The organism is Gordonibacter faecis (assembly GCF_030077735.1).
Taxonomy (GTDB): Bacteria; Actinomycetota; Coriobacteriia; order Coriobacteriales; family Eggerthellaceae; genus Gordonibacter; species Gordonibacter faecis.
Genome location: NZ_JASJEU010000012.1, coordinates 229299 through 286969 on the forward strand (window position 1 = coordinate 229299; position 57671 = coordinate 286969).

Sequence of the window (57671 nt, forward strand, 5' to 3'; positions counted from 1 at the left end):
TTTCTGCATCCCGCTTACTGTGCCCTCGTCGAAGCCGGCCTGATACCCCTCGTCGCGTCCCGCGTCAAATCCTTCACGATACCCCTGCTCACGAGCCGCCTGCACGTCAGCCTCACTCACCCCCGAGACCCCCGAGCATCCCGCCAACGTCCAGCAAGCGCCCAGCCCCAATGCCACCACAACTGCTACCGCAAACACGCGCACATATCCATTCTCGCAACGCATCATAGTCACCTCTCCTCCCGGCCACTCTCATTCTCCCCATGATACAAGCTTCAGCCAAAACCCTAGCTGAGTCTTTGTCTTTTATCCAACGAGGCCGTTTTGCTAAATCGTACTTTGCTAAGTTACGATTTAGCAAAGTACGATTTAGCAAAACCACCCCAACGCGGAACGCGGCACCTGGGGGGTGCCGCGTTCCGTACGTATGGGGAGGGAGGAATAGTTTTACTTCTCGGCGCCTGCTAGCTTGCGGCCGGTTACGTAGCCGAAGGTCAGGCATGTGCCGCCCAGGTTGTGACCCGGGAAGTGCGTGGAGTACGCGTTGCAGTACATATCGCCTACGGTGGAGCCGAGGCAGTACAGGCCCTCGATAACTTCGTTGTCCTCGTTCATGACCTGCATGTCCTCGTTGCAGCGAATGCCACCCACCGTGGTGAGGAACCACGGCGTGCACTCAATGCCGTAGAACGGGCCTTTCTTAATGGGCAGCAGCAGTTCCTTGCGCTTGCCGAACTCTTCGTCGACACCCTTCTCGCAGTAGCCGTTGTACGCTTCGATGGTCTTAAGCGCCTCGTCTTTCGGCAGCCCCAGCTTCTCCACCAGTTCTTCCACCGTGTCGGCCTTGATCATCTTCACGGGAATGTCGCCAGAGCCGTTCATGTTGATGGTGCCAGGGCCATCAACGACGGTCTGCCAGTACGCGCGCACGTCATCGGGCGTGTCGAACACCTTCGGGCCATCCACGTAGCGATGGTTCTGCCAGCCCGGCTCGTTCGCGTAGTCATCGTCCCAGATGGCGTACGCGTGATGCCCCTTCTCGTGCATGAGCGCCAGGCCGCCATGCGAGATGACGTTGTCTTCGTTGTCGTAGCGGCGTCCGTCCTCGTTCACCATGAGGCCCTGGAACGCGCGCACTTGACGCGTGATGGAGCGCCACTGGAAGCAGAAAATCATGGGCGTGGGTGTTTCGTTCTTGTCCACTGCCGCGCCGGCCCAGTACGCCATCTTGTGGCCCGAACCGTTCCAGATGCCGCCAAACTCGGTCTGATGTGCCGCCCACGGAATGTACTTCTCCAGCATGTCCTTGTCCTGGCCGAAGTCGCCCGTGGCAATGACCACGCCATTTTTGCCGTTGAAGCGCACGTAGCCGTCGCCGGATTTCGCCACGACGCCAATCACTTTGTCGCCCTCTTTCACCAGCTGCTGCGCGTCCGTCTGATAGCGGATGTCCACACCAGCCTTTTCGCAGTACAGCGCCATGTTTGCGCACACGTCCTGCTGCGGGTTGTCGTCGGGGCCCTTGCCGTTCGGGCCATCAAGGAACTCGTGCGTGCCGGGGAATTCGCCGTTGATATTCTCCGGGTCCTCGTACCAGTGCTCCATGACGGGCGTGAGGTCGTCGCCGCCCACGGAGCTGGCCGTGGTCATGCGGTCGATGAGCCAGTCCATGGCCTCACCCGAGCGGTTAAAGTGCATCATCCACTTGCGACCGTCCACGCGGTAGGAGTGGTATCCCATCATGCGCTTGTAGCGCTGGGCGATTTCTTCCACGGAGCACTCGTAGCCCTTTTCCTTCGTCAGCTTCGAGTTCATGGCGTAGATGGAGCCGCCGCGACCTACTACGTGGTCCATGCGTTCCAGCATGACCACGTTCGCGCCGTTTTCGGCCGCCGAAAGCGCGCAGCACAGGCCGGAGAATCCGGCACCGATGACCACGACGTCAGCATCCACGGTTTCCTTGATGTCGCTCTCAGGAATAGGATCGGGTGCTGTTTCGAAGTCGTACGTGCCGCCTGTTTTCTTGTTGTCCGAGGTCGACGCGCCGGCCGTACCTTCTTTTGGCTGCGCCGCGCATCCGGCCAGCGCGCCCATGCCGGTGACGGCGGCCGCACCCACGGCTCCGGTGGCGAACGCTCCCTTAAGGAAGCTACGACGATCCATACTCAGTTTCTCGTTTTCCATTGAAAACCCCTTCCCTCCTTCGCGACGGCGGTGCCTGTCGCGGCCCAGCGCCCTCCGCGCCGTGCGTTGCCTGCACCCTAGCACGCGCGGCGGGTGGGCCTCTTCGCCCATCCCAGGGAAAATGCCGATTCGCCTGTTTTCACCCCGGGGGGTGAGGCGAGACACGGTATCCTGAGAGAAGGGAAGGGGAGGGCCCATGAAGGAAAGTCACGTTCGTCATCTGTTCAATGAGCCGGGCGATCGCGTGCGTGTGCGCGTCGGTCTTGGTCATGCTGTCGCGGGGCAGCCGCGCATTGCGTTTGCGATGGCCTGTTATCTGGTGTGGATGATAGCCTGCTGTACGGGGCCAGCTGTTGCGCTGAGTGCCGAAGGTGCTGGCGGTGAGACAGGGTTGGCGCTGCTCATGCCCGCTTGGATGGGCCCGCTTGCGTGTATGGCCGCCGCGAGTGTGGTTATTGCCGTGTGGTTCAAAAAGACACGGAAGGTGCCGAGCACGCCGTCGTGGATGGTGGCACTTGCCTCGCTCATGACGCTGGCGGCGGCGCTTCATTTGGTGTGGGCGCTGGATACGGGTTTACCCGTCGCGGCACGTTGGGCGCTCTATGCGCTGTCGAGTGTGGTCATGGGTGCGGGCTGTGCGTTGTTCCGGGTGGAAATTGACCGCGTGTTCGGCTGGATTGGTACGCAGCAAACGCTCTCGCAGGGCATGGCAGCCACGCTAATAGCGGCGGCAGCGTTGGCGGTTTTGACGCTGGTAGGCGATGCTGCGGGGGCGAGCGAAACGCCGCTTTTGGTGGTGGCGCTCGTGCTGCCGTTTGCGAGTATGGCGCTGCTGCGCGCGGTGGTGAGCGGGTTTCCGCGGGTGCGCTACTTTGGGCACGGGCTTGATGTACCGCTGCCGTTTCCGGCGAAGTTTGTTGCTACGTCGTTTGTGCAGGGCGCGGCGGCGGGCGTGCTGTTCGCCGGTGTGTTTGCGCTGGGAATTGCGGGAGGTACGGGAGCCGTGGAAGGTGCGGCCGGCGTGGCTGGCATGGTTGGCGTCGGTGCTGCAGTGCCGGCTTCTGCCGAAGTCTTGCTGCGCGCGGTGGGGCAAATGGTGGCCGTGGGGCTGCTGTTCGCTACGCTGGTGTTTTTGCGGCTGGACTTCAACCGGCTGGTGTATAAGGTGGCGTTTCCGTTCGTGGCTGCTGGATTTGTGCTTCTGGCGTTGCTACCAGACACCACGGCGGTGGGCGGCGCAGTGCTTGCGGCGGCGTTTTGCTTCCTCGACCTGGTGCTCTGGAGCCTTGGTGCCTGCCTCATGAAGAACATGGGTCTGCCAGCCACGTGGATTGCCAGTTGTCCGGGGGCAGCGCTCTTCTGTGGGGCGGTGGCAGGCAGCGGCGTGACCCTGGCCTTCTTGAGCGGTGTTGCGTCCTCCGATGCCGCACTGCTTGCAAGCCTCGTGGCATGCTTTGTGCTGGCAGCGGCGCTGCTGCTTTCAAGCGGTAGCAACCTGAAATACGGCTGGGGAACCGTGCGCCCGGGCGAAAGCAGCCTTGCGACGGGCGATCTAGCTGGCATCGTGAAGTTCGTCGCCACCGAACGCGGCATCACCCAACGCGAAAGCGAAGTCATGCTGCTTCTGGCGCAAGGTAAGTCGCGCCGCGCCGTGTGTGAAGAGCTGTCCGTGTCGCCCGACACGGTTAAAACACACGTCCGCAGCATCTATCGCAAGCTGGCCGTTCACTCCCAACAAGAACTCGCCGACCTGTTGGCGCGCGAACGTGAAGACCTCGCCGCGGACGCTTCCGAACGTCCCCTCGAAGAGTAACCGCCTCGCGCCTGCACGCAGCGCCCTTTTGGCTGTCGCAGTCGGTAACCGTTTGTCGGCGGGGTTGTGGGAAACGGCCGTAGAATCTGGTGGCGAGGCTCTGGCGTGCTATGATTGCCGAAGTCAAGGCTTCGACGGGCAACGGCGAAGCGGGATGAAACTTTGAGGAGGCATTCATGAGCGTCATCATCGATGTGTTCGGGCGCGAGATTTTGGATTCGCGCGGCAACCCTACCGTTGAGGTGGAGGTTGTGCTGGAGGACGGGGCGTTCGGTCGCGCCGCCGTGCCGTCGGGCGCTTCGACCGGCGCGTTTGAGGCCGTGGAGCTGCGCGACTGCGACAAAGATCGCTACCTCGGCAAGGGTACGCTCGACGCCGTGGCGCACGTGAACGAGGAAATCGCCGACGCTCTGGTGGGCCTTGAGGCCGACGACCAGCGCACCATTGACGACATTATGCTAGAGTTGGACGGCACCGACAACAAGGGTGCCCTCGGCGCGAATGCCATCCTGGGCGTGTCGCTGGCCTGCGCAAAGGCCGCGGCCGAGTCCTCCGAGCTACCGCTCTATAAATATGTAGGCGGCGCGAACGCGCACCTGCTGCCCACGCCCATGATGAACATCCTGAACGGTGGCGTGCACGCCGACAACAACGTGGACTTCCAGGAGTTCATGATCATGCCGGTGGGTGCCAACTCGTTCGCTGAGGCGCTGCGCTGGTGCGCCGAGATCTACCACACGCTGAAGAAGGTGCTGCACGACGCCGGCCTCGGCGGCGGTGTGGGCGACGAGGGCGGCTTCGCCCCCAACTTCAAGACGAATGAAGAGCCGCTTGAGTACATTGTAAAGGCCTGCGAAGCGGCTGGTTACGCCCCGGGTACGGACATCATGTTCGCCATGGACCCGGCCTCGACCGAGTTCTATGACGTGAACAAGCAGAAGTACGTGCTGGCGGGCGAAGGCCGCGAGCTCACAAGCGAGGAAATGGTGGACTACTGGGAGGCCCTGGTCAACAAGTACCCCATCATCTCTATTGAAGACGGCATGGCCGAGGAAGACTGGGACGGCTGGAAGGCCCTCACCGACCGCATCGGCGACCGTGTGCAGCTGGTGGGCGATGACCTGTTCGTCACAAACTCGAAGCGCCTGGCCAAGGGTATCGAAATGGGCTGCGCAAACGCCATCCTCATCAAGGTGAACCAGATCGGTAGCCTCACCGAAACGCTTGAGGCCATTGAGATGGCGAAGCAGGCTGGCTATGCCTGCGTCATGAGCCACCGCTCCGGCGAGACCGAGGACACCACCATCGCCGACTTGGCCGTGGCCTGCAACACTGGCCAGATTAAGACCGGCGCGCCTTGCCGAAGCGATCGCGTGGCGAAATACAACCAGCTGCTGCGTATCGAGGAGGAGCTGGACACCGCCGCCGTGTATGCCGGCATGAATGCGTTTTACAACATCAGCCGCTAGACGCTGAATTTGCTGTGAACGGGCTGGGCTGACCTGGGGGAAGGGCGGCCTGGCCCGCTTTGCGTTGGTGGTGAGAGAGAGGGTTTTGCACATGCTGACAGCATGCGAAGTAGTTGAGGGAAGTGACGACGCGTGCGACGTGGAGCGCCTGCTGACGGCCGCGTTTCCCGCGTACGAGTTGGTGCCGTACTCGTTTCTGACCGAGCAAGCACGTCGCGACGAGGTGTCGCTGCTGGCATACCACGACGAGGGCCAGTTCTGCGGTTTCGTGTTCATGATTGAGGGCGCAGACATGGCGTACGTGCTGTACTTGGCCGTGGACGAGCGCGTGCGGTCGAAGGGTTACGGCGCGCGCATCCTCGCGGACGTGAGCAAGCGCTGCGCAGGAAAAACGCTCATGCTGGACATCGAGCCCATAGACGAAGCAGCACCAAACCTTGAACAGCGGAAACGGCGCCGGGAGTTCTACCTGCGCAACGGCTTTGAGCCTACCGGCTACACGGTGTGCTTCGAGGACGACGTGTACGAGGCGCTTTGTAAGGGGCCGGGGTTTGACCCGGAGCGGTTCTGCTCCCTCATTAACGAGTTGCCGGAAGGCGAGGACAAGCGGGTTCTTCCCCTGTCGAGTGTGGTGTCGCCGCTTTCGGGCAAGCCCTTTGTTTCGTGAGGGCGGCACGCGGCAGCGCAGAGGGGCTGATGGCGGGCCTGGCAACACCGTTGAGGGATAACCTAAAAGCCCTGGTTGGAGTATACGAGGCCGCGTCATTTCGCCCCTGACGCGCGAGCACTACCACCTGCCGGAGGGGCGCAACTTCTACTCCTGCGTCGCGCCCACCTCTGGCACGTGCACGTTCATGTCGGGCGCAGGGTGGCACAGGAGGCCTTCTTCCAGCATGGCTGCGCTTACGCGGAGGTATTCGTCGCCCGCGTCGGTGCACATCCGCTGTACTTCCTCGGGTGAAAGCATGCGCTTCAGACGCGCCGGTACGCCCATGATCAGGCAGTTGTCGGGGAATTCCTTACCCTCCGACACCAGCGCGCCGGCTGCAATCACGCATCCCGAGCCAATGCGCGCGCCGTTCATGACGGTGGCGCCCATGCCTACCAGCGTATTGTCACCAATGGTGCAGCCGTGCAGCAGCGCGCGGTGGCCCACGGTCACATGCTGACCCACGGTGACGGGGAAGCCCTCGAACACGTGCACGATGGCGCCTTCCTGGATGTTCGTTTCGTCGCCAATGAAAATGGCCTCGTCGTCCCCGCGTAGGCAGGCGAAATCGAGCACGCATACATCGCGCCCAAGGGTGACGTCGCCCATGATGCTGGCAGTAGGCGAAAGGCGCGCCGTGGGATGCGCTTTTACGCGACGGTAGCGGTTGGGCTGGGGTTCTTGCGGGCATATGGTATCGGTGAGAGACATGCGGAATTCCTTTCCCGTGTGAAAATGTGGCTCCCCATTATAAACAACGCACGCGCCACGCTTGCTCAAAAGCACGGGGCGGGGGCGCTTCACCAGCGGAACTTCATGGGGCGTGGCTGCTCCGTGTTTCCGGGCGTGGGCTCGGGCTGAGTCGCGCGTGGGCTCGTGCTAAAGTCGCCCGCCTGAACTATACTTCTAGCGCTATAATAAACCCCATGCCATAACGCGCACCTCCGGGCCTGTTGTCACTTGAAGGCGCAGGATGGAAGGCGCGCTTTTTCACGGAAGGGGAACCGATGAAAGAAATGATCTCGGTCGAAGAGGCTCGCGACCTGGTGCTGGCGCACGTGGACGTGCTGCCGGTGGAAACGGTGCCGGTGCTGGAGGCCGTGGGCCGCGTGGCCGCCGCCGACCTCACCAGCGATATCGACATCTCGCCGTTCGCGCATTCGGCTATGGATGGCTTTGCGGTGCGCGCGGCTGAACTGGCTGAGGCCAGTGACGAAGCGCCCGTTCAGATGGACGTCATTGCCGAGGTAGCTGCTGGCGATGTGTACGAGGGGCCCATTGAGGCTGGTCAGTGCGTGCGCATCATGACGGGCGCGCCGCTGCCCGACGACGCCGATGCCGTGGTGAAGTACGAAATTGTTGACGTGGTGGATGGCGACGGCAAGCCTGGCAGCCGCGTGGCGTTCCGCGCACCCGCCAAGGAGCGCGCCAACGTGCGCGAGGCGGGCGAGGAAGCCAAGGCGGGCGAGACAGTGGTGGAAAAGGGCGAGGTCATCGGCTCGGCTGGCGTCGGGTTCCTCGCGGGCTGCGGCGTGGTGGAGGTACCCACGCATCGGCGTCCGCGTGTGGCCATTATCTCCATCGGCAGCGAACTGGTTGACCCCACTGAGGTGCCCACGCCCGGCAAGATTCGCAATTCGAACAGCTACGCGCTGGCCGCGTGCGCGCAGGCTGCCGGTGCGGAGCCGGTCATCCTGCCCATCGTGGAGGACACGATGGAGGCTCTTGCGGCCGCCGTCTCGGCCGCCGTGGATGAGTACGACTTCGTGGTAACGAGCGGTGGCGCCTCCAACGGCGACTTCGACTTCATCAAGCCCGTGGTGGATGAACTGGGCGAACTCCTGATGACCACCGTGAACATGCGCCCTGGCAAGGCCCAGACGTTCGGCGTCGTGCGCGGTACGCCCGTGTTTGGCCTGCCCGGCAACCCGGCGGCGGCCTACGTGGGCTTCGAGATGATCATCCGCCCGGCGCTGCGCAAGATGCAGGGATATCATCACTTCGAGCGTCCGCGCGTGAAGGCCAAGCTGTCGCGCGACGTGAAGAAGAATGACCCGCGCCGCATCTTCCTGCGCGGCACGCTGTATCGCGACGAGGACGGCGAGTATGTGGTGGCTCCCGCGAAGAACCAGAGCTCGGGCCTGTTCGGCGTCATCCAGCGCAGCAACTGCATGGCCATCATGCCCGAAGGCCTCGATTCGCGCACAGCCGGCTCGGTAATCGAGTGCGTGCTATTAGATGTGTCCGAGGAAGTAAGTCTATAGGTTCCGTCGGCCTAACGGCCGCCGGAGTGACCCGACGCTGCGAAGGGCTGTGGCACGCCGCCTTCGCGCGATCCCAAGGACTCGCGTACGAAGTACGCTTCGCCCTTGCGATCCCACGAATTCGACGCACCACAGCCCTTCTCGCTGACTTACTAACGCCAACCTGCGGGAAAGGAACGAATATGTCGCATTCCCATGAAGACCAGCCCATTAGCTTCGCTATTATCACGTGCTCCGATACGCGCAGCATGAAGGAAGACACGGCTGGCGCCGCACTGGAGGCGCTCATTGCCGAAAAGGGTTGGACGTGCGTTGACCACGTGGTGGTGAAGGACGAGCGTGCCGATATTGGCGCTGCCATCGTGCACGCCTGCGACGAACTGGACGTGGACATCGTGCTGACGTGCGGCGGAAGCGGTCTGTCCCTGCGCGACGTGACGCCCGAGGCCACGATGGATGTGTGCGAGCGCAACGTGCCCGGCATCGCCGAAGCCATGCGGGCCCACTCGCTGGCCATTACGCCGTTCGCCATGCTGTCGCGCGCCCTGTGCATGCAGCGCGGCCGCCACCTGGTAATCAACCTCCCTGGTAGCGAAAAAGCCGCCCGCGAAAACTGGGACGGCATAGCCGCCGCCCTCCCCCACGCCGCCAAAATGATGGCCGGCGGAGGACACTAGAGTTTCGACAGCTTGTCAATCATCGAAACTTGCCATCCTTTCCTCAAAACCCTACAGTCAAATGTAGTTGGTAGAATTCTATTCTTGTTACGAAGACGGCTACCAGGACGAGGATTGAGGCTGCGCCGGTGAGGGCGAGGGCGGTGCGGGGGCTGGCGAAGCGGCGCAGTGACAGGGCGGCGCAGAGGCAGCCGGCGGTTCCGGTGAGGGTGTGGAAGATGATGGCGGAGCCGTAGTCGGGTACAAGCGCGCTGGCTATCAGTTCGTTGTTCGCTATCCCGCCCAAGCTTTGGTGGTGTAGATACAGCATGACAGTGCCCGCTACCAGGGCTAACGCCGCCACAACGACCAGCGCCGCGCTCAGCCTGCGCGCATCAACGCGCGCCACGCGCAAGAACAGCAGCCCCAGCGTCGGGCCCGCTAAAAGCGCCGACAGCCACAGGTTCACCGGCGTGAACAGCGTATTCCACGTGGGTACGGTGTCCACGGAGTAGGCCAGCGACGTGCACGCAACAAACGCGAGCCCCGCCACGCTGGCCAGCACCAGCCATGGGCGCGCCACTGCGTCGGGGAAGTGCCGCTTGAACGCGCACATCCAGTACGACCCCACCAAAAACAAGAACATCACCGCGGCAAACACCTCGTTTGACAGCGGCGAGCGGCCCACGCCCGAGAACACATGCAGCGCGTTGGCCGGTGTCCCCAGGTGTGTGGCCGAGGCGATGAACCCCACCAGCATCACGGAAAACGGCAGAGCGGTTATGCGATCCAGTCGCACCGCTGCATCGTGGTCGCGCGCGAACAGCCGCGCAAGCGCCACCGCCACAAACGCCAGCGCGCCCGCCGGCGCAAGCGTGGTGAACACGGCAAGCGAGAACTCGTCGAAGCCGCTGGACATCTAAATCTCCTCCCAGTTCGCGATGGAACCCTGGCCGGTCTCGGCCGCAAGCAGCGCGGCGGGGGAGGGGGCTATCAGCAGGTTGGGCCAGGTGGCGTCCTCGGCCGGCAGTGGCAGAATCGAGCGCACGGCATCCGGGTGCCGCTGCGCCAACTCAAGCGGTTCGCCGCAGTCGAGCGCTCGCGTGGGGCAAGCTTCCACACATATCGGAAGCTTGCCTTCGGCCTGTCGTTCGCGGCACCCGTCGCATTTCGAACTGCGCTTGAGGCGCTGGTCAATGAAGGGAGCGTGGTAAGGGCACGCCATCGTGCAGTAGCCGCAACCAATGCATTTGCGCTCGTCAGGCCACACAAGCCCGGCTTCGTCCTTGTGCATGGCGCCAGTAGGGCACACCTTCGTGCACGCGGGGTTTCCGCAGTGGTTGCACGCAAGCGACACATGGTAGGCAAACACGCCCTCGACCTCTTCTACGCCTCCCGCACCATGGGCGGGCCGCCACGTGCCACCTTCGTAATCAATGACGCGCCGGAACGTGGCCTCAACACCGAGGTCATGGTAATCCTTGCACGCCATCTCGCAGGTCTTACATCCCGTACAGCGCGCATTATCGAAGAAGAACCCAAACGCCATGAAATTGCTTTCCTCTTTCGTCGTTCGTGCCATTATACGAAAAAAGAACAGCCGCGCCGGGAGGGACGGCGCGGCTGCTTGAAAAGGGAGGTGCGTGTTGGGCTTTTACGCCGGAATGTCCGTAACTTCCTTCTCGTTCATGATGGCACCCGTGGTGTCGCCTACCTCCTTAGCGGCAGGGCAGGGGTTGATGGCCAGAGACGGCGTGGTCTCGTCTGGCGAGGGCAGAGGCGCAATGCCTGCTACGGTGCCGGCATGCTTCGAGCGCAGCTCTTCGATGTCGCCAAACTCCAGCGCACGCACCGGGCACGACTCTACGCAGATGGGGTTCATGCCCTCGGCCACACGATCGGCGCAACCGTCGCACTTCACGCCCTTCTTCGTGGTTGCATCCAAAATGGGCACGTTGTAGGGGCACGTGGTTACGCACACGCCCACGCCCGTGCATTTCTCCTGGTCAATGCGTACAAGCCCCGTCTTGCCGTCCTTCTCAATGGCACCCGACGGGCACTTCGCCATACAGGCCGGCATGGCGCAATGGTTGCAAGCCAGCGACACATGATAGGCGAAGGTGTCGGACGTGTAGGTGCCGTTGCCGGCGTCGGTCCACGTGCCGCCTTCGTAGTCGTACACCTTGCGGAAGGCGATGGTCGAAGGCAGATCCTTATAATCCTTGCACGCCATCTCGCAGGTCTTGCAGCCCGTGCAGCGTGCGCTATCGAAATAGAAACCGTACTGGGTCATGGTTGCGTTCCTCCTTTACGCTTTCGCTACTTGGACGATGAGCGAGTGTACGCCGTTGCCCTTCGCGAGCGGCGAGGGATGGTAGGGTGTGATGGTGTTGATGCAGCCGCCCTTGTCAATGCGGTCGCCTGACATGTCGGCGTCGTGCCACGCACCTTGCGGAATACCCACAGTACCAGGGATAATACGCGGCGTAACCTTCGCTTCGATGCGCAGTTCGCCCACGGGGCTCTTGACGGACACCTGATCGCCATTGGCGATGCCGCGGCTTTCGGCGTCCAAGGGGTTGATCCACATCTGCTGGCGGCATGCCTGCTTCAGTTCGTCCACTCCACCGTAAGAGGAGTGCGTGCGACTCTTGTAGTGGAAGCCAGAGCAGTACAGCGGGAACTCGTCGGTTGTGCTGCCATAGCCCATATAGCCCGGGTCGAATACGGGGATGGGGGTAACAACGTCGCCTTCGGCCAGCTCCAGTTTCGCAGCCGTCTCGGCCAGACGCTCGGCGTAAATCTCAATCTTGCCGGAAGGCGTTGCCAGGGCGTTTGCCACGGGGTCAGAGATGAAGTCGGCCAGACCAATGACGGGCTCCAGCTCGCGCTTGTAGTGACCCTGAGACTTGATCTCGTCCCAGCTGGGCATGTTGCCATCGGCCTCAGCGGACTTCTTGTAAATCTCTTCGATCCACTGCTCCTGCGTCTTGCCCTCGGTGAAGTCATCCTTCATGCCCAGTTTATCGGCAATACCGGATACGATGTCGTATTCCTTCTGCGCTTCGCCCGGAGCATCCTGTGCGGGGCCGCCCACCAAAACGCCGTTGTAGTACTCGGCGTAGCCGTTGCCGGCCATGTGCATCTGCTCGGCGCGCATGGCGTCGGGCAGCAGGAAGTCGGCGTACTTGGCCGTGTCGGTCATGACGGTGTCGATAACCACGAGGCACTCAAGCTTGTTCTCGTCCTGCAAGATGTCATGAACAAGGTTGATGTCGGAGTGCTGGTTCGTGATGCAGTTGCCGCCGTAGCTCCAGATGAACTTGATGCCGGTGGACAGCTTGTCGGCGCCGCGCACGCCGTCCTTGGCAGCCGTCATCTCTTCACCATGGTCGACCGCATTGAGCCACTGATAACAGTTGATGGCAGTGACCACGGGGTTCTTGCCCTTCGGCATGCTTCCAATGATGCCAGACGGCTCGGCTTCGCGCATGCCCGTGTTCGTGCCCGGCTTGCCAATCATGCCGGTAAGGATGGGCAGCATGCAGATGGCGCGCGACGTGTTCTCGCCGTTGTTGTGGCGCTGCGAGCCCCAGCCCTGCACCACGAAGAGCGCTTTGGAAGCTGCGATGTCGGCGGCCAGCTGGCGAATGCGGTCGGCGGGGATTTGCGTGATGGGGGCGGCCCACTCGGGCGTCTTCTCCACCATGTCATAGCCCGTGCCCATGATGTAGTCCTTGTAGGACTTGTTCTGGCCCTTGGCGGACTCGGGCATGGTGTCGTCGTCATAGCCCACGCAGTACTTGTCGAGGAACTCCTTGTTCACCTGGTTATTCGCAATCAGCTCGTGGGCGATGGCGTTCACGAGCGCAGCGTCGGTACCCGTGCGAATGGGCAGCCACTCGTCGGGATGGCCTGCGCTGGTCTCGTTCAGGCGGTAGTCGATGTTCACAATTTTCGCGCCGGCCTCGCGCACCTTCTCGAAGTCGTACACAATGTTGGCGCCGCCCATGCGCGTGTCGGCCGGGCTGTTGCCGAACATGACCACCAGGTCAGAGTTCTCGGCTTCGGACATAGATGAAGCGAACACACTGTCGTAGGGGTTGCACTCATCGCCGTAGGTGAAGGGCATGCCAGACTGCATCATGTTCGTGGAGTAGTCGGCGTAACTCTTCAGGTAACCACCCATGAGGTTGGCAAGGCGCGGGAACAGGCGGCTCGTGGCTGAAGACACGCCGCTGCCGTAGTTCATGTACACGGCCTCGTTGCCGTACTGGTCGATGACGCTCTTAAGTTTGTCGGCGATGGCTTGGTAGGCCTCATCCCAGCTAATCTGCTCGAACTTGCCTTCGCCACGCTTGCCAACGCGCTTCATGGGGTGCATGAGGCGGTCGGGCGAGTTGATCCAGCGACGGATGGTGCGACCGCGCAGGCAGGCGCGCGCTTGTAGACCTTCCGGGTCGCCCACGTTGTCGGTTTCGGCGTACAGGATCTTGCCGTCCTGCACGTGCCAGCGCAGCACGCAGGAACCGCCGCAGTTGACGACGCACTGACTCCAGACGATCTCGTCGGCAGCCGTTGTGGGTTCATCCTTCTTAGCGCCGCCCTCGCTCTTGGGCGCGCAGCCGTAGAGCGCGCTTCCAGCCGCTCCGGCCAGCGCGAGCCCGGCGAGCGAGCCCTTCACGAACGTGCGGCGCGACAGCGTCGCTGCTTCGTTCAATGCCATAATTCCCTCCTTCTCTTGGTAACTCCTCCGTGGGAAAGCCTACTTTAATAGGCGGTTCGCTTGATCACACTTTGCATGTGATTTAAGCGTATTACCTGTTCAGAAAAGGGTGATGAGGGGCATGTGAGGGTGAAAAGGCGTGCTGCTTCGCTAAACCTTCAACGTGCCCAGCGGCGCTTCATACTATAATGAAACTAAGAGATTATCGAGGACGAGGCGGGAGGGGCCGAAGCCACGTGGCGTCAAGTGCGCTTAAAACGCACGTATCCAGTTGGGGGTATGCGTGCTTTCTTACGGTGAATGCCACGTCTATTTGGGGCGGGGTGTTTCCGTTTTTGCCGATGGAATTTCAGACGGCGGAAGTCACGCTCACCTTTTACTTGGCGCAGGCGCTCGCTTTTGGCGGGGCGTTCGTTGCCAGCATGCTGGGGTCGTATTACTTCCCGCGCGGCGCGCGTCGCATGCTGGTGGCGTTGAGCGCGCTTCTGGTGTTTACGGGTTCGGCGTGCCTCATTGGCGCCATGTATGTGGAAGCGCTCGCGCTGGCGCTGGTGGCCGGAGGTGGCGTGCTGCTGGGAATAGGCTGCGCGGGTATGTTCATGCTGTGGCAGCGCTACTTTGCGTCGCTCTCGCCCACGCAGGGGAACTTCCGACTCATCGTGGGCTCGGCGCTGGCACCACTCATTTACTTCGCGCTGTATCTGGTGCCTATCGCGCTCACGGCGTTTCTGGTGCCGCTGGTGTTTGTGCCGCTGTGCGGGCTGTGCATTGCGCTCTCGGTGCGCGAGATGCGGCTCGATCAACCCATGTTCGAGGACGTGCCGCGCGACCATCCACGCGTGTATCGCCAGGTGGTGGTGGACTACTGGCGCAGCGCGCTTGCGGTGGGTGCGCTGGCGTTTGCCAGCGGCGTCATCCGCGGTGTGGCGCTGTTACATCAAGAACTGGCTGCGGTGGTGAACAGCGCTTCCATGCTGGGCGCGCTGGCCTCGGCGGCGGTGCTTTTGGTGTTGTGGTTCCGCATGAGCTTCCGCTTTGGCATGACCACGGTGTTTCGCGTGGTGTATCCGCTCGTCATCACCGGGTTTCTGCTGCTGCCGTGGCTGGGCGCGGGCTACCTCAACCTGTTCGCGGCCTTCACCTACCTGGTGTTTTCGCTCGTGCAGATGCTCATGATGATGCAGTGCGCGCAAATCTCGCGCGACCGCGGCATCAACCCCGTGTTCATCTACGGGTTCTTCGGCGGCGTGGCCTACCTCATGCAGAGCGCGGGTTTCCTGCTGGGTTGGATGAGCGACTTCGCCTCGCTCGACGGGCTTGAGTCGCTGTTCGCCGTGGCCATGGTGTCCAGCTGGGTGCTGGGGCTGACGCTGCTGGCCTCCACTGGCACGCTGTTCAAGCCGCTGGCGTCGAGGGGAACCCTGGCGGCCGAGCCCATCGAGTTCATGATGCCCGAGCCCAGCGCGGTGAAGACGGGGAAGGCAGCGAAGGCGAAGGAGAAGACGCGCGGGAAGACTTCGCGTGAGGGGGCCGAGCCGCCCAAGAAGCGTCGCAACCGTCCCTCGGCCACCGCCGATGCCGGCGCCATTCGCGACCGCGTGTCGAAGCAGTGCCTGCAACTGCAACACGAGCATGGGCTGTCACTGCGCGAGACCGAAGTGATGGAACTCATCGCGCGCGGCAACAGCATGGCAAGCATCGCCGAGCGCCTGGTCATCAGCGAGAACACTGTGCGCACCCACGCCAAGCACATCTACACGAAGCTGGACATTCACAAGCGCCAAGAGCTTCTAGACATGCTGGCCGACCTGGAGGGGTAGACCCCCGGGAAGTTAAGCGCGAAGCTTCCGGAGAAGTCGCTGCTGTAGGCTGGCGAGCGCGCGGGCCACGTCGCATGCCGCACTCTGTGTGCCCCATACGACGAGGGGTTTTCCATGATATACTAAGGGTTCAGGGGGTTCGAGCGTACCGCAAGGTGCGCAGTAAGGGCGACCCTAAGGAGGAAGATCATGAGCACGATCGCATTCGCACGACGGCGGCACAGCAGGGCGGCGAAGGGACTCCTCCTGGGCATTGCCACCCTCCTTCTTCTCGCACTCACCGGGTGCGCCACCACCGAAACAAACAACATCGACAAAAAGCAAGACTTTCCCAACACGATAACCGTTGGTCCCGTGTCCATGGGGTATCCTGACGAGTTTTCCGTGTTTGGTGAGAATAGAAATGGTCCCTTCCTGCCCGAAGGCATGGATTTGATAACTTCAACGCTTATGAATAAAGACATGACGGTATCTTTCACTGTCTCGCAGGTGACCGATCCGAATGGCGGTGGGCTTGATGCAATACAAGCCAAGTATGAAGAAGCGAGAAATCGGAATCCTGATGATATGGATGAAATGCAGCGCATGATGTTAGAGGCCACCAAAAATGCCGTGCGGTTGGACCCTGAACGCTTCAAGCTGAATGGACATGATGCGCTCGTCTACGGTATAGATCTGAACAATTCTATGATGCGCGAATATTACGTTGAAATTGATGGCCAGGTCGTTGCGGCTGTTCAGCTAGCGCTTCCCAAGGCTGTGTATGATGCCGACCCGGAGTATTACGATGGGATAATCGCAAGCCTTGTGGTGAACACGGATGGCGACATGTCCTTCAATAAGCCAAGCGGCAACAAGGCTCTCACGCCGGAACAAAAGAGCGCGGCGAGCAAGGCTGCCATTGACTATTGTCAAAACAAATACGGCATTGAGGTGAAGTTGGCCAACGATAAGTATATTGTTGACGGCTTCCCTGTCCAAGGAGTTGGTTTTGCCGAAGACGAAAATGGGACAGCGGTTTTCGTTGAATATGATATTGAGCAATTCGCTGTTGATGTGCCGGATGGAATTGCGAAACGCGATAGTCGCCAGGCTTCGCAAATACATGAGGCATTGGTGAAGTATATGTGGCAGGAAACAGGGCTGCCTGAGCCGATGGATCAATACATCATCGAAAAGCCTTTTATGTGGGCGACGTTCTACGATGGAAACAATATTGCTGAAGTATGCGCTGAGGCTGGTACTATCGATGTCATGCTGCTTTATGCGCAGGATCCTGGTGAACCGACTGCAATGCCGCAAGGCTTCTCGCGCATTTTGGCATTAACCATGAAAGATAAAGCGGAATGGGCGACTATGGCAAACCCCTCATCTCTGTGGTATTTAGCCCCAGAGGCCACCCTACCGTACCTTGCGTCCTCCTTGCTCATAACCCCGGGAGCGGACGGTAAGCCCGAACTCAAGAAGCAGGAGTTCAGCGATCAAACAGTGTGCTACTACGGCAGCGATCTCATGAACGAACTGTTCGACACCACCATGAGTGAAGGCGCGGCGCCCGAGAGTCTGGTGGGCAGGAGTTTCATCTGCAAGGCGGATGCTCCCACGTTCGCCGACACTGAGGTCGTGCCACTCTTTTTCTCGTCGGCGCAATGGGGCGAACTGACGAGCGGCTACACCAACGTGGGCTACACCATTGAGAACATCGGCCCCAAGGGCATGAAAACATACGGTTCAAGGGGGGTTCAAACCGATCTGGACGGAGCGAGGACCATGGGCGTGTGGACGTTCGGCGATTACCATGTTGTCTATGCTTCTCCGGGCAGCACGGTTACCTTCTTTGAGACAACCCCGTCGGAGGTATTCTCGCGTGCCTCTTCGGGAAAGTGACGAATATACTCACCTTGCACCTGTTGCCGAGCATCGTTTGAGGGAAGCCGCGTGAGGGCCGCATCCCAGTGCTATACTGGTGCGCGAAAACGAAAGGCGACGGCGAGGACAGGACGGCATGGCAGAAGAGCTTCCCAACGGGTTCACCGGATTCGCGAAACGCAAGCCTGGTTTTGAGCCCGCCAGCGCGACGGTAGGGCACACGCCCGTCGGCGGCTACGGCCCCACGGGCGCGGCAGCGCTGGCGGGCACGCCGGCTCCGTACAGTCGCGGGGCGCAAGGGGCGTTTCAGTACGCGCGCGATCACGCGCGGCCGAACGGGGGTGCGGCGAACTTCGACCCCGACAAGCTGCGCCTGATTCCCGCCACCGACCGGCGCTGGGCCTGGACTGAGATCGACCTCAACGCGTTTCGGCGCAACGTCACCGCTATTAAGCAGCATGTGGGCCACGGCGTGCGCGTCATGGCGGTGGTGAAGGCCGATGCCTATGGCCACGGGGCGGTGCGCTGCGCGAAGACGGCGCTCAATTCCGGCGCAGAGTACCTGGGCGTGGCCACGGTGGAAGAGGCCATTGAGCTGCGCGAAGCGCTGGTGAACGCGCCGGTGCTGGTACTGTCGCAGCCGCCCATTTCGGCCATTCCGCTGCTGCTGGGCTACAAGGTGATGCCGAGCATCTACGAGCCCGATTTCGCCATTCAGTATGCGGAAGCGGCCGACGCGTACGGCATTCGCGCGCCGTATCACCTGGCCGTGAACACCGGCATGAACCGCATTGGCGTGCGCTACGACCAGGTGGTGGAGTTCCTCAACCAGGTAAGCTTCCATCGTGCGCTCGATCTGGTGGGCACGTTTACGCACTTCGCCACAGCCGACGCGGCCGAAACGCTGGACTTCCATATTCAGACGAAGCGCTTCTTGGAGGCGCTGTCGGGCATGCGCGCGGCGGGCGTGGACCCCGGCATCATACACGCGGCAAACTCGGCTGCCACCATTCGCTATCCGGACGTGCACTTTGACATGGTGCGCCCCGGCATTGCGCTCTATGGCCTGCATCCGTGTCAGGAGACGCGCCACCTTATTGAACTGCATCCTGTCATGAGCGTGCACGCGCGCGTGACCGATGCGCGGCTGGTGCCCATGAGCGAGGGCGTGAGCTACGGCATGAATTACCGCAGCCCCGGCAGCGTGAAGATTTGCACCATCCCCGTGGGGTATGCCGACGGCCTGCGCCGCGGGCTTTCGGGGCGCACGGACTTTATCGTGGCTGGTCAGCGGTTCCGTCAGGTGGGCAACATCTGCATGGATCAGTGCATGTTCGAGGTGGACATGCGCATCTACGGCACGCGCCGCCGCATCGACCCGCAAATTGGCGACGAGGTGCTACTGGTGGGTCGCCAGGGCGACTCAGTGGTAACGCTCGACGACATGGCGAACACGCTGGGGACAATTCACTACGAACTGTCCATCGGCTTTTCGCACCGCATGCCGAGGGTGTATGTGTAACCTGATCGGAGAAGAGGTAGAAGGCGCAATCATCTGTCATCCTGAGCGGAGGCGGCGAAGCCGCCGTAGTCGAAGGATCCCGAGCGGCGATAGCAGGAAGCCTTACTGTTGGCACCACACGGGATCCTTCGACTCACTTCGTTCGCTCAGGATGACAAGATGTCTGCCACGCGAGGCTCGTGGGGAAACCCACTTGGTGAGTACCCCCGGCCCTTCGCGTTGCGAGTCGCGAGTAAAAAAGGTAAAAGGAAGGAAAAGTTATGCCTAAGCCGCATATTCCTTTGGAGGAAATTCGGGCGCAGGTGGAGGGGTGTCATAAGTGCCCCCTGGCCGATGGGCGCACGCAGACGGTGTTCGGGGCGGGCAACCCCAAGGCGCGCGTGCTCATTGTGGGCGAGGCGCCCGGCAAGAATGAGGACTTGCAGGGTGTGCCGTTCGTGGGCAAGGCCGGTCAGTACCTCAACGAGTTGCTGGCCATCGCAGGGCTTGAGCGCGACGACGTATTCATCGCGAACGTGTTGAAATGTCGTCCGCCGGGAAACCGCGATCCGCGTCCGGAGGAAATTGAACTCTGCACGCCGTATCTGCGCGAACAGACGCGCACCATCGACCCCGAGTTCATCGTGACGCTGGGCAACTTCTCCACGAAGTTCATCCTGAAAACGGAGATCGGCATCACGCGTTTGCATGGCACGCTGCAACGCGCCGGCAAGTTCAAGGTGTTCCCCATCTTCCACCCCGCCGCCGCCATCTACGATGGCTCAAAGCGCGAGGCCCTCGAAAACGACTTCGCCACCTTGGGTGAACTCCTGCGAGCCAGCGACGCCGCCCAAGCGGCCGCCGCAGACCCCGCCCCGCAAGAGCCGTCCGACCCAACCCCAACCCCCGCCATAGACCAACCAACGCTCCTCTAACCACCATCACGCGTCCCACAAACTAACGCTAATGAAAGTTTTCTTTCGTTAGTGTTAGTTTTTCGCCTCCTAACGAAAAAAATGCGTGTTTTCTTTCGTTAGAACCCCTTTGTGAAAGAAAAACGCTCTTTTCTTTCGTTATTTTCTACAGCCACTTCTTGCGGCGGAAGAGGATGAGTTCCAGGGTCACAATGGCAACGGAGACGGCTATTACTACGTAGTAGGCCCAGGGCCAGTTGAGGCCGGGCATGTGGGTGAAGTTCATACCGAACCAGCTGGTCAGAAGCGTGAGCGGGGCGAACAGGGTGGTGATCACCGTGAAGAATTGCATAGTGTCGTTCTGCTTGATGTCAATCTGCGTCTGGTAGAGTTCGCGCAATTGCAGGCTGTACTCCTTCAGCGTGAGCGAGCGCTTCAGCAGACGCTCGGCTTGGCGTTCGAACACCAGAAACAGACGGCTTTCCTCGTGAGTGAGCAGCTTGTTCTCGTTGTCCGCCAGGCTGCTGGCCATGTCGACCAGCTGCTGGTAATAGGTGTCGATGCGCAGCAGCATGCGGCGATACCACAGCATCTGGCGGCTTGTTCCCTCCAGCCCGCGGTCGATAATACTTTCCTCCACGTCTTCCATGCGGTCTTCAAGGTCGGCGAGAAACGCCAAGTCACCCTTCACCAGCTGCTTCATGAACTCGAAGAGGCAGTGGGCCACGGTGGGCTCCTTCACGAACCCTTGCTTGGCAATAGCGTCAAGCAGACGAATACACGTGTCTTGCTCATCGAGAAACAGCAGGTGAGTTTTGTCCAGGTAGAACGCGAAACACTCCAGGTCGCACAGCACGCAATCCTTGCTCGGTACGGCAAACGACCCAATGAGACAGTCCGGGAACACATCCAGGTACGTGTTCTCCACGGTGGCCAGCGTGCGCACTGCATCCTGCATCTGGCGGTCGGCGAAACTGAGATGTGCGAACTCGGCTGACGTGAGCACCTCCACTACGGGTTCGTCCGGCTTCATCGGTTCGTTGAAGGGTACCGCCGTCAAATGCTCTCGTAACACGTACTTTTTCGCCATTTTTCGCTCCTGCGCCTGCCGCGGACGCCTTCGATTATAGGCAAGCGGCGCATCCGGGGCGTTTTCGTGCCCTTGACCGGCGGGTAACACAATCGAAACATTGGTACCGCGCAAGTGTCGGTATAATGCCACTGACACCTCACGGGAAGCGGCATCGGGCAGAAACGGTGCTGCTTCTTTTATAACGAAGAAGGGCAGGAGCCGTGTATCCCATCGAACGAGTTGAGCCGCTCAACGCGGAGGTCACCCGCATGGTCGTGCGCGCCCCAGAGATTGCGCGCAAGATAAAGCCAGGTCAGTTCATTATGCTGCGCATCGACGAAGCGGGCGAGCGCATCCCCCTCACCATGAACGATTGTGACCCGGAAGCGGGCACCGTCACCATTATCTTCCAAGCGGTGGGTGCTACCACCATGCGCCTGGCGCAGATGAAGGCGGGTGACGTGCTGCTGGACTTCGCGGGGCCGCTGGGCAATCCCACCGAACTTGAGGGCGCGCGCCGGGCGTGCGTCGTGGGCGGCGGCTTGGGAACGGCTATTGCGTATCCGCAGGCCAAGTGGCTGTTTGAGCACGGCTGCGAGGTGGACGTTATCACCGGCTTCCGCAACGTCGACCTGGTTATTCTGGAAGACGAAATAGCCGCACACTCCACGCGCCAGATCATCATGACCGACGACGGCTCCAACGGCAACAAGGGTCTGGTGACGGCCGCGCTGCAGCAGCGCATCGACGAGGGCGCGAACTACGATATAGTGCTTGCGGTGGGCCCCGTCATCATGATGAAGTTTGTGGCGGCCACCACGAAGCCCTACGGCATTAAGACGCTGGTCAGCATGAACCCGCTCATGATTGACGGCACGGGCATGTGTGGCGGCTGTCGCGTGAAGGTGGGCGACGAGTACTTGCACGCGTGCGTGGACGGGCCGGACTTCGACGGCCATCTGGTGGACTACGACGACGCTATGCGTCGCGGCGTGATGTACCGCTCGTTCGAGACGGCAGCGCGCGAAGCGACAGAGGGCCGGCTGGCCTCGGAGGCGCGCGACTGCGATGCGGCCGCGCACGCCACCGACGAGCGGAAGGGGGCCTAGCAATGGCACGTATGAGCTACGAGGCGAACAAGCAAAAGACGATGGTGCCCATGCCCGAGCTGGATCCGGTCGAGCGCTCGAAGACGTTTGACGAGGTGGCGCTGGGGTATTCCGAGGAAGAGGCCGTTGCCGAGGCGCGCCGCTGCATTCAGTGCCCGAACACGCCGTGCGTGAGCGGCTGCCCGGTGGGCGTGCCTATTCCGCGCTTCATCGAGCAGGTGGCGCAAGGCAACTTCGCGCGCGCCTACGCCATCGTGAAGGGCGCAAACGCACTGCCCGCGGTGTGCGGGCGCGTGTGTCCGCAGGAAACGCAGTGCGAAGGCGTGTGCACGCGCGGCAAGAACGGCGAGCCGGTGGGCATCGGCCGCTTGGAGCGCTTCGTGTCCGACTGGGCGTTCACGCATCCGGCCGAGGCGGCGAAGGCCATGGACGAGTTGCGCGAGGAATGCGCCGCGGGCGACGAGGTTGCCTGCAGCATTTGGCGCAACGCGGAAGGCGCGGTGTCGAAGGATCTCATCGGCAAGCGCGTTGCCGTGGTGGGTTCGGGCCCCGCGTCGCTTACCTGCGCGGGTGAACTGGCAAAACGCGGTTGTGAGGTCACAGTGTTCGAGGCGCTGCACAAGGCGGGTGGCGTGCTGACCTACGGCATCCCCGAGTTCCGCTTGCCGAAGCACATCGTTGAGCGTGAGGCGTCGAAGCTGGGCGACAGTGGCGTGTCCTTCGAGATGAATGCCCTGGTGGGCAAGCTGTACGACATCGACGAGCTCATGGGTGAACGCGGTTTCGACGCGGTGTTTGTGGGCACGGGCGCTGGTCTGCCGGGCTATCTGGGTATCGAAGGCGAGGGTCTCAACGGTTCCATGGTGGCTAGCGAGCTTCTGACCCGCGTGAACCTGATGAAGGCCTATCGCTTCCCCGAATACGAAACGCCCGTGTATGCCGGCAAGAAGTGCGTGGTGGTGGGTGGTGGCAACGTGGCCATGGACGCGGCCCGCACGGCGCGCCGCCTGGGTGCCGAGGTCACGGTGGTGTACCGCCGCGGCCGCGAGGAAATGCCGGCTCGCGCGGAAGAGATTCACCATGCGGAACAGGAGGGCATCGACTTCCAGCTGCTCACGAACCCGACGCGCATCTTGGGCGATGACAAGGGTTGGGTTACCGGTGTGGAATGCGTACGCATGGAGTTGGGCGAGCCCGACGCGAGTGGCCGTCGTCGACCGCAGCCGGTCGAGGGCAGCGCGTTCGTCATCGACTGTGACATGCTGGTTATGGCCGTGGGCTCAAAGACGAACCCCCTCATCGCGCAGACCACACCCGGCCTGGAAGTGACGTCGCGCAACCTCATTGTGGCTGATGAGGGCACCTGCGCCACCTCAAAGCCCGGCGTATTCGCTGGTGGCGACACCGTGATCGGCGCCGCCACCGTCATCCTCGCCATGGGTGCCGGCAAACGAGCCGCCACCGGCATCGCCGAGTATTTGACGAAGGAATAAGGTCAAAGCTCGTAAGCACATGAAAAGGTTTGGGGGTGCCATGGCGTTTGATGCGGTGGGGTATATCAATGAGCCGCGGTGGTTGGCGTCTCGGTTGGGGCTTGAGCGGATTCGGGAGTTGCTTGAGCGGTTGGGGCGGCCGCAGGATCGGCTGAAGTTCGTGCATGTGGCGGGTACGAACGGTAAGGGCTCTACCTGCGCATTTCTGGCGTCGGTGTTGCAGGCGGCAGGGCATCGCACGGGGCTGTTCACCAGCCCCTACCTTATTACGTTCGAAGAACGCATTCGTGTGAACGGTGAGAACATCACGCTGGATGAGCTGACCGAGGTCACGCTTGCGGTGCGTGAGCAGGCCGAAGCCATGGCCGACCATCCCACGGAGTTCGAGCTGATGACTGCCGTTGCGCTTGAGCACTTCGCGCGGAGCGGCTGCGACATTGTGGTGCTGGAAGTGGGCCTTGGCGGTCGGCTTGATTCCACGAATGTGATCGAAGCGCCCGAGGTGTCCGTTATCGCGCGCATCGGGCTTGATCACACGAAGCTTTTGGGCACGACGCTTGCTGCCATTGCGGGCGAGAAGGCGGGCATTGTGAAGCCCGACGCGCCCGTGGTGTCGTGGCCGCAGGAGCCCGAAGCGCTCGCAGTTATCGAACAAGCTGCCGCAGCCTGCGGCAGCACGCTCACCATGCCCGACCCGGCGCAACTGATTGTGGAGCCCGTCGACTGGAACGCACCCGGCGGCCCCTCGCGCCCATTCAACTACAAGGGCCGCCACCTGCGCACGCGCCTTCTTGGCAGCTACCAGCCAGCGAACGCCGCGCTCGCGCTCGAAGCTGTGGAGGCGCTGCGCACACGCGGCTGGAACATCAGCGACGAAGCGATAACCACGGGCATTGCGAACACCGCGTGGCCTGGCCGGTTCGAAGTGGTGGACGCAGGGGAGGGCCGTCCGACCATCGTGGTGGATGGCGGGCACAACCCGCAGGGTGCTCGCGCGCTCGTCGATTCGCTCGAAGACGTATTCCCTGGCCAGAAGCCCGTGTTTATCATCGGCGTGCTGGAGGATAAGGATTATCCCACCATGCTCGAAACCATCTTGCCGCACGGCAGTGATTTCGTGTGCACAACGCCCGACAACCCGCGCGCCCTAACCGCCGACAAGTTGGCGCGCGCAATTAGGTGGACCGGCCAGGATATGCTGGGCTGCTCGGCGTGCGTGAAGCCTTACATTGCCCGCGACATGGCCGACGCCCTCACACGCGCCCGCGAACTCGCCGGTGCGCAGGGCCTCATCTGCGCGTTCGGCAGCCTCTACTCCGTGGCGGCCCTCAAAGCAGCCGCCGCGGAAGCGTAAAACCCCAGGCTTCGCACAACAAGCCCAAAGCCCGCGCCACCCCCCCCAGCAGCCCCGCCAAACCAGCCCACAAAAAAACGGACCCGCACAACGCGGGTCCGTCCAATCAGCTATCGCAGCAAAGCTTACAGCGAATCAATGTAGCTCACCAGTTCGCCCACCGTGTTCAGGCCTTCGGGCTCGCCGAAGTCCACTTCGCAAGCCTCTTCCAAATCGCAGATGAGTTCCACCATGTCCAGCGAATCAATACCCAGCGACTCGAACGTGGACTCTTCGGTCACCTCGGCAGGATCAATGTCGAGGTTCTCGTTCAAAATGTTCTTGACGGTGTCGATAGTAGCCATAAGGGCTAGTCCTCCTTCTGCTTCAGCAGGCCATAGCCGCCATCGGAGCGGCGATACAGCACGTTCACCATGCCGGAGTCGCGGTCGGTGTACGCGAAGAAGTCATGACCCAGAAGGTCAATCTTCACCAGGGCTTCCTCTTCGGTCAGCGGCTCGAACTCGATCTCCTTCACGCGCACAACTTCTTCGTCGGCCGTGAGTTCGTTCATCAGGCCGTCAACATCCAGCTCGCTCACGGGGCCGGGCTCAACGCGGATGGTCTCGCCCTCGGCGCGCAGCTTGCGATCGATGACGCGCGTCTTGTACTTGCGCAGCTGGCGAACCACCTTGGCGGCGGCCACGTCGATGGCCGCGTACATGTCCTCTTCGTACTCTTCCACGCGGATGATGTGGCCTTTCGTGCGAAGGGTGACTTCGCAGCAGGCCGGACGGGGGTTGGAAGGATTCTTCTCAACGTACAGGACAATTTCGGCAACCAGAGGGTCGATGTCCATGACCTTCATCGAGTTCCCAATTTTTTCTTCGGCGTATTGACGCAGTGCATCAGTTACAGGCATTTTGCGTCCGGCTACGGTAATGCTCATAGCACCCACCTCTTACCTCGTGGCGAATAAAAAACAGCTTGGTGCGGGCGCCGCCTCAGACCATGCGGGCGGATCCGATATGCCGCTCATGCATTGTCCTGGGGCCGACTCCTCACGCCGAAGCTGACAGGTACAGCATAGCGCAAAACGCTGAGTTGCGGCAGGGTATTTCTCCTCACGTTGTGAAATCGAGTTGTAAACGCCTGTCAATTGTGCCGCCGACAAGGGCATTTGAGTGATAATACCGGTAAGAGAAAAACCGGCGAAGAACCAACAGATAGGGCACCTATGGCATCAAATGCATCAGGCAAAGAGAAGCTGTTTATCAACGAAGTGCAGGGTCACCAGGCCCGCTACCGCAAACTCATCCAGTTCACACACTCATCCACGAAGGCGGCAGGTGCCATGCTGGTGGCGGCCGTGGTGGCGCTCATCGTGGCGAACACGGGTGGTTACGAGGGCTTTCTTGAGTTTTGGCACACCGAAGTGGGCGTGTTTTTTGGCGACGCGTTTGCGGGGATGTCGCTTGCGCACGTCATCAACGATGTGTTTATGGCCATCTTCTTCTTGCTGGTGGGTTTGGAAGTGAAGTACGAACTCACGGTGGGCGAGCTGACGAACATCCGCCAGGCGCTGCTGCCCATTGTTGCCGCCGTGGGTGGCGTACTGGTGCCTATAGCCATCTACCTGGCCTTTAACGCCACGAACCCCGAAACTGCGCACGGCTGGGGCGTGCCGACGGCTACCGACATCGCGTTCGCTCTGGGTATCTTGGCACTGCTGGGCAACCGCGTGCCGAACGGCGTGCGCGTGTTCTTGAGCACGCTGGCCGTGGCCGACGACATTATTGCCATCCTGGTAATCGCCATCTTCTACGGCCACAGCCCCTCGTTTGTGTGGCTGGGTGCGGCTGCCGTGGTGCTGCTGGTGCTGGTGCTGATGAACCGCAACCACATTTACTCGCTCATTCCGTATCTGCTGGTGGGAGCCGTGCTTTGGTACTGCGTGTTCATGTCGGGCGTGCACTCCACCATCGCGGGTGTGCTGCTGGCCTTCGTCATTCCGTCGGGTTCGCGCGTGAACATCAAAAGCTTCCTCACCTGGTCGGGCGACAAGGTGCGCGAGGCGCGCGCGGTGTACGAGCCCGAAACGCCTGTCATCGCGCAGGGTGGCTACATTGAAACCGTGCAGGATCTAAGCCGCGTCGCGCGCCAGGTGGTGCCGCCGGCTACGCGCCTGGAGCACCGGCTGTACCCGTGGGTATACTTCGGCATTCTGCCGCTGTTTGCGCTGACGAACGCCGACGTAAGTCTGGTGGGCGCCGACCTGGGTGCCTTCCTCACCGACCCGGTGCTCTATGGCGTGATGCTGGGCCTTCTGGTGGGCAAGCCGCTGGGCATTATGCTGTTCAGCTTTATTGTGGTGAAGCTGAAGGTGGCGTCGCTGCCCGAGAACGTGAACTGGATGCACATGCTGGGCGCGTCCATCCTAGGCGGCGTGGGTTTCACCATGGCCATCTTTGTGGCGAACCTTGCGTTCACCGACGAGGCGCTGGTCACCACCGCAAAGGCCGGCATTTTGGCGGCATCGCTTTTGGCGGGCGTGCTGGGTTTCTTGTTCCTCTTCCTGCAGGCAAAGGCGGCTCAGAAGCGCGGCGTGGCGTATTTGTCCACGCCGGCCAACGAGGATGACGACCTGCTGCAAACGGCCGACCGCGATGCCGTGCGCGACAGCGAAGAGATGATGCGCGACATCGAAAGCCCCCTCATCAAGCAGGAAATCGAGGAAGCGAAGAAGCGCTCCGGCGTGTTCGAAATTGTGGTTGACCTGGGCGAGAGCGGCCTTTTGGGCGGCGGCTCCATCGGGGATGTGCGCGAAGCGGTGCGCAACGAGGTGGTGCGCGTGCTGCGCGAAGAGGGCAAGGACGAGCTGCTGGAAAAGGTGCAGGACCAGTTCAAGGAGCACGAAGGCGAGCCGCCGCTGGTGAGCGTGGAAGAAGCGCTGCGCAGCGAAGGCGAAGAAGCCCTGCGCGCCGCCCTGCACCGCGAAGCCGAAGACACCACCGGTATGTCGGGCGGCCCAAGCGACAAACCTGAGCAGGCAAACGAAGATGCCACGCGCGGCGGGCAAGACCGCTAGTTCGTGCGTTTGACTTCTGCGTGAGGTTCGGGCGCAGGTCGCGGGCCGTGCGCTATACTGACCGTCGAAACTGTCGAGGGATTGAAGGGACGCCATGGAAGCTGCCGCTATCGTGTTGGCTGCGGGTGCTGGAACCCGCATGAAGTCCAAGAAGCCGAAGGTGGTGCACGAGGTACTGGGAAAGCCCCTCGTGCGCTGGGTTGTGGATGCGGCTCGCAGTGCGGGCATCGAGCGCGTCGTTACCGTGGTGGGACACGAGCGTGAACAGGTGGAACCGCTGGTTGCCGCCGACACCGACGTGGTGGTGCAGCCCGAGCGCCGCGGCACGGCCGATGCCGTGGCCGTGTGCAAAGATGCGCTGGCCGATTTCGACGGTTCGCTGGTGGTGCTTTCGGGCGACTGTCCGCTCATTACGCCCGACACCGTGCGCCGCCTGGTGGAAACGCGCGAGGAAGCCAACGCCGCTGTGGTGGTGCTCACCATGGAACTGGACGACCCGTACGGCTATGGCCGCATTGTGCGTGACCAGCTGGGTGCCGTCGAGCGCATCGTGGAGCAGAAAGACGCCACGAACGCCGAGGCTGCCATTCGCGAGTGCAATTCCGGCTTCTACTGCTTTGACGCCCGCGCCCTGTTCGACGCGCTGGCGCAGGTGGACGACAACAACGCCCAGGGTGAGTTCTACCTCACCGATGTCCTGGAGATTTGCCGCGCCGCGGGGCGTCCCGTGGTGGCGCTTCCCACCGATAAGCCCGCCGAGTGCCTGGGTGTGAACTCGCGCGCACAGCTGGCCGAGGCCACTCGCCAGGCGCAGGCGCGCATCAATCGCGCGCATATGGACGCCGGCGTGACCATGATGGCTCCTGATCAGGTGTGGATTGGCCCCGACGTGTGCATCGAGCGCGACGTGGAACTGCTGCCGCAAACGTATCTGCTGGGCGAAACCAGCGTGGGGGAAGACAGCGTCATCGGCCCGAACACGCGCCTGACCGACACCTTGGTGGGTCAGGGCTGCGTCGTGGACGAAACGGTGGCCGTTGACGCGCGCATCGACGACGGCGCCACGTGCGGCCCGCGCGCCTACCTGCGTCCCGGCGCGCATCTGTGCGAGAACGCGAAGGCGGGCACGCACGTGGAAATCAAGAAGTCGACGGTGGGCAAGGGCTCCAAGGTGCCGCATCTGTCCTACATTGGCGATGCCACTATCGGCGAGGACGTGAACGTGGGCGCGGGTTCCATCACCTGCAACTACGACGGCGCGCACAAGCACGCCACCGTCATCGGCGACGGCGCGTTCATTGGCAGTGACACTATGCTGGTGGCCCCGGTCACCGTGGGTGCGGGTGCTGTGGTGGGCGCGGGTTCCACCATCACGAAGGACGTGGCGCCCGACGCGCTGGCTCTCACACGCCCTGATCAGCGCGAAATTGAGGGCTGGGCCGCAAAAAGACGCGCCCAGCAGGGCCGCTCGTAGCCGAACAAGGTAGAATGAACAATCGCCGCATTCGTGCGGCGCGGGGAAGAGACGAGAAGCAAGCTACACGAAGGAGCATGTCATGACGGAAGTGCAGAAGAGCCTGGCTCTGTTCTCGGGGTCGGTCAACCCCGAGCTCGCCGATGAGATTGCCCAGAATTTGGATGTCTCACTTGGCAACGTCAAGCTCGAAAAGTTCGCGAACGGCGAGATTTACGCGCGCTACTTGGAAAGCGTGCGCGGCGCCGATGTGTTCCTCGTGCAGTCGGTGTGCGGGGCCGAAGGCTACGACGTGAACGACGCGCTCATGGAGCTGCTCATCATGACCGATGCCGCCAAGCGCGCTTCCGCCCGCTCGGTATCTGCCGTGGTGGCGCACTACGGCTACGCGCGCCAGGATCGCAAGGCCACCGCGCGCGAGCCCATCACTGCCAAGCTGGTGGCTGATCTGCTGGCCGCCGCGGGCGTGGACAACGTTATCACCATCGACCTGCACCAAGATGCCATCCAGGGCTTCTTTGATCTGCCGGTGAACCACATGACGGCTATGCCCATCTTCGTTGACTATTTCAAGAGTATGCAGCTGGACAAGGATCGCCTGTGCGTTGTGTCGCCCGACGTGGGGCGCGCGAAGGCGGCGAAGAAGTTCTCCACGATGCTGGACTGCGACATTGCCATCATGCACAAGGATCGCCCGAAGCACAACCAGGCCGAAATCACGGCGCTCATCGGCGACGTGACGGACAAAATTTGCATCCTGAACGACGACATGATTGACACGGCCGGCTCGCTGGTGGCGGCCGCCTCCACGCTGAAAGCCAAAGGTGCCTCGCAGGTATACGCCTGCGCCACGCACGGCCTGTTCAGCGGCCCGGCGTACGATCGCATTGAGAACTCCAGCATCGAAGAAGTGGTGGTGACGAACACCGTGCCCGTGCCGCTGGCCCGCCAGACCGGCAAGGTGAAGGTGCTGTCCGTGGGCCCCCTGTTCGCCCAAACCATCAGCAACGTATACAACAACGGCTCGGTTGCGTCGTTGTTCGAGTAGGGGTTTCGCGTGACGATGTTCCTCATTGTGGGCCTGGGGAATCCGGGCGACGAATATGCGCATACGCGACACAATGCCGGGTTTGACGCGGTGGACGCCATTGCGGAAGAGGTGGGTGCGCGCTACTGGAAGACCGAGTGTGGCGCGCTCACGGCCAAGGGCGCCTACCGCGACGTTGACCTGGTGCTAGCCAAGCCGCAAAGCTACATGAACACGTCGGGTGGTCCGGTGAAGCAGCTCATGAACGCCTACGGCGTGGACGCGGAGCACCTGATTATCATCCATGATGAACTGGACATCGACCCCGGAACCGTGCGCGTGAAGTTCGGCGGCGGCCACGCGGGCCACAACGGTCTGCGCTCCATCTGTGATAAACTGGGCACGCGCGATTGGTTCCGCGTGCGTGTGGGCATCGGCCGCCCCCCGGGACGCATGCCCGTGGTAGACTGGGTGCTGTCGCTGCCAAAAAAGGAAGCCGCCGAGGACTTCACGTACGCGGTCGACCGCGGCGCGCAAGCAGCGCTTTCGCTGGTAACGGCCGGCCTCGAAAAAACGCAACAAGCGTTCAACTAACGCGACAGCATCTACTCAACAATAACAAAGATCGAAGGAGGATGTTGTGCGCGGGTTTGTTAGGAGCGAGCGCGGGCAGGTGTATGCGCTGTTCGTTATTGTCATGTTTGCCTCGGCTTTCGGAAACCTTTCGCAGACTGCCGTCAATGCGATGCTTCCCGAGATCATGGAAGAGTTCGCGTTCGACGTGGGACTTGGCCAGTGGCTTACAACCAGCTATATGTTGGTACTGGGCATTACGGTGCCCGTGTCTACGTATCTTTCGAAGCGCTTCTCCACGCGTGTGCATGTCCTGGTAGGATTGGCGTTTTTCCTGGTGGGAGCACTTGCCGATTGCCTTGCTTCAAGCTTTGCGGTGTTGCTCGCGGGGCGTGTGTGCCAAGCGGTTTCAACGGGGTTATTGCTGCCGCTCATGCAGACTATTGCGATGACGCGCTTTCCCGAGGGACGCCGCGCCACGGCCATGGGTGTGGCGGGCATCGCCATGGGCTTCGCGCCGAACATTGGTCCCACCATTGGTGGCGCGCTCAGTTTTTCGCTGGGGTGGCGCAGCTTCTTTGTGCTGCTGGTTGTAGGTGCGGCGTTGCTGGCGGTGGTCACGGTGCTGATGGTGCGCGGAGGAGTGAGCAACCCTTCGGAGCGGTTCGACGCACGTTCCTTTACCCTGTCGGCGCTCGGCTTTGGCGGTTTGCTCTTGGGATTCTCCGAGGCAAGCAGTTTCGCCCTTTCGAGCCCCTTTGTGTGGGGGCCGCTTGTTCTAGGCACGTTGTTTCTGGTGCTGTTTGTGCGGCGACAGAAGCGTGTGGCCGACCCACTTATTGACATGCGGATATTTGCATCCGGGCAGTACAGCGTTGGGTTTGTGGTGCTGTGCTTGCTCCATGCATCGTTTATGGGCGTGACGCTGGTTATTCCGCTCTATGTGGAGGGGCTCTGCGGAGGTACGGCGCTCGATGCGGGTATTGTGCTTTTGCCGGGTACTATTGCGGCCCTGTTTTTGAATCCGCTTGCGGGCGCGCTCACCGATCGTTTTGGCGTGCGCCCGGTGACGCTGGTGTCGGGAACGCTTTTGGCGGTTGGATCGGTGTCAATGGTGTTTCTCGATGAAAGTACGCCGCTTGCGGTGACCACGCTCTGCCAGGCGGTGCGCGGCTTCGGCGTGTCGGGCCTGATGGGGCCTCTTATCTCGTGGAGCCTTGCGGGCTTGCCGGGGCGCCTGGTGACGGATGGCTCGTCGTTCTCCATTGCGGGGCGGCAGGCGGCCGCGTCGCTGGGGACGTCGGCAATGGTGCTGCTTATTGCCGTGGTGGGCGCTTCATCTGCGGCAACTGCGGTGCCGGCGCTGCCGTATCAGCTGGCGTTCGCGTTCTCGGCTGTGTTCGCGGTAGCCACCTTCGCGTTTATAGCGGCGAAGGTGCGCTAGGGGCGCGTTCGCACCTTCCCGGCGCGTGCCGCGTGGCGCAGCGCGCAAAACGTTCCTTTGCTTCCCCTTCCGTTCGCACGTTTTCTTTCCGATATATGTTGACAACATAGATGCTCTGGGAGTATATATGTTCACGTCATATAGCTGACGCACGCATACGAGGAGGCGATGCCCATGCCGCGAGGTGACTGTGAGGGTTCTGGTGCTCGGCAACCATGTTGCCGCAGGCGCGGCGGAGGCGGCGGCGCGCTGGTGGAGCCTGCCGCGTTGGCGGCGCTTCTGTACGCGGGAGGCTACGGCTACGACATGCGCCGTACCATCTTGGAGATGACCGATGGCGAAGTGGACGTTGACGTGGGGGGATTGTATCGGTCCCTGCGGCGGCTGGAGGAAGAGGGCGCCGTGGTGTCGCGCTGGTGTGAGGATGCGTCCGGCCCGCGCAGGCGCGAGTACGAACTTACCGAGCAGGGCATGGAATTGGCCGAACAGTGGTTGGATGCGCTGCGGGCGCGCCAGCGGTTGGACGAGTTGCTGGTGGGTTTACTGGAAGGCGGCCTCGCCCAGGTGGGACGCACGTCTGAGGAAGACGCGGGTTCGCACGCGAGCTAGCGGGTGAGCGGGCCGGCGGCAACAACGAGAGGCAAGCGTCGGGGTTTATCCCCGGAGGACAGAATGCGGGGCGTTACGCGCCTCGGGAAAGAAGGGTCACCATGGCAGAAACGATAAAACTTGCGGTGCCAACGATGGGCGCCGCCGGGCTAGAGTCCGAGCGCGCGGGCCATTTCGGCCACTGCGATTGCTTCACTATTGTGGAGATTGCAGACGGCGAGATCAAGGGCACGTCCGAGGTGGCAAACCCGCCGCATGAAGAGGGCGGTTGCCTGCGCCCCGTGGGTCTTCTGGCCGACGCCGGTGTGAACGCCATCGTGGCGGCTGGCATGGGCATGCGCCCGCTGATGGGCTTCAATCAGGCGGGCATCACCGTGTACTTCGAGAACCGCACGCCGCAGGTGGGCGAGGTGGCGAAGCTTGTTGCCGCTGGTGAGGTGCCCATCATGAGCGCCGCCGAGGCCTGCAATCACCATCACTGATTCGCTTCCACACGCAGCAATGAGGCGCCCCGCAGCGCGACTTCGGTCGAGCGGCGGGGCGCTTCTTCGTTCTGACAACATGCGGGGGTCGTGTTATGCTGCTTGCTTAAAGAGAAAGGAGCACGTGTGCGGCAGGCGGGAGAAAAGGATGGCGTGTATACGTTGACGGCGACGGCGTCGCTTCTTGGTGCGGCGCGCCGTGAACTTCCCGATGCGGTGCCGCCGCTTGCTCCTGTTGAGCTGACGCCTGCGGTTGCGGGATCGCCCGGGGCTGTGCCCGCGCCTACGCCTGAATCCGCGCCCGTCTTCGGCTGGATCACCGGTGCGTGCGCCGCACCCAACAAGGGCGACCACTATATTGTGAAGTTCCTCGGGAAGCGTGAGTTCATCATCCTTGCCTATGTCGACCGCTTCGGGCGCGTGTTCGCACAGAATTTTGCGTCGGTGTCGCCACCTGCGCGCGAGCCCGATCTTTCCTTCGCCTTCTTCGCTGATCAGGACACTCCCGGTGTTGAGCGCGGGTGTGTGCAGGTGCGCACCCCGGAGGGTGATACGCGGGAGGTGACGCGGTACACGTGCGCGCACGGCCGCTACACCTTGGAGGATTCCTGGTACGATTTCGGGCCGTATGGCGTCGATCTTTCGTACGACGATGCCATGGCGCGCGCCTTTTTGGCGTTCGTCTATCGGCCGAAAATGGCCGGTGGCGCGGAAATTCCCACACGCGGTCTGGAATTTGTGCACGAGCGCCTGTCGGCGGACTGGCTCTTGCCGGGGTTGCGCTCCATCATTGACGACGTGCGCTACGCGGAAAACGACCCGGTGGTGCACGCGCCCGCACTTGCGCGCAGCCTGGCGCGCTGGCTGTCCGACGCGGGGCTGGATGAGCTGAAGGCACCCGCTGTGCCTGACGACGCGCTCCGCCTGGTGCGCACCGTTCGCTATGCCAACACGTATTACGTGGCGCGCGAGAGCGAAGGGGCGAACGTGTCGCGGCGCACCGTGTGGGCGCTTGAGAGTGCGCTCAACCGGTTTTTGCTGATGGAGGAGGCGTTTGGCGACCGCGCGTCGCTGGCCACCGATATCGACTGCGCGCGCTGGGAAGCCTATCTGCTTGAATCGGCCGGAACTCAGCCACTTCCCGACGCGAGCATTCTTGGAGCGCCTGCGGGCGCGGAAGGCGGCGAATGGGAGGTGCGCTGTCGTCTGGGTGCCGTCTTGGAGCGCCTGCGCCTGCCCGTGCGCGTTGAGGCGCAGATGCGGGCGAACGTGGCGGAAGGCGTGGTGGCCTTCGACATGACGGTGCCCGACGCGGCGCTCATGCCCGCGTGGCGCTGGGTGGATGCGCCGCAGCAGGGCTGGGTGCCGATGGGGGAGGCCGAACGTGACGCGCAGGCGCGTCGCTACGCTGCGCGCGTGGGGCTGCTGCTGGCGTCGGTGGCGTTTGAGGCGTCGCCGCAGATCCAGCGCGTTGATGTGGCGGCCCGACCGCTCGGTGCGGCCGCGGCGCACGCGGGCAGCGGGGCGGCAGGTGACCGCAAGATTGACGTAAAGCGCGGTGGGGAATTCCCCGAGGATGCGCACGAGCCGGCGTTCTTTCTGGTGACGTTGACTCGCGCGGCTTATGAAGCGTCGGGGCAGTTCCGCGCTGCGCCGCAGGCTGACCCCCTCGCGCTGCTTGCGCAGTGCGGCGCCGTATGGGATCTGCCGGCGGCCGACCCGTTTGCGCTGATAAACGCCCTGCCTGCCACCGCCTTGCGCCGCGAGTTGCCCGAGGCTCAGGATGCGCCCCTTCCACCTGAAGCACAGGAGGCGCTTGGCGCGACGCGAGCGGCTGACGTGCGCATTGTGGCTGACGCGTATCGTCGGCGCATCGGCGAGGGCCTGGCCGACCGCATTGCGTGTGCGGCTAGCGCGACCGAGGCTATTCGCGTGGTGCGCGAAGAGCAGGATGCGGCCGAAAAGCGAGGCGACGACCTCACGGCGTCGGCATGCACGCGCCTGATGGCCGCGCTTGCGGAAGGCTCGCTTGATACCGAGGACCAAAACGCTGTGGTGGTGTGCTTCTTGGGCGAGGACCGTTGCCTAACTGCACTCGGCCGCGCCCGCACGCTCGCGCAGCGCGACCCGCAGGAGGCAGTGGCCGTGCTCATGGATGCGGTGGCGGAAGCCGCGGCGCTCGATGGCTATGTGGATGGCGCGACCACGGTGTTCCGCTCGTTCGATAGCTACGCGTCGCGTGTGCTGTACAACCAGGCGCTTCGGGCAGCCGACGGCGGGGAAGCGGCGCAGGCGCAAACGCAGGCATCCACGCGTCCGGCCGACACTTCTGCCTCTGCCGTGCCCACACTCGCCGAGCGCGCGCAGGCCGACGCGGGTCGTCGCGTCCAGCTGGTGCCCGATTCGTTCTACCTCTGCCACCTGGAGATAGTCAGCCTGCTGGAGCGTTCATTCGAACGGGTGGACGATGCGCTGCGTTACGGACAGCGCGCCATAGAGTTGGCCCCCGCCACGGCGGCCGGCTACCGCCAGCTTGGCCGCGCCTATATGCTGGTGGGCGACATGGACAACGCCTCGGCCGTGCTAAAAGAGTGCCTGCGCGTAGCAACCCAGGTCAACGACGTGTCCGTGGCCTACTATCAGCTGGCCTACGCCCTCTGGAAGGCCGGCGAGCCGCGCACGGGTGCCGCGTGCTACCTCAAGTCCGTCATGACCGCGCCCGTTGTGGCGCTGCAAGCCATGGCCGAACTCAAGGAACTGGTGGCCGAAACAAGCATCGAAGCGCTCGAACGTGAAGAGGTGGACGGCATCCTGCGCGAGGCGAACATCCCGCTTTCCCCCACCGACGAGGTGCTCGACACGCTGGACGCCGCCGCAGCAGCCGCCACCGACGCCGGCCTGTTCTCCGTGGCTCGCAACCTCTTAGCGCAGCGCCTCAACCACCGCTCCGATGACGCCCTCGTCAACGTCCTTCGCTCCCTGGAGGTTTCATCTGCCTGAGGGCGTGCGCGGTATGCGCTACAATAGCGTAATTCCACATCCCGAGACACGAAGGACGCACCTATGGCACTCCAAGCACCTGAAGGTACGAAAGACTTGCTTCCTGATGAGGCCGTGTATTGGACGCGGTTTAAGGCGATTGCGACCGAGATATTTGGGCGCTACGGCTACCTGCCCATCGAAACGCCCGTGTTTGAGCAGACGGAACTGTTCGTGCGCGGCATCGGCGAGGCTACCGACGTGGTGTCGAAGGAAATGTTCACAGCCATCTCGGGCGAGAACCTGAAGAAACTCCTGGATGGCGGCACGGTGAAGGCGAAGAGCCGCCTGAGCTTGCGCCCCGAAGGCACGGCCGGTGTGGTGCGCGCGGTGGTTCAACACGACCTGGTGCCGCAAGGGGCCGCGCCCGCGAAATTGCTGTACGCGGGCCCGATGTTTCGCGCTGAGCGTCCGCAGAAGGGTCGCCAGCGCCAGTTTAACCAGGTAGGCATCGAGTGCTTGGGCGCCGAGGAACCCAGCGTGGATGCCGAGGGCATTATCATGCTCATGCGCTTCTATGCGGCCATTGGCATTCCCGTGGAGGCAACGCGCCTGCTGGTGAACTCCATGGGCTGCGACGTGTGCCGTCCGGCGTATCGCGACGCGGTGAAGGCGTTCATGGACACGCACACGGACGAGTTGTGCGACGAATGTAAGCGCCGCGCCGAAACCAACCCCTTGCGCGCGTTCGACTGTAAAAACCCCGGGTGCGCTGCCGTCATGGAGGGCGCGCCGAAGATCACCGATCACCTGTGCGACGACTGCCGAGAGCACTACGAGGCGGTGAAGACGTACCTCACGGGCGCGGGCCTGGTGTTTGTGGAAGATCCCACGCTGGTGCGCGGCCTGGATTACTACACGCGCACGGTGTTTGAGGTACAGGTCACGGAAGGTATGGGCAGCCAAAACGCCATCGGAGGCGGCGGGCGCTACGACAAGTTGGCCGAAGAAGTGGGAGGTCGCCCCACGCCGGGATTCGGCTGGGCGCTTGGCTACGAGCGCTGCGTGCTGGCGCTTGAAGCCGCGGGCCACACGTTGCCCGCGGCGCAGCGCTGCGACGTGTTTGTGGCCTGCGTGGATGATTCGGTGCGCGCCGAGGCGTTCTCGCTCGTGCAGGCGCTGCGCGACGGCGGCCTGGTGGGTGAGATGGATCATCAGCGCCGCAGCCTGAAGAGCCAGTTCAAGCTTGCCGACAAGCTGGGCGCACACGCCGTGGTGGTGCTGGGCCCCGACGAGCTGGCCGCCGGTCAGGTGAAGGTGCGCGACATGCAGGCGCACGACGAGCAGATGGCGGACCTCGCGGCCCTCAAAACGCAGCTGGCCGCCTGCGCTGTCGAAGGCGGAGCCGCGGCGTTGAAGGATGTGCTCGCGCGTCTCGCTTAAGTGATGACAAGAAGCTAAGGAGCAGCCTATGGACACCACGTTTATTGATGAGCTGGCCAGCGCCGCTCCCACGCCGGGCGGCGGCGGAGCGTCGGCGTACGTGGGCGCGCTTGCTGCGGCCCTCGCATCCATGGTGGGCAACCTCACGGTGGGGAAGAAGCGCTACGCCGATGTGGAGGATGACGTGCAGGCCTCGCTCGCGTGCCTTGCCACGTTGAGGGCGCGTCTCGTTGCGTTGGTGGACGAAGATGCCCGCGCGTTTGAGCCTTTGGCGGCCGCCTACCGCCTGCCTAAGGCTACGCCCGAAGAGCAGGCGGCCAAAAACGCCGCACTTCAACAGGCGCTTGTTGGCGCGTGCGACGTGCCGCTTGCCATCATGCGCGCGGTGGCTGAAGTGGTGGATGAAGCCGACTACCTGGCTCATCACGGCAGCGTGATGGCGCGCTCGGACGCGGGCGTTGCCGCGGCCTTCGCCCGTGCGGCCTCGGACGGTGCCAGCCTCAACATCTTCATCAACGCCGCCTCAATGGACGACCCGGCGCTGGCCGCGCACTACCGGGGCGAAACTGAGTCACTGGCTGCGCGTACGCGCGAACGCTGCGACGAGCTGTTCGATTTCGTGAAAACTTCCGTCTCTTAAAAGGAGCGTACCGTTTCATGGCAACCCTTCTTACCGGAAAACCCGTCGTTGAGCGCCTAGCGGCCGACCTCGCGCCGCGCGTTAACGCACTTGAGCAGGCCGGTGTCACACCGACGCTCGCCATCGTGCGCATGGGTGAGCGCCCTGACGACCTGTCCTATGAGCGCACCGCTCGCAAGCGCGCCGAATCGCTCGGCGTTGCCGTGCGGCTCTTCGTGCTGGATGAGAGCGCGCCGAAAGAGGCGCTGGAAGCCGCGCTTTACGAGGTCAACCAGGACCCCAGCATTCACGGCTGCCTGCTGTTCCGCCCGCTACCTGCGCATATTGACGAGGTGCAGGCGTGCGAACAACTGGCACCGGAAAAGGACATCGACGGCATTACGATTGCTTCGCTTGCGGCAGTGTTCACCGATGGTGACCGAGGTTTTCCGCCGGCCACGGCTGCGGCGTGCATTGAATTACTGGAGCACTACGACGTGCCGCTTGAGGGCAAGCACGTTGTGGTGGTGGGGCGCAGCCTGGTGGTGGGCAAGCCGGTGTCCATGATGCTGCTGCGTCGCAACGCCAGCGTCACGATGTGCCACAGTCGCACGGAGGATTTGGCGAGCCTCTGCCGTTCGGCTGACATCGTCATTTGTGCTACGGGGCGCGCTCGCGCGTTCGGTGCGGAGTTCTTCAGCCCTGGTCAGACGGTGCTCGACGTGGGTATCAACTTCGACGAACAGGGAAACATCTGTGGAGACGTGGACTTCGAAGCGGTGGAACCGGTGGTGGGAGCCATCACGCCGGTGCCGGGCGGGTTGGGTACGGTCACGACCAGTGTCACCATGGCGCACACGGTGGCTGCGGCCGAGGCGGCGCTTGCTGCGCGCGAGGGAGGCCGGTAGCGTGCGCGCTGCGATACCCGTCGGCCGGAAGTTCATCATCGCCGACCCGTCGGTGTGCATCGGCTGCAAAACGTGCATGGCCGCGTGCCTCATGCGCCACGACCAGCTAGAGGATGTGGCTGTTCCGCGTCTCACGTTAGTCACCACGCGCACCATTTCCGCACCCGTGGGCTGCCATCACTGCGCCGAGGCGCCGTGCGTGGACGCGTGTCCGACGGGCTGCCTCTACAGCGATGACGAGCACGTGGGCGTGCATCCTGACAAGTGCATCGGCTGCCGAAACTGCGTGCTGGCCTGCCCCTATGGCGCGGTGGAAATCGTCACCGAGAAGCTGCCGCCCGAACCTGAGCCCACGCCCGAGGAAGCGGCCGCGGCCGAAGCCGCCGCCAAGGATGACAAGTCCGCCAAGGGCGCGCGGGCCCGAGCGCGCGCAAAGAAGCGCAAGCGCACGAAGTCAACGGTGGTGAAGTGCGACCTGTGTCTGGACTGTGCGCGCGGCCCGGCGTGCGCGGCCGCCTGTCCGACCAACGCTTTGCGCCTGATAGACGCGGAGTTCATGGAGCGTGCGCGGCAGAGCAAGCGCAAGGCCGCGGCTCGCGCAACGGCGTCGTACGCCAGCATGAAGCTGAACGCTGAACTGAACGAGGGGGAGTAGCCTCATGGAAAAGCATATGGCGGTGTGCCCGTACTGCGGCGCCGGCTGCAAGATGAACCTCGTGGTGGAGAACGGCAAGGTCATCGACGCGGAGGGCCTGCCCGGCATCACGAATGAGGGCGAGCTGTGCCTGAAAGGCCTCTACGGCTACGACTTCGTGAACGATACGAAAATCCTCACGCCGCGCATCTACCACCCGATGATTCGCCGCACGAAAGGCGCGCCGCTTGAGCGTGTGACCTGGGACGAAGCACTTGACTTTACGGCTGAACGGCTGCGCGCCATCATCGAGGAAAGCGGCCCCGAAGCCGTCATGCTCACGGGTTCCTCGCGCGGTGCTGGCAACGAGGCCAACTTCGTCATGCAGAAGTTCACGCGCGCGTGCCTCGGCACGAACAACATCGACAACTGCGCGCGCACCTGCCACGCGGCCAGCGTCATTGGGCTCATGGAGTGCGTCGGCTCGGGCGCGATGAGCGTGAGCATTCCCACGCTTGAGGAAACGGACTGCATTTTGCTGTTCGGCTACAACCCCGCGGCGAGCCACCCCATCGTGGCGCGCCGTATCGTGAAGGCGAAGGAGCGCGGCGCGGAACTTATCGTGTGCGACCCGCGCATCATCGAGTCGGCCCGCATCGCCGACCTCTACCTGCCGCTCAAAAACGGCTCCAACCTGGCGCTTCTGAACGCGTTCGCCTACACCATCATCGACGAAGAACTGGCCGACTTCGACTTCATCGACGACCACACGACCGGTTTCGACGAGTGGTGGGAAGTCGTGCAGGATTACGCGCCCGAGGATGTGGAAGAGGTTACGGGTCTGTCGTCCGAGGTCATTCGGCAGGCGGCGCGTTGCTACGCCACGGCCGAGACGGCCATCATTGGCTGGGGCATGGGGGTGACGCAGCAGGCGCAGGGCGTGCAAACCGTGCGCGCCATCGCGGCGCTTGCGCTCATCACGGGCCACATTGGGCGTCCGAACAGCGGTCTTGCGCCCGTGCGCGGCCAAAATAACGTGCAGGGTTCGTGCGACATGGGTATGTGGCCAAGCCTCTATCCCGGCTACCAGCGCGTGGACGATCCGGCGGCACGCGCGAAGTTCGCCGCCGCGTGGGGCGTGCCCCAGGAGCGTCTGTCGCTTGCGCCCGGCTGGAAGCTCACCGACCTGCCGCACGGCGTGGCTGAGGGGAAAATTCGCGCGTTCTACAACTTTGGCGAGGACCCACTGCAAACCGAGCCCGACACCGCGCAGGTGCGTGCGGCGCTTGAAGGCCTCGACCTGCTTATCAGCCAGGACATCTTCATGACGCAGACCACCGCGCTCGCCGACGTGGTGCTGCCCGCCACCTCGTGGGCCGAGCATGATGCTGTGTACACCGCGTCCGACCGTTCGTTCCAGCTGACCACGGCCGCACTGCCGCCAAAGGGGGAGTGTCGCCACGACTGGGAGATCTTCGCCGACCTGTCTACGCGCATGGGCTACCCCATGAAGTACCAAAACACGCGCGAGATCTGGGACGAGGTGCGCTCGCTCTGCCCGCAGTTCGCCGGCGCAACGTACGAGAAGATGGCAGGCACGGGCTACGCACAGTGGCCCATCTTTGCCGACGCGGCGGATGATCCCGCGAACAACGGCACGCCTGAGCTGTACGCGGGCGGCGCGTTCACCACGCCTGATGGGAAGGGCCATTTGATGGCGGCGCACTGGCAGCCGCCCACGGAGCGCCCAGACAACGCGTATCCCCTGGTGCTGTGCACGGTGCGCGAGGTGGGGCACTACTCGTGCCGTTCGATGACCGGCAACTGCAAGGCGCTGGCCGCGCTCGCCGACGAGCCCGGCTACGTGAGCATGAGCCTCGCCGACGCCGACGCGCGCGGCATCGAGGAAGAGCAGCTGGTGTGGGTGACGTCGCGCCGCGGCAAGGTGCTCGCGCGCGCCGCCGTGGACGAGCGCGTGAACGACGGCGCCGTGTACATGACCTACCAGTGGTGGATCGGCAAGTGCAACGAACTCACGCTGCACGTGGTGGACGGCGAGTCCGGTACGCCCGAGGACAAGTACAGCGCGTGCGAGGTGGAACTCATCCCCGATCAGCGCTGGGCTGAAGATTACCTGGTGGAGCGCTATACCGAACTGAAGGCGCAGCTGGCGGCCGAGGCCGACCGGCAGAACCCGCCCGCGCCGGAGCCGGAACCGGTGGACGCGCCAGCGCCTGAGGACGTGTCCACCGAGGACGCCGCTTCCGCACCCATCCCCCTCGCCTTCGCCCCGCACGAGGCCGAAGTGGCCGGCCGCGCCCTTTACGCCGACGGCGAGGAAGAGACGCTCGTATGAACCGCTTCGTCGTTTCCGATCCTGCACGCTGCATTGGCTGCGGCGCGTGCCGCGTCACCTGTAGCGAGAGTCATCGCCGCCGCGCGCTGCGTCCGGCTTCGCGCATCTCGCTCGTGAAGACGCGCGAGGTGTCGGCGGCGGTGACGTGCCACCAGTGCGAAGGTTCCCCCTGTCTGTCGGTGTGTCCCGAGGGCGCTATCTACCAGGAGCGCGACCGTGTGCAGGTGGACGAAGGCCGCTGCACCGGCTGCCTTTTGTGCGCGCTCGCGTGCCCGTTCGGTGCCATCTATCCGTCCGCGCCTTCGACGGCCCACGTGAAGGCTGCACCGTATAGCCGCGCGTCGTCGGCTCGCTCATCAGGTCTGTTGCGCCAAAAGGAGACGGGCGCCTACACGAGCGTGGTGGTGTGCGACCTCTGCGCGAAGTCCGCAGATGGTCCGCGGTGCGTGGACGCGTGCCCCACCAAGGCATTGCACCTGGTTGATGAGGGTATGCTGGAAGCGCTTGGGAAGAACCGCCGCCTTGAGGCCATTGAGATGACCGAGGTAGCCATGCGCGGCGCACTGCTCGACGCCGACGACTTTGGGGAGGTCAACCGCTGATGGCAACCGTGAAACCTCGCGTTCCGAACCCCATTTCCAGCCGCGACCGCACCAGGCGCGTGGCGGAGGGTAAGCCGCACCACAACTTCTCCGCCTGCATTGCGTGTGCCGCCTGTGCGGTGGCGTGCGACGCAGGCGCCATCCGCATCTTCATCGACGAGGACGAAGGCCTGCTCGTGTGGACACTCGACCTGTTCGACTGCACCCAGTGCGGCCGCTGCGTGCCCGTGTGCCCCACGGGTGCCATGACCCTCATCGAGGACGCCGCCTTTGCCGACGAGCCCGAACTGCCGAAACGCTGCCTGTTCACCCTGGCCGAGTGCGCAACGTGTGGCCGCTACTACGCCACGAACAAGGAACTTGAGTTCGCAAACACCTTGCTCGAGCAGGAAGATCACGCCGACGCTGCCCGCGCTCGCGCCCTCATGTCCACCTGCCCCGACTGCAAACGCCTCCAAGACGCCAAAGCCGCCGCCCGCCGCGCCGGCATGAAACACCACCGCTAGCGCAAGGGCTAGGCCTGGGTTGTTTCGCGATACGCTTCAAGGAGGTCAAGTAACTCTTCCTTGGAGTGAACATCCACCTTCGCGTAGAGGCGCTTCATGTGCCCGCGTACCGTGTTCAGCGAAATGCCCAGCTGATCGGCCGTAAACTGGAGCGTTCTTCCCTGGCTGAGCAGTACGATAATTTCCTTCTCGCGCTTAGTGAAGTGGTAATCGATCGAAGCAAGCTCAATGCTGCGTTCGATAACCTGCTGAAGATCAGCACTTGGCTCGTCGAGTCCGGTAATAACTTGGGGCTCGTCTGCGCTGCGCGACGTTGTCTTCCCAGTTCGGAGCAACGTAGTCAGGTGCACTACCACCATAAATACGCCCAGCGACACCAGCATGACCAGCGCATTATCCAAATGGCTGATCCACTTCGCAATGAACTCACCAAGTGCCAAAAACACCAGCATAACTGCCCAGCCGAACGCAAACATGACGTATGCTGGCCGGTCGGATCGCTGAGTGAAGTCGATAATACGAATCCACCAATAGGCGAGGATAAGATAATTTGCCACGGCGAACAGCGTGAGGGCGACACTGTTCAGCTCTCCATTGCTCATCAGTACCATCAGGAAGCTCACCGTGGTGGCTGCTGTGATGATGTACCAAATGGAAAGAAGATTGAAATCGCTTTTCAGCAGGTAGAGTTGCGCGATGGGCACGAAAACGATAGCCGCCCCAGCCACGCGGTACACCACATGGTACACAGAAGTCGGCTCGGCCACGCCTCCGAAAGGCAGTGCCTGCATAATCCCCCACACGATTGAATAAATGGCCAGCGAGACGATCCACTTGGCATCTCCTCTCAGTGAAAAGAGCGGCGTACGTGCGTTTCGCTCGTCGGGCAGCCGTCGTGCCCTCGCGAGCGACTGCGTGAACGCGAAACATCCCCAGAGCGGAAAGGCCAGCAAGGCAAGGCCAGTCACAAATGGGGGCGCAAAAGAAAGCGCTATAACAACAATGGCCGCAGCGGCCAGTGAAAGACACGTGTACAGCGTAGCCTTTTGTAGCGTGAGTCTGACGTAGACTTCGCCCCATTCGACATACAGCCACCCGGCTGCCATGCTTGCTACAATCAAGACCACCAGCGAAGCGTCCCCACACACTCCCATCCACAGCAGTTCTCCCAGCACAATGAGAACGATCGTACATCCTCCGTTGAGTGCTCTCAGCACGGAGGCGCTTGGCATCCGCCCGCGAAGTATGAGTACTACCAGCAAAGGAAACAGCCCGCGGAACAAGGTGCTCAGCAGCAGCCCCCAGCCGCCATCTCCCAGCACTCGTTGGTCGTACGGTATGCAGCCAAGCCAAATGCGCACGCCGGCAATACCAAGGAGCGACACGTTAAACGATGAGGCCAACTGCGAGAGCCGGCTGGTAGCCCCTTTCAGTTCCCGTCTTTCAGCCATGCCAACATCCCCCCGGATCTTTCCCCAACGAGCCAAGCACGCTCCCTGCCGTCGCACGCTACCACAGATTCCCCCTAGCGTACCTATGGATTGCGCTACTCGGCAAGAGACATCAAAGATGTCCCCCTGGTGAGCCGCGTTTCCTTTTTCATGTCTCTAGCCACTGGTTCGCCACGGGCCGATACTGCGGGCACGGGCCACCGGGAAGGAAGGGAAGGAGGATGAATATGACCGAAAAACAGAGCCAGGGCTGCGAAGAACCTCAAACGGAGCCGCTGAATCAAAACGATTCACGCAAGCGATTGAAGCGGCGGCGCGTGGTCACGGTACTTTCCGTCATTGCGGTGGTGATCATAGGGGCCGGAGCAGGTTTCTGGGTGTGGCATGAGCAGCCAAGCTTTTGCGGAACCATGTGCCACGACACGATGGGTTCGTATCTGAACACCTATGAGGGCGATCAGTTTTTGGTTGCACAGCATGCCGGGGAAGGTGTTGTGTGTCTCGATTGTCATGAGGCAGATCCGCAAACCCAGCTTGCCGAACTACAAGTTCAGTTGAGTGGCGACTATCGCGTGCCGCTGGCGAAAATGGATACGGACGATGAGTTCTGTCTGCGAGACGGATGTCACACGCGTGAGGACATCGTGCAAGCAACATCGTCGTATACGGCAGGCAAGGACACGGCGGTCAATCCGCATGAAATGACGTTCTCGACAAACTATGGGAAAGACGAAAGCCCCCACGAGGTGACGGGCGAGCCTCTTCCTTGCGCAACGTGCCACACCATGCATCGCGCTTCGGCAGGCATTGATTACTGCTACGACTCCTGCCATCACACAAAAACATTCGAATCGTGCTACAGCTGCCACGACCACCGATAGTCGTGTGCAGAGTGGGTAAGAAACAAGGAGAAAGGAAGAGGGATATGAGTGCATCATTATCAAGGCGCAGTTTCGTACTGGGAGGGGCATCCGCCCTTTCGCTGGGGGCGTTGTCGCTGGCCGGCTGTTCGGCTGCTTCAGGCAACGGGGGCGCTGCGGTGTCTTCGGTTGAGTGGAGTGAAGAAGCTGACGTTGTTGTCGTTGGCTTCGGAGGCGCTGGGGCAGCTGCGGCCATCAACGCGTCGGAGGCTGGCGCGAGCGTTATCATCCTTGAAAAGGCATCCGAGAAGGATGCCGGCGGCAACACGTCCGTGTCGGGTGGCACTATGTGTTTGGCCGATCCCAACAATCTTGATACGGCATTTGAATTCATTCGCTATCAGATGCCCGACACAACCACCGACGAAGAAATTGAGGGCTACTTGGAAGAATCGTCCACGCTTCAGCAATGGCTGGTCGATCATGGGGCGAACGTCGAAACCAACGCCACGAAGGGCTCGATGTATGGTGCTCTTGAATCCGCTGTTGCGTTTCCCACTTCCGCGAAGGTGGGCGGAAACGGATTCAGCCTGTTCACGTTCCTGAAAGGCGTGGTGGAATCTTCCGCCGGAGTGTCTGTGCGCTACGAAACGCCGGCTTCGAAACTGGTGTTTGATCCTGAGACGAGGGAAGTGTATGGCGTCTTAGCCACCGCCGCCGATGGCTCGCAACTTGCTATCAAAGCGAAAAAGGCAGTCATTCTGTGTTGTGGCGGTTTCGAGAACAACCACCAGATGAAAACCGCTTTCTATCCTCCCGAGGTACCTATTTATCCCTGTGGCACGCCGTATAACACCGGTGATGGCATTGAGATGATTACCGAAATTGGTGCACAACTTCGCGGTTTCTCTTCGGTTGAATGGGGCTGCCACTGCTGCAAGCCGGCGTCGGAAGAAGTGGGTGTTTCTTGTGGGTTCACCTGGACCGATTTTGAGTGCTGGAGCAACAGCATTATGGTTAACGCACGCGGCCAGCGCTTCGTGAACGAGTCGGGACGCACGGTGTCCGACCGCAAGATTCTGCGTCCGCTGCACGATAAGTCTCAAATTCCCGAGCTCGCTTTCAGCATGGATACGCTGAGCTACGCGAACCTGCCCATGTTCTTCATCTGCGATAACGCGAAAGTGAAGGCGGGGCCGGTGTTTAACAACTGCTCATCGGCTGCGGGCAACCACTGGGCAAACATCCATGAGTGGTACACGTGGAGTGATGACAATCAGGCAGAAATCGACAAGGGCTGGCTCGTGAAAGCGGACACGATTGAAGAGTTGGCAGGTAAGCTTGGCGTTGATCCGGCGGGGCTTGCTGCTACTGTTCAGGCTTACAACGAAGCGTGTGCGGCGGGTGCCGATGCGGCATTTGGCAGAACCGATGCGCTCTCGCCGGTGAGCGAGCCTCCTTATTATGGCTGCGAACTTGGCCTGGGCATCATTAACACCCAGGGTGGCCCTGTCCGCGATGGCGCACATCACGTGCTCGATACTGAGGGGAATCCCATACCGCGTCTGTATGCGGGTGGTGAATTCGGTTCGTTGTACTGCTGGCTCTATCAAGGAGCTGGCAACGTGCCGGAGGCGTTAGGCGCCCGCACTGCTGGCACGAACGCCGCTGCTGAGGAGCCGTGGGATTAACGGTTTTGGCTCTTCAGGCTTGTGCGGCAGAATAACATCTGCCTTCTTCCCTCCCTCCCAGCGACCCCCGGACTTGTTCGGGGGTCGCGCTTTGCGTTGGGGAAGGGGCTAGAGCACGGTCAGTTCGCGGGGATAGCTGTTGAGGACTTCGCAGCCTTCTTCGGTTACGAGGACCAGGTCTTCTATGCGGACGCCGAAATTGCCGGGGAGGTAGATGCCGGGCTCGATGGAGAAGCACATGCCGGGCTCCACCGGGGCGTTGTGGGTGGCGGAGACGTCGCCAGGTTCGTGGACGTCAAGGCCGATTTGGTGGCCCAGGCGGTGCGTGAAGTAGGGGCCGTAGCCGGCTTCCTCAATGACCGCGCGGGCGGCGCGGTCCAGGTCGCAGAAGCGTACGCCGGGCTTCACCAAGGCGCGCGCGGCCTCGTTGGCGCGGCGCACCGTTTCGTACACTTCGCGCTGCTGGTTAGTGGGTTCGCCGAAGAAGAAGGTGCGCGTCATGTCGGCGCAGTATTCGTCCTGGCGGCAGCCTACATCGAACAGCACCACGTCGCCGGGGGCAAGGCGCGTGTTGTCGGGCTCGTGGTGCGGGTCGGCGGCGTTCGCGCCGAAGCTGACAATGGGCGTGAACGAGTGGCCCTGCGCGCCCAGATCGCGGTAGATACCTTCCAGCTGACCAGCCACTTCCGACTCAGTGACACCCTCGTGCACCAGTTCGCGGAAGCGAGCCATGGCGGCATCGTTTGTGTGCGAGGCAGCGCGCATGGCGGCACGTTCCGCTTCGTCCTTCAGTGCGCGGGCGTCGTCAACGGCATCGGAGGCCAGCACGAAGCGCGCTGCGGCACCGCGTTCCATCAGGGGAATCAAAAAGCGCGCAGCCAGGTTCTTGTCGCAGCCCAGCGCCTCGTCGGCATCGCACAGCTCAGCCACCAAAGCCAGTGGGTCGTCCGTGTCCGAGTACGGTCGCACGGTGCAGGTGCAATCATCCGGTGCTGTGAACAACTCGTTCAGCACCAGCATCGGTTCCGCACCTTTCGCTAAAATCAATCCCAGAAAACGCTCGCCGGGTTCCACATACGCCCCTGTGAGGTACTGAATAGAGCGCGGGTCGCAGACCAGCATCTGCGAAAGGTTGCGCTCGGCGAGGTTCTGCATGACAGTTTCGATACGCGTGGCGGTGGCAGACATAGGCTTCTCCTTGAACGGCGGCGGATGCAAACAAAATCACGTTTGTAGCGATAATAGAGCAAAACGACCGCACGCAGATGAAGGATTCCCGTTTCCGGTTGCCTCCCCTGGCCCATGTGGGCGCGATGTCGTATCATAGCGCCATTATGAACGGACTTGCTTACACACGTATGACCACCTCGCCCGAGGCGACGAAGCAGCTGGCGTCCACGCTGGCGCCCTACCTTCACGAGGGCGACGTTGTGGTACTCTCGGGCGACCTGGGTGCCGGTAAGACGCAGTTTGTGCAGGGCGTGGCCGCCGGGTTGGGCGTGCGCGACCAGGTGACCAGCCCCACGTTCAATATTCTTCTTGAATATCCCGAGGGACGGCTGCCGCTGCGTCACTTCGACCTTTACCGACTTGAGGACGAAGCTGAGCTGGAAGACATCGGCTATTTCGAAACTATTGAGGGCGACGGCGTGTCGTTTGTCGAGTGGGGCGAAAAGTTCCCCTCGGCGCTGCCGTTTAGCTATCTGGAAATATCTATCATGCTGGACACGGACGGAAACCGCCACGTTCGCGCGCAATCGTGTGGCGATAGGGCGCGGCAACTTCTGTTTGTGTGGGCGAACGATTCGAAGTCACGTCTGATGAAGGCAGCGGGAGGCGGCGCGTGAGCGAACAGCATCCGCGGTCGGAGCACGCGCAGGGCGAACCGACCGTGGCCTCGGCCGCTGCGGCCGCGCGGCGGCGTTTTGCGCTGGCATTCGATACCGCAAACGAAATCATTGCCATTGGACTGGGCGCGCTGCATGCCGAAGAGCGCACGGTAGAGGTGGTTGCGTCGGCGGAAGCTGCCGCGCATCGGGCCTCAAATACCCAGCTGCTTCCGCGCGTTGACGCGCTCCTGGCCGAGGCGGGCGTGTCTCGCGATGAGGTGGCGTGCGTGGTGGTGGGCCGCGGTCCGGGGTCGTTCACGGGTGTGCGCATTGCCATGGCTACGGCGAAGGGCATTGCCTCGGCGCTTGAGGTGGCACTGGTTGGTGTGTCGTCGCTCGACGCGGTGGCGTGGAATGCCCAGGTCGCGGGCGTGCGTGGGCAGCTAGCGGTGGTGGCCGACGCCATGCGCAAGGAAGTGTATCCCGTGCGCTACGTACTGTCTAATGCCGGCGTGGAGCGCCTTGAGGCTGACCGCGTGGTGAAGGCTGAAGTTGCTGCTGAGGAGCTGGTCGACGACACCCTTTTTGTGCAGGGGGGGCGGGGCGGGGCCCACCAAGCGAGTTCCGCAGCGAAGCGAGGACTGTCTGAGCGACTGGGCTCTGCCCTGGCGCCCCGGACAGGTTGTTCTCAACGTTCACTTCCTCAATTGCGCCTTGCGGGCGATGCGTTGAAGAAATATGGGGAATTGTTTGCGTCGTGTGGCGAGGTGCTAGACGAAGCCCTGTGGACGCCGACGGGTCGTGGACTTCTGTTGGCGTTGCAAGCCGCGTGGCAGGCGGGGGAGGCTAACCCGTTCGACGCGCGTCGGCATGATCCGGCGTTTGCGCTGCCCGTGTACACGCGCTTGTCTGACGCCGAGGAAAACGAGCGCATTCGCCTGGCGAAGAACGATCCCAAGAATCTGAACACGGGCGTGCAGGATGTGGCTCCGCGCCGCGACCAGCGGGCGAGCATGAACGATACCGCCATCCTGAACGCGCGTCCTGCTGCTGACGGCATCACGTACAAGCCGCTTGATGCGGCGCATGCGGCTGATGTGGCCGCGCTGGAAGCGCGCGTTATGGGAAGCGATGCCTGGAACGAATACCTTGTGGTCGATGAGTTGCCGCGGGGCGATAGAACCTGGTGGGCCGCCTACGAGGACGACGCGCTGGTGGGTTATGCCGGCGGGTGGATCGTGGATGGCCAGGTGCAAATTCTCAAGGTGGGCGTGGATCCGGCGCAGCGAAGGCGCGGTATCGCGCGTGAACTTCTCGCCCGTGTGGCAACCGATGCGCGCGACTTGGGTGCGCAGACGTGCTCGCTGGAAGTGCGCGCAGGAAACGGCGGGGCGCAGGCCCTTTACGAGTCGCTGGGGTTCCGCTCGCTCGGTACCCGTCCACGCTACTACTCCGACGGCGAAGATGCCGTCATCATGGAAGGGCCTCTGCCCGTAACCGAGCGCGATGTGGCGGGCATGGAGCTGCAGATTGACGCCGCGCGGGCGGCATCGGCGGCGTGCGCGCAAGGTGCAGCTGCGCGAAAGGCGCCCACACGCCCACTTATTTTGGCGCTAGAATCGTCCTGCGACGAGACGGCTGCCGCCATCGTGGACGGCGAGGGCAACCTGGTGTCCGACGTGGTGGCTTCGCAAATTGATTTTCACGCGCGCTTCGGCGGCGTGGTGCCAGAAATTGCCAGCCGCAAGCACATTGAGGCCATCTGCGGCGTGTGTGACGAATGCTTTGACACGGCGGCCGCCCACCTGGGTATTGAAAAGTTGACCTGGGCCGATTTGGACGCCGTGGCCGCTACGTATGCGCCGGGGCTGCTAGGCGCGCTCGTGGTGGGCGTGGCCTTCGCCAAGGGTGCGGCGTGGGCGGCGGACAAGCCCTACATCGCCGTGCACCACTTGGAGGGGCATCTCTACGCGAACAAAATTGGCGCGCCCGACTTCGAGCCGCCTGCGGTGGTGTCGCTCGTGTCGGGCGGCAATACGCTGCTCGTACACATGCGTGGTTGGGGCGATTACGAAACGCTGGGTGCCACTATCGACGACGCGGTGGGCGAGGCGTTCGACAAGGTAGCGAAGGCGCTTGGCCTGGGATATCCCGGCGGTCCCGTCATCTCGCGCGAGGCGGCCAAGGGTAAGGCGGATGCCATCGCGTTCCCGCGCGCTCTGCTGCATTCGGGTGACTTGCGCTTCTCGCTGTCGGGCCTGAAGACGGCGGTGGTCACCTACATCAACAACGAGCGCGCGGCCGGTCGTGAGCCGAATGTACCCGATGTGTGCGCCAGCTTCCAGCAAGCCGTGGTTGACGTGCAGGTGGCGAAGGCGAAGCGCGCGCTGGAGCAGACGGGTGCCCGCACGTTTTGCCTGGGAGGCGGCGTGGCCGCCAACCCCGTTCTGCGCGCAGCGTATGAGGACCTGTGCGAGCGCATGAACGTGCGCCTGGTCATGCCCCCGCTTTCCGCCTGCGGTGACAACGCCGGCATGATAGCCCTCGTAGCCCTCGACCGCTACCGCCAGGGCGCATTCCACCCCTTAAACTCCGACGCCCAAGCCCACGCCGACCTCGACAAACCGTACTAAGGTATCGTTCGCCAGATCGACATCTGTTGCACCGGAGTTTTACCGTTCGCGGGGGTAGGTGATGCAGGATACTAGGAAGGCGGCGAGGATGCAGGTGATGACGCAGAGGATGGTGGCGCCGAAGCCGAAGGAGTCGTTCACGAGGCCCCAGACGAGCGAGCTCATGCCAATGCCCAGGTCGGTGGCCAGCAGAAACAGGGCGTTGGTAGCGCCCCAGCGGGCGGGCGGGGTGTTCTTCACGGCGACGGACTGGTTGAGCGGCGAACTGATGCCCAGGCACACGCCGTACAGGATGCCGCCCAGGTAGAACGGCATGTCGCCGGAACCTGAGCCGCCTGCGCCTGCGAACAGCAAAAGCGCGAAGGCGCCAACGCCGCACACGGTGGAGGCGGCGAACACCTTGATCGGCGCGACGCGGTCCATGAACGATTTCGAATTCAGGCGCACCACAATCATGCTGACGGCCGACAGCGTATAGAACAGCCCGGGGTTGCTTATGCCGAGTGACGTGCCGTACAGCCCCACGAAGAAGATGCCGAAACCGAAGGCCGGGCTCAGTACCAGCATGGGGAGTGCGCCCGGGAGTGCGCGCGGCTCCAAAACGCTGCGCCAACCGCTTAGAGATGGTTCGTCGCCGGCGCTGCGTGCGGCTGGCTTTTGACCAGGGGCCGGGTTGTCTGCCGTCTGCGCTGCCTCCAATTCTCCTGTCATTCCCGCCACTTCTGCTGCGCGGCGCGCCTCCCACTTGCGGCGATACGCCGAGGTGGCGGGCAAACGCGCCGGGTTGTGCTCGTAGCGGCAGAACAGTGTGAACACGAGGCCAGTCACGCAGATAGCGGTTAGGCCAAAGTACAAGTTCTCGGCTGGGTCGGTGGACACCAAAAACAGCGCGAGCGCTGGCCCGATGGACATGGCGAGCGCCTGTCCCAACCCGTAGTAGCCAATGCCTTCGCCCAAGCGGGAAAGTGGCAGCACGTCGGCGGCTGCCGTAGCCGAGGCGGTGGTGGCCGCCGAAAACCCAATGCCCTGCACCACGCGACACGCCACGAACATGACGGGGTTATTCACCAGCGCGGGTGCCACCGTGCCCACGGCCAAAAGCATCATGCCCACGCACATGGCCTGGTAGCGCCCTCGCTTATCAATGAGGGGCCCGCACACAATACGCGTGACCGCCGCGGCAATGGAAAACACAGCGGCCAGCACGCCTGCGAACGCGGCGCCCTCGCCCGCGTGTGCCAGATACACCGACGTGCCCGAGTTCAGCCCCTGTCCCACCATAAAGGTGCACAGCGTCATCGCCACAATGAGTGCGAACAGCGGCGTCCACAAACGCTCGCCGCCACGCGCACCACTGCGCTCGCGCACCTTTGCGTCGTCTACCCGCTCGTCGTTTTCTGTTAGCTCCTGATTCATATCCTCATCCTACGCCTTTTACCCCTGCGCGCAATCATACTCCCTGTTCTATTTTCGCCCGAAAGTTGTTGCCACGTTTATGAAAGGTGCCGCCCCGCGCCTTCCCGTCTCTCGCGTCGCCACTCGCCTCGCGCGCCCATGCCCATCTTTGCACCATCTTAATACTCCCGCGCGCATCTTTATGCCGTGTTCACACGCATCTTCCTATGCTGGTTTGCGTGGTGGCGAACGCAGGCTGCGGGCGCCACTCAAGTAAGCACGTTCAAGGAAAGGAAGGACAATGGAAATCGTGACCGCGGTTGTGGGCGGGTTGAGCGTATGTGTTGCGCTTTACCTGTTCGCCGTGCTGCTGAAAGGTGGCGATGAGCGGTGATGGACGAACTGTTGGAATACGGCGTTTACCTGGCGCTGTTGGTAGCGCTGGCCCTCCCGCTGTCGGCGTACCTCAATCGAGCAATGGCTGGCGAGCGCACGGTGCTTTCGCGCGTGTTGGTGCCGGTGGAGAACCTCATCTACCGGGGCATCCACGTGGACAAGCGCGAAAGCATGGGGTGGAAAACCTACCTCATAAACGCGCTTGCGTTTTCGGCCGTGTCGCTGGTGGGGTTGTTCGCCCTACTCATGCTGCAAGGTGTGTTGCCGGGCAATCCGGAAGGTCTGCCGGGCCTCAGCTGGGACCTCGCGTTTAACACGGCGGTCAGCTTCGTTACGAATACGAACTGGCAGGCGTACAGCGGCGAGGCGGCGCTCAGCTACCTTTCGCAGGCGCTCGGGCTGACGGTACAGAACTTCGTGACGCCGGCGGTGGGTCTGGCAGTGCTGTTTGCGCTGTTCCGCGGCCTGGTAAGCGAAGGTGAGCGCGGTCTCGGCAACTTTTTTGTGGACGTGACGCGCGCCCTGCTGTTCGTGCTGCTGCCGCTTTCACTGGTGGTGGCGCTTGCCGATGTATGGCAGGGTTCACCGCAAAACCTTGCGCCCTATGAAGAAGTACAACTGCTTGAGCCGGTGGGCGTAACGGCTGAAGGCGATGTGGTGGCTGCCGACGATCCGGCTGCCGTTGATACTATTGACCAGGCGGTGGTGCCCCTTGGGCCGCAAGCAAGCCAGGTGGCCATCAAACAGCTCGGCACCAACGGAGGCGGCTATAACGGTGTGAACTCGGCCAGTGCACTGGAAAACCCGACGCCGCTTACGAACCTCATCCAGTGTCTTTCGCTGCTGCTTTTACCAGTGACCTGCGTGTTTAGCTTCGGACGCTTCGTTGCGGGCCGTCGCCAAGGACGTGCCCTTTTTGCGGCTATGTTTATTCTACTGGTGGCGGGGCTTGTAGCCATCGCCGTGGCTGAGCAGCTTGGCACGCCGCAACTGGCGGCCGACGGGCAGGTGTACATGGGTCTCGACGGTCAGTCTGGTGGCAACATGGAAGGCAAGGAGACACGCTTCGGTGTGACCGACTCGTCGCTTTGGGCGGCATTTACCACGGCAGCATCGAACGGCGCGGTGAATGCTATGCACGACAGCTTCACACCGCTTGGCGGCATGGTGCCTATGATTCTCATGGCACTTGGCGAGGTGGTGTTTGGCGGCGTGGGCTGCGGCCTGTACGGCATGATTGGGTTTGTCCTGCTCACGGTATTCATTGCGGGTCTCATGGTGGGTCGCACGCCCGAGTATCTGGGCAAAAAGCTGGGGCCGAAGGAAATGCGCATGGCCGCCGTGCTATGCGTGACCACGCCGCTGCTCATCCTGATAGGCGGCACCGCCCTCTGCCTCGACCCGGCCACCGCTGCCAGCGTGAACAACGCAGGCCCGCACGGGTTCTCGGAGGTGCTCTACGCGGCTGTGTCAACCGGCGGCAACAACGGCTCGGCCTTCGCGGGCTTCAATGCGAACACCCCCTACATCAACGTGGTGCTGGCACTTGAAATGCTCGCGAACCGGTTCATACCCCTTGCGGCAGTGTGCGTGCTCGCCGGTAGCCTGTGTGCACGTCCGAAAGTGGCAGTGGGTGCTGGCACGCTGTCAACCAGCAATGCTCTGTTCGTGTTTCTGCTCATCCTCATGGTGCTGCTCGTGGGCGCGCTTACGATGTTCCCGGCGCTGGCGCTGGGTCCGGTGGCCGAGCACCTGATGATGGTGCTGTAGAAAGGTGAAGAAATGACAACTACCACACTGCGGCAGGGGGCCGCCGGCGCGCTCGCGAGGCGCGCCGTAAGGGACGCGTTTGCGAAGCTTTCGCCCCGTGAGCAGGCGAAAAACCCGGTCATGCTCATGGTGTATCTTTCGGCGGTGCTCACGTTTGTACTGTTCATCCTGTCGCTATTCGGCATTGCCGACACGTATCCGGCGTTCACGTTGGCGGTGTCGATAATTCTTTGGCTCACGGTGTTGTTCGCGAACTTCGCGGAGGCGCTGGCCGAAGGTCGTGGCAAGGCGCAAGCTGACGCCCTGCGTGCGGCGAAGCGCGACGTGGCGGCTCATAAACTGAACGAGGGCCTTGTGGTGAAGGGTACGCACGTCGACGACCCAGCCGAATTCTTCCGCCTGCGTGCTGATGAGGTGAACTCGGCCCTTCTCAAGAAGAAAGACCTGTTCTACGTGGCGGCGGGCGAGCAGATTCCCGCTGACGGCGAAATTGTGATGGGTGCGGCTTCGGTGGACGAAAGCGCCATCACGGGCGAGTCTGCTCCGGTCATCCGCGAGGCGGGTGGCGATCGCTCGGCCGTGACGGGCGGTACTACGGTGCTGTCCGACTGGCTGGTGGTGCGCGTGACGGCCGATGCTGGCCACAGCTTCCTAGACCAGATGATTGCCATGGTGGAGTCGGCCGCGCGCAAAAAAACGCCGAACGAAGTGGCGCTTGAAATTCTGCTGGTGGCCTTGACCATTGTGTTTCTCGTGGTGTCGGTGTCGCTCTTTGCGTTCAGCGGCTTCGGCGCGAACCTTGAAGGCATTGCGAATCCAACCACGCTCACCTCGCTTGTGGCGCTGTTCGTGTGTCTGGCACCCACCACCATTGGAGCGCTGCTGTCGGCCATTGGTATTGCCGGTATGAGCCGTCTGAACCGGGCAAACGTGCTGGCCATGAGTGGTCGCGCCGTGGAGGCGGCGGGAGATGTGGATGTGCTTTTGCTCGACAAGACCGGCACCATCACGCTCGGCAATCGTCAGGCGGCCGAGTTCATCCCGGTGGACGGCGCCACCGAGCGAGAAGTGGCCGATGCCGCGCAGCTGGCCAGCCTCACCGACGAGACGCCCGAAGGTCGCAGCATCGTGGTGTTGGCGAAAGAGCGCTTCGACATTCGCGCCCGCTCGCTTGAGGGTTCGGGTATGGTGTCTATCCCCTTTACGGCGCAGACGCGCATGAGCGGCGTGGACTTCGAGGGCCACGAGATTCGCAAGGGTGCGGCCGATGCGGTGCGCGCCTACGTGGAAGCGGCCGGCGGCACCTACAGTGACGAATGTGGCCGTGCTGTCGAAAGCGTATCGCGCGCGGGCGGCACGCCGCTGCTGGTGGCGCGCGACCATCGCGTGCTCGGCGTCATCCATTTGAAGGATATCGTGAAGCAGGGCATTAAGGAAAACTTTGCCGACCTGCGCACCATGGGCATCAAAACCGTCATGATTACCGGGGATAATCCCTTGACAGCCGCCGCGATAGCGGCCGAGGCCGGCGTGGACGACTTCATTGCTGAAGCCACGCCCGAGTCGAAGCTAGCCGCCATTCGTCAGTACCAGGCCGAGGGCCATATGGTGGCCATGACGGGTGACGGTACGAACGACGCACCTGCCCTCGCGCAAGCCGACGTGGCTGTGGCTATGAACAGCGGCACCCAGGCGGCGAAGGAAGCCGGCAACATGGTGGACCTCGACTCGTCGCCGACGAAGCTTATCGACATCGTGCGCATCGGTAAACAGTTGCTCATGACGCGCGGCAGCCTGACCACGTTCTCTATAGCGAATGACCTGGCTAAATACTTCGCCATTGTGCCCGCGCTGTTCGTGCCGCTGTACCCGGCGCTTGAGGCGCTCAACATCATGCACCTCACCAGCCCCACCACGGCCATCCTCGCGGCTGTCATTTACAACGCGCTCATTATTGTGGCGCTCATTCC

The 57671-nt window shown here is 62.5% G+C and carries 46 protein-coding genes (2 of these 46 cut by a window edge); 33 read left to right on the plus strand and 13 right to left on the minus strand.

Going from position 1 to position 57671, the window contains the following annotated elements; all coding sequences use genetic code 11:
• Both QNJ86_RS06105 and QNJ86_RS06110 read right to left on the minus strand, forming a co-directional pair.
• Window positions 1-228: the start of a Yae1 family protein gene (locus tag QNJ86_RS06105; RefSeq protein ID WP_283831716.1), read on the minus strand. 405 nt of this gene lie to the left of the window's left edge; the window shows 228 of its 633 coding nt (coding positions 1-228); the start codon lies at window positions 226-228; its stop codon lies beyond the left edge, outside the window.
• Window positions 229-447: 219 nt separating this feature from the next.
• Window positions 448-2184, minus strand: a complete 1737-nt coding sequence (locus QNJ86_RS06110) for an FAD-dependent oxidoreductase (protein WP_283831717.1) — start codon at window positions 2182-2184, stop codon at window positions 448-450.
• A gap of 196 nt (window positions 2185-2380) precedes the next feature.
• Between QNJ86_RS06110 and QNJ86_RS06115 the strand changes: the two genes are divergently transcribed.
• From QNJ86_RS06115 to QNJ86_RS06125, 3 genes are all read left to right on the plus strand, one after another.
• Window positions 2381-3997, plus strand: a complete 1617-nt coding sequence (locus tag QNJ86_RS06115; RefSeq protein ID WP_283831718.1) for a response regulator transcription factor — start codon at window positions 2381-2383, stop codon at window positions 3995-3997.
• 176 nt (window positions 3998-4173) lie between these two features.
• On the plus strand, window positions 4174-5466 hold the full coding sequence (gene eno / locus QNJ86_RS06120) for a phosphopyruvate hydratase (RefSeq protein WP_283831719.1): 1293 nt from the start codon (window positions 4174-4176) through the stop codon (window positions 5464-5466).
• A 91-nt stretch (window positions 5467-5557) separates the two neighbouring features.
• Window positions 5558-6133, plus strand: a complete 576-nt coding sequence (locus tag QNJ86_RS06125; RefSeq protein WP_283831720.1) for a GNAT family N-acetyltransferase — start codon at window positions 5558-5560, stop codon at window positions 6131-6133.
• Between the two features lie 147 nt (window positions 6134-6280).
• Here the strand turns inward: QNJ86_RS06125 and QNJ86_RS06130 are convergent, their stop codons facing one another.
• On the minus strand, window positions 6281-6886 hold the full coding sequence (locus tag QNJ86_RS06130) for a gamma carbonic anhydrase family protein (RefSeq protein ID WP_283831721.1): 606 nt from the start codon (window positions 6884-6886) through the stop codon (window positions 6281-6283).
• 296 nt (window positions 6887-7182) lie between these two features.
• Here QNJ86_RS06130 and QNJ86_RS06135 point away from each other — a divergent pair, with 296 nt between their 5' ends.
• Together QNJ86_RS06135 and QNJ86_RS06140 are read left to right on the plus strand one after the other, a co-directional pair.
• Window positions 7183-8439, plus strand: coding sequence for a molybdopterin molybdotransferase MoeA (locus tag QNJ86_RS06135; protein WP_283831722.1), 1257 nt, complete (start codon window positions 7183-7185; stop codon window positions 8437-8439).
• 182 nt (window positions 8440-8621) lie between these two features.
• Window positions 8622-9116, plus strand: coding sequence for a MogA/MoaB family molybdenum cofactor biosynthesis protein (locus QNJ86_RS06140; RefSeq protein WP_283831723.1), 495 nt, complete (start codon window positions 8622-8624; stop codon window positions 9114-9116).
• Window positions 9117-9159: 43 nt separating this feature from the next.
• Here QNJ86_RS06140 and QNJ86_RS06145 read toward each other — a convergent pair whose 3' ends face one another.
• The 4 genes from QNJ86_RS06145 to QNJ86_RS06160 form a co-directional block, all read right to left on the minus strand.
• Window positions 9160-10014 (minus strand): dimethyl sulfoxide reductase anchor subunit family protein, encoded by an 855-nt coding sequence (locus tag QNJ86_RS06145; protein WP_283831724.1) that lies wholly within the window; start codon window positions 10012-10014, stop codon window positions 9160-9162.
• Complete coding sequence (locus tag QNJ86_RS06150) at window positions 10015-10644, minus strand: 4Fe-4S dicluster domain-containing protein (RefSeq protein WP_283831725.1); 630 nt, start codon at window positions 10642-10644, stop codon at window positions 10015-10017.
• Window positions 10645-10749: 105 nt separating this feature from the next.
• A complete protein-coding gene (locus QNJ86_RS06155; RefSeq protein WP_283831726.1) occupies window positions 10750-11388 on the minus strand; it encodes a DMSO/selenate family reductase complex B subunit in 639 nt (212 codons plus the stop codon).
• A gap of 15 nt (window positions 11389-11403) precedes the next feature.
• Window positions 11404-13821 carry a DMSO/selenate family reductase complex A subunit gene (locus QNJ86_RS06160; RefSeq protein WP_283831727.1) on the minus strand — a complete coding sequence of 806 codons (2418 nt, stop codon included), beginning with the start codon at window positions 13819-13821 and terminating at the stop codon, window positions 11404-11406.
• 188 nt (window positions 13822-14009) lie between these two features.
• Here QNJ86_RS06160 and QNJ86_RS06165 point away from each other — a divergent pair, with 188 nt between their 5' ends.
• The 4 genes from QNJ86_RS06165 (at window position 14010) to QNJ86_RS06180 (ending at window position 19946) form a co-directional block, all read left to right on the plus strand.
• Entirely contained in the window at window positions 14010-15641 is a 1632-nt protein-coding gene (locus QNJ86_RS06165) for a LuxR C-terminal-related transcriptional regulator (RefSeq protein WP_420052741.1), read from the plus strand.
• Window positions 15642-15830: 189 nt separating this feature from the next.
• A complete protein-coding gene (locus QNJ86_RS06170) occupies window positions 15831-17528 on the plus strand; it encodes a hypothetical protein (protein WP_283831729.1) in 1698 nt (565 codons plus the stop codon).
• Window positions 17529-17646: 118 nt separating this feature from the next.
• Window positions 17647-19032, plus strand: a complete 1386-nt coding sequence (gene alr, locus QNJ86_RS06175; protein WP_283831730.1) for an alanine racemase — start codon at window positions 17647-17649, stop codon at window positions 19030-19032.
• A gap of 260 nt (window positions 19033-19292) precedes the next feature.
• Entirely contained in the window at window positions 19293-19946 is a 654-nt protein-coding gene (locus QNJ86_RS06180; RefSeq protein ID WP_283831731.1) for a uracil-DNA glycosylase, read from the plus strand.
• A 145-nt stretch (window positions 19947-20091) separates the two neighbouring features.
• Here QNJ86_RS06180 and QNJ86_RS06185 read toward each other — a convergent pair whose 3' ends face one another.
• Window positions 20092-21015: a magnesium transporter CorA family protein gene (locus QNJ86_RS06185; RefSeq protein ID WP_283831732.1), complete on the minus strand. Its 924-nt coding sequence runs from the start codon at window positions 21013-21015 to the stop codon at window positions 20092-20094.
• Between the two features lie 203 nt (window positions 21016-21218).
• Between QNJ86_RS06185 and QNJ86_RS06190 the strand changes: the two genes are divergently transcribed.
• Genes QNJ86_RS06190 through QNJ86_RS06200 form a run of 3 tightly spaced genes read left to right on the plus strand, consistent with a single transcriptional unit; the run spans window position 21219 to window position 24953 of the window.
• Window positions 21219-22106 (plus strand): sulfide/dihydroorotate dehydrogenase-like FAD/NAD-binding protein, encoded by an 888-nt coding sequence (locus tag QNJ86_RS06190; RefSeq protein ID WP_283831733.1) that lies wholly within the window; start codon window positions 21219-21221, stop codon window positions 22104-22106.
• A 2-nt stretch (window positions 22107-22108) separates the two neighbouring features.
• A complete protein-coding gene (gltA, locus tag QNJ86_RS06195; RefSeq protein ID WP_283831734.1) occupies window positions 22109-23599 on the plus strand; it encodes an NADPH-dependent glutamate synthase in 1491 nt (496 codons plus the stop codon).
• A gap of 40 nt (window positions 23600-23639) precedes the next feature.
• On the plus strand, window positions 23640-24953 hold the full coding sequence (locus tag QNJ86_RS06200; protein WP_290995618.1) for a bifunctional folylpolyglutamate synthase/dihydrofolate synthase: 1314 nt from the start codon (window positions 23640-23642) through the stop codon (window positions 24951-24953).
• 125 nt (window positions 24954-25078) lie between these two features.
• Here QNJ86_RS06200 and QNJ86_RS06205 read toward each other — a convergent pair whose 3' ends face one another.
• Window positions 25079-25297, minus strand: coding sequence for an acyl carrier protein (locus tag QNJ86_RS06205; protein ID WP_283831736.1), 219 nt, complete (start codon window positions 25295-25297; stop codon window positions 25079-25081).
• A 5-nt stretch (window positions 25298-25302) separates the two neighbouring features.
• Window positions 25303-25881: a ribosome hibernation-promoting factor, HPF/YfiA family gene (hpf, locus tag QNJ86_RS06210; RefSeq protein WP_283831737.1), complete on the minus strand. Its 579-nt coding sequence runs from the start codon at window positions 25879-25881 to the stop codon at window positions 25303-25305.
• A gap of 288 nt (window positions 25882-26169) precedes the next feature.
• Here hpf and nhaA point away from each other — a divergent pair, with 288 nt between their 5' ends.
• The 15 genes from nhaA (at window position 26170) to QNJ86_RS06285 (ending at window position 43676) form a co-directional block, all read left to right on the plus strand.
• A complete protein-coding gene (gene nhaA / locus QNJ86_RS06215) occupies window positions 26170-28020 on the plus strand; it encodes a Na+/H+ antiporter NhaA (RefSeq protein ID WP_283831738.1) in 1851 nt (616 codons plus the stop codon).
• 94 nt (window positions 28021-28114) lie between these two features.
• Complete coding sequence (gene glmU / locus QNJ86_RS06220; protein WP_283831739.1) at window positions 28115-29494, plus strand: bifunctional UDP-N-acetylglucosamine diphosphorylase/glucosamine-1-phosphate N-acetyltransferase GlmU; 1380 nt, start codon at window positions 28115-28117, stop codon at window positions 29492-29494.
• A gap of 82 nt (window positions 29495-29576) precedes the next feature.
• The gene (locus tag QNJ86_RS06225) at window positions 29577-30542 is read left to right on the plus strand and encodes a ribose-phosphate diphosphokinase (protein ID WP_283831740.1); all 966 of its coding nucleotides are present in this window, start codon (window positions 29577-29579) and stop codon (window positions 30540-30542) included.
• Window positions 30543-30557: 15 nt separating this feature from the next.
• Window positions 30558-31115, plus strand: a complete 558-nt coding sequence (gene pth, locus QNJ86_RS06230) for an aminoacyl-tRNA hydrolase (RefSeq protein WP_283831798.1) — start codon at window positions 30558-30560, stop codon at window positions 31113-31115.
• Between the two features lie 103 nt (window positions 31116-31218).
• On the plus strand, window positions 31219-32538 hold the full coding sequence (locus QNJ86_RS06235) for a DHA2 family efflux MFS transporter permease subunit (protein WP_420052745.1): 1320 nt from the start codon (window positions 31219-31221) through the stop codon (window positions 32536-32538).
• Window positions 32539-32712: 174 nt separating this feature from the next.
• The gene (locus QNJ86_RS06240; RefSeq protein WP_283831742.1) at window positions 32713-33147 is read left to right on the plus strand and encodes a PadR family transcriptional regulator; all 435 of its coding nucleotides are present in this window, start codon (window positions 32713-32715) and stop codon (window positions 33145-33147) included.
• A 101-nt stretch (window positions 33148-33248) separates the two neighbouring features.
• Window positions 33249-33629, plus strand: a complete 381-nt coding sequence (locus QNJ86_RS06245) for a NifB/NifX family molybdenum-iron cluster-binding protein (protein WP_283831743.1) — start codon at window positions 33249-33251, stop codon at window positions 33627-33629.
• A 126-nt stretch (window positions 33630-33755) separates the two neighbouring features.
• Window positions 33756-36629 carry a hypothetical protein gene (locus QNJ86_RS06250; RefSeq protein WP_283831744.1) on the plus strand — a complete coding sequence of 958 codons (2874 nt, stop codon included), beginning with the start codon at window positions 33756-33758 and terminating at the stop codon, window positions 36627-36629.
• Window positions 36630-36692: 63 nt separating this feature from the next.
• Window positions 36693-38051: a histidine--tRNA ligase gene (gene hisS / locus QNJ86_RS06255; RefSeq protein ID WP_283831745.1), complete on the plus strand. Its 1359-nt coding sequence runs from the start codon at window positions 36693-36695 to the stop codon at window positions 38049-38051.
• Window positions 38052-38079: 28 nt separating this feature from the next.
• Window positions 38080-38691 carry a cyclodeaminase/cyclohydrolase family protein gene (locus tag QNJ86_RS06260; RefSeq protein WP_283831746.1) on the plus strand — a complete coding sequence of 204 codons (612 nt, stop codon included), beginning with the start codon at window positions 38080-38082 and terminating at the stop codon, window positions 38689-38691.
• 17 nt (window positions 38692-38708) lie between these two features.
• Window positions 38709-39578 (plus strand): bifunctional 5,10-methylenetetrahydrofolate dehydrogenase/5,10-methenyltetrahydrofolate cyclohydrolase, encoded by an 870-nt coding sequence (locus QNJ86_RS06265; protein WP_283831747.1) that lies wholly within the window; start codon window positions 38709-38711, stop codon window positions 39576-39578.
• Between the two features lies 1 nt (window position 39579).
• A complete protein-coding gene (locus QNJ86_RS06270) occupies window positions 39580-40233 on the plus strand; it encodes a 4Fe-4S dicluster domain-containing protein (RefSeq protein WP_283831748.1) in 654 nt (217 codons plus the stop codon).
• 4 nt (window positions 40234-40237) lie between these two features.
• Window positions 40238-42568 carry a formate dehydrogenase subunit alpha gene (fdhF, locus tag QNJ86_RS06275; RefSeq protein WP_283831749.1) on the plus strand — a complete coding sequence of 777 codons (2331 nt, stop codon included), beginning with the start codon at window positions 40238-40240 and terminating at the stop codon, window positions 42566-42568.
• Entirely contained in the window at window positions 42565-43170 is a 606-nt protein-coding gene (locus tag QNJ86_RS06280) for a 4Fe-4S dicluster domain-containing protein (RefSeq protein WP_283831750.1), read from the plus strand. The genes fdhF and QNJ86_RS06280 overlap by 4 nt, the downstream gene beginning before the upstream one ends.
• Window positions 43170-43676, plus strand: coding sequence for a 4Fe-4S dicluster domain-containing protein (locus QNJ86_RS06285; protein ID WP_283831751.1), 507 nt, complete (start codon window positions 43170-43172; stop codon window positions 43674-43676). Before QNJ86_RS06280 ends, QNJ86_RS06285 begins: the two co-directional genes overlap by 1 nt.
• Before the next feature lie 8 nt (window positions 43677-43684).
• Here the strand turns inward: QNJ86_RS06285 and QNJ86_RS06290 are convergent, their stop codons facing one another.
• A complete protein-coding gene (locus QNJ86_RS06290) occupies window positions 43685-45127 on the minus strand; it encodes a helix-turn-helix transcriptional regulator (protein WP_283831752.1) in 1443 nt (480 codons plus the stop codon).
• Between the two features lie 227 nt (window positions 45128-45354).
• On the opposite strand from QNJ86_RS06290, the gene QNJ86_RS06295 reads away from it, so the two are divergent.
• Both QNJ86_RS06295 and QNJ86_RS06300 read left to right on the plus strand, forming a co-directional pair.
• The gene (locus QNJ86_RS06295) at window positions 45355-46008 is read left to right on the plus strand and encodes a cytochrome c3 family protein (RefSeq protein ID WP_283831753.1); all 654 of its coding nucleotides are present in this window, start codon (window positions 45355-45357) and stop codon (window positions 46006-46008) included.
• Between the two features lie 44 nt (window positions 46009-46052).
• Window positions 46053-47678: an FAD-dependent oxidoreductase gene (locus tag QNJ86_RS06300; protein ID WP_283831754.1), complete on the plus strand. Its 1626-nt coding sequence runs from the start codon at window positions 46053-46055 to the stop codon at window positions 47676-47678.
• 108 nt (window positions 47679-47786) lie between these two features.
• Here the strand turns inward: QNJ86_RS06300 and QNJ86_RS06305 are convergent, their stop codons facing one another.
• Complete coding sequence (locus tag QNJ86_RS06305; RefSeq protein WP_283831755.1) at window positions 47787-48866, minus strand: M24 family metallopeptidase; 1080 nt, start codon at window positions 48864-48866, stop codon at window positions 47787-47789.
• Between the two features lie 146 nt (window positions 48867-49012).
• Here QNJ86_RS06305 and tsaE point away from each other — a divergent pair, with 146 nt between their 5' ends.
• On the plus strand, window positions 49013-49525 hold the full coding sequence (tsaE, locus tag QNJ86_RS06310) for a tRNA (adenosine(37)-N6)-threonylcarbamoyltransferase complex ATPase subunit type 1 TsaE (RefSeq protein ID WP_283831756.1): 513 nt from the start codon (window positions 49013-49015) through the stop codon (window positions 49523-49525).
• 44 nt (window positions 49526-49569) lie between these two features.
• Window positions 49570-52140, plus strand: a complete 2571-nt coding sequence (gene tsaD / locus QNJ86_RS06315; RefSeq protein WP_283831799.1) for a tRNA (adenosine(37)-N6)-threonylcarbamoyltransferase complex transferase subunit TsaD — start codon at window positions 49570-49572, stop codon at window positions 52138-52140.
• A gap of 39 nt (window positions 52141-52179) precedes the next feature.
• On the opposite strand, the gene QNJ86_RS06320 is transcribed toward tsaD, so the two are convergent.
• Window positions 52180-53556, minus strand: coding sequence for an MFS transporter (locus QNJ86_RS06320; RefSeq protein ID WP_283831757.1), 1377 nt, complete (start codon window positions 53554-53556; stop codon window positions 52180-52182).
• A 372-nt stretch (window positions 53557-53928) separates the two neighbouring features.
• Here QNJ86_RS06320 and kdpA point away from each other — a divergent pair, with 372 nt between their 5' ends.
• Both kdpA and kdpB read left to right on the plus strand, forming a co-directional pair.
• On the plus strand, window positions 53929-55701 hold the full coding sequence (kdpA, locus tag QNJ86_RS06325; RefSeq protein WP_283831758.1) for a potassium-transporting ATPase subunit KdpA: 1773 nt from the start codon (window positions 53929-53931) through the stop codon (window positions 55699-55701).
• Between the two features lie 12 nt (window positions 55702-55713).
• Window positions 55714-57671 carry the 5' portion of a potassium-transporting ATPase subunit KdpB gene (gene kdpB, locus QNJ86_RS06330; protein WP_283831759.1) on the plus strand. Its footprint extends 151 nt past the window's final position, so the window shows 1958 of its 2109 coding nt (coding positions 1-1958); the start codon lies at window positions 55714-55716; its stop codon lies beyond the right edge, outside the window.

Coding starts and splice junctions, on each gene's coding strand:
- QNJ86_RS06110 (WP_283831717.1), bottom strand. CDS start 2,184: ATGGAAAACGAGAAACTGAGTATGGATCGTCGTAGCTTCCTTAAGGGA.
- QNJ86_RS06115 (WP_283831718.1), top strand. CDS start 2,381: ATGAAGGAAAGTCACGTTCGTCATCTGTTCAATGAGCCGGGCGATCGC.
- eno (WP_283831719.1), top strand. CDS start 4,174: ATGAGCGTCATCATCGATGTGTTCGGGCGCGAGATTTTGGATTCGCGC.
- QNJ86_RS06125 (WP_283831720.1), top strand. CDS start 5,558: ATGCTGACAGCATGCGAAGTAGTTGAGGGAAGTGACGACGCGTGCGAC.
- QNJ86_RS06130 (WP_283831721.1), bottom strand. CDS start 6,886: ATGTCTCTCACCGATACCATATGCCCGCAAGAACCCCAGCCCAACCGC.
- QNJ86_RS06135 (WP_283831722.1), top strand. CDS start 7,183: ATGAAAGAAATGATCTCGGTCGAAGAGGCTCGCGACCTGGTGCTGGCG.
- QNJ86_RS06140 (WP_283831723.1), top strand. CDS start 8,622: ATGTCGCATTCCCATGAAGACCAGCCCATTAGCTTCGCTATTATCACG.
- QNJ86_RS06145 (WP_283831724.1), bottom strand. CDS start 10,014: ATGTCCAGCGGCTTCGACGAGTTCTCGCTTGCCGTGTTCACCACGCTT.
- QNJ86_RS06150 (WP_283831725.1), bottom strand. CDS start 10,644: ATGGCGTTTGGGTTCTTCTTCGATAATGCGCGCTGTACGGGATGTAAG.
- QNJ86_RS06155 (WP_283831726.1), bottom strand. CDS start 11,388: ATGACCCAGTACGGTTTCTATTTCGATAGCGCACGCTGCACGGGCTGC.
- QNJ86_RS06160 (WP_283831727.1), bottom strand. CDS start 13,821: ATGGCATTGAACGAAGCAGCGACGCTGTCGCGCCGCACGTTCGTGAAG.
- QNJ86_RS06165 (WP_420052741.1), top strand. CDS start 14,010: ATGAAACTAAGAGATTATCGAGGACGAGGCGGGAGGGGCCGAAGCCAC.
- QNJ86_RS06170 (WP_283831729.1), top strand. CDS start 15,831: ATGAGCACGATCGCATTCGCACGACGGCGGCACAGCAGGGCGGCGAAG.
- alr (WP_283831730.1), top strand. CDS start 17,647: ATGGCAGAAGAGCTTCCCAACGGGTTCACCGGATTCGCGAAACGCAAG.
- QNJ86_RS06180 (WP_283831731.1), top strand. CDS start 19,293: ATGCCTAAGCCGCATATTCCTTTGGAGGAAATTCGGGCGCAGGTGGAG.
- QNJ86_RS06185 (WP_283831732.1), bottom strand. CDS start 21,015: ATGGCGAAAAAGTACGTGTTACGAGAGCATTTGACGGCGGTACCCTTC.
- gltA (WP_283831734.1), top strand. CDS start 22,109: ATGGCACGTATGAGCTACGAGGCGAACAAGCAAAAGACGATGGTGCCC.
- QNJ86_RS06200 (WP_290995618.1), top strand. CDS start 23,640: ATGGCGTTTGATGCGGTGGGGTATATCAATGAGCCGCGGTGGTTGGCG.
- QNJ86_RS06205 (WP_283831736.1), bottom strand. CDS start 25,297: ATGGCTACTATCGACACCGTCAAGAACATTTTGAACGAGAACCTCGAC.
- hpf (WP_283831737.1), bottom strand. CDS start 25,881: ATGAGCATTACCGTAGCCGGACGCAAAATGCCTGTAACTGATGCACTG.
- nhaA (WP_283831738.1), top strand. CDS start 26,170: ATGGCATCAAATGCATCAGGCAAAGAGAAGCTGTTTATCAACGAAGTG.
- glmU (WP_283831739.1), top strand. CDS start 28,115: ATGGAAGCTGCCGCTATCGTGTTGGCTGCGGGTGCTGGAACCCGCATG.
- QNJ86_RS06225 (WP_283831740.1), top strand. CDS start 29,577: ATGACGGAAGTGCAGAAGAGCCTGGCTCTGTTCTCGGGGTCGGTCAAC.
- pth (WP_283831798.1), top strand. CDS start 30,558: ATGTTCCTCATTGTGGGCCTGGGGAATCCGGGCGACGAATATGCGCAT.
- QNJ86_RS06235 (WP_420052745.1), top strand. CDS start 31,219: ATGTTTGCCTCGGCTTTCGGAAACCTTTCGCAGACTGCCGTCAATGCG.
- QNJ86_RS06240 (WP_283831742.1), top strand. CDS start 32,713: ATGCCGCGAGGTGACTGTGAGGGTTCTGGTGCTCGGCAACCATGTTGC.
- QNJ86_RS06245 (WP_283831743.1), top strand. CDS start 33,249: ATGGCAGAAACGATAAAACTTGCGGTGCCAACGATGGGCGCCGCCGGG.
- hisS (WP_283831745.1), top strand. CDS start 36,693: ATGGCACTCCAAGCACCTGAAGGTACGAAAGACTTGCTTCCTGATGAG.
- QNJ86_RS06260 (WP_283831746.1), top strand. CDS start 38,080: ATGGACACCACGTTTATTGATGAGCTGGCCAGCGCCGCTCCCACGCCG.
- QNJ86_RS06265 (WP_283831747.1), top strand. CDS start 38,709: ATGGCAACCCTTCTTACCGGAAAACCCGTCGTTGAGCGCCTAGCGGCC.
- fdhF (WP_283831749.1), top strand. CDS start 40,238: ATGGAAAAGCATATGGCGGTGTGCCCGTACTGCGGCGCCGGCTGCAAG.
- QNJ86_RS06280 (WP_283831750.1), top strand. CDS start 42,565: ATGAACCGCTTCGTCGTTTCCGATCCTGCACGCTGCATTGGCTGCGGC.
- QNJ86_RS06285 (WP_283831751.1), top strand. CDS start 43,170: ATGGCAACCGTGAAACCTCGCGTTCCGAACCCCATTTCCAGCCGCGAC.
- QNJ86_RS06290 (WP_283831752.1), bottom strand. CDS start 45,127: ATGGCTGAAAGACGGGAACTGAAAGGGGCTACCAGCCGGCTCTCGCAG.
- QNJ86_RS06295 (WP_283831753.1), top strand. CDS start 45,355: ATGACCGAAAAACAGAGCCAGGGCTGCGAAGAACCTCAAACGGAGCCG.
- QNJ86_RS06300 (WP_283831754.1), top strand. CDS start 46,053: ATGAGTGCATCATTATCAAGGCGCAGTTTCGTACTGGGAGGGGCATCC.
- QNJ86_RS06305 (WP_283831755.1), bottom strand. CDS start 48,866: ATGTCTGCCACCGCCACGCGTATCGAAACTGTCATGCAGAACCTCGCC.
- tsaE (WP_283831756.1), top strand. CDS start 49,013: ATGAACGGACTTGCTTACACACGTATGACCACCTCGCCCGAGGCGACG.
- QNJ86_RS06320 (WP_283831757.1), bottom strand. CDS start 53,556: ATGAATCAGGAGCTAACAGAAAACGACGAGCGGGTAGACGACGCAAAG.
- kdpA (WP_283831758.1), top strand. CDS start 53,929: ATGGACGAACTGTTGGAATACGGCGTTTACCTGGCGCTGTTGGTAGCG.